This is a genomic window from Pseudomonas sp. LAMO17WK12:I10 (assembly GCF_900215185.1).
GTDB classification, from domain to species: Bacteria; Pseudomonadota; Gammaproteobacteria; order Pseudomonadales; family Pseudomonadaceae; genus Aquipseudomonas; species Aquipseudomonas chlororaphis.
In genome coordinates this window covers 57,672-113,941 of the sequence record NZ_OBDX01000015.1, presented here as the reverse complement: position 1 = coordinate 113,941, position 56,270 = coordinate 57,672, and the positions used below count along the sequence as shown (strand labels likewise).

At 64.0% G+C, this 56,270-nt stretch carries 52 protein-coding genes (2 of these 52 cut by a window edge); 25 read left to right on the top strand and 27 right to left on the bottom strand.

What is annotated here, in order from left to right; translation table 11 throughout:
• Nucleotides 1–118, top strand: the final stretch of a protein-coding gene (locus CRO75_RS17540) for an arsenic transporter (RefSeq protein WP_097137095.1). 1,169 nt of this gene lie to the left of the window's left edge; 118 of the gene's 1,287 nt are visible here — the last part of the coding sequence; its start codon lies beyond the left edge, outside the window; it ends in the stop codon at nt 116–118.
• Nucleotides 119–230: 112 nt separating this feature from the next.
• Here the strand turns inward: CRO75_RS17540 and CRO75_RS17535 are convergent, their stop codons facing one another.
• A complete protein-coding gene (locus tag CRO75_RS17535) occupies nt 231–1,181 on the bottom strand; it encodes a DUF1853 family protein (protein ID WP_009043604.1) in 951 nt (316 codons plus the stop codon).
• A 105-nt stretch (nt 1,182–1,286) separates the two neighbouring features.
• Between CRO75_RS17535 and CRO75_RS17530 the strand changes: the two genes are divergently transcribed.
• From CRO75_RS17530 to pepN, 6 genes are read left to right on the top strand one after another with little or no spacing between them, the layout of a single operon-like run.
• Entirely contained in the window at nt 1,287–2,177 is an 891-nt protein-coding gene (locus tag CRO75_RS17530) for an NAD(+) kinase (RefSeq protein WP_007920913.1), read from the top strand.
• Nucleotides 2,177–3,148 carry a metallophosphoesterase gene (locus tag CRO75_RS17525; RefSeq protein WP_097137092.1) on the top strand — a complete coding sequence of 324 codons (972 nt, stop codon included), beginning with the start codon at nt 2,177–2,179 and terminating at the stop codon, nt 3,146–3,148. The genes CRO75_RS17530 and CRO75_RS17525 overlap by 1 nt, the downstream gene beginning before the upstream one ends.
• Nucleotides 3,145–4,017: a rhomboid family intramembrane serine protease gene (locus CRO75_RS17520; protein WP_062825704.1), complete on the top strand. Its 873-nt coding sequence runs from the start codon at nt 3,145–3,147 to the stop codon at nt 4,015–4,017. The genes CRO75_RS17525 and CRO75_RS17520 overlap by 4 nt, the downstream gene beginning before the upstream one ends.
• Nucleotides 4,018–4,032: 15 nt before the next feature.
• Entirely contained in the window at nt 4,033–4,293 is a 261-nt protein-coding gene (locus tag CRO75_RS17515; RefSeq protein ID WP_007920905.1) for a DUF1315 family protein, read from the top strand.
• Nucleotides 4,290–5,120: a DUF2797 domain-containing protein gene (locus CRO75_RS17510; RefSeq protein ID WP_097137091.1), complete on the top strand. Its 831-nt coding sequence runs from the start codon at nt 4,290–4,292 to the stop codon at nt 5,118–5,120. The genes CRO75_RS17515 and CRO75_RS17510 overlap by 4 nt, the downstream gene beginning before the upstream one ends.
• A gap of 13 nt (nt 5,121–5,133) precedes the next feature.
• The gene (gene pepN / locus CRO75_RS17505; protein WP_097137089.1) at nt 5,134–7,791 is read left to right on the top strand and encodes an aminopeptidase N; all 2,658 of its coding nucleotides are present in this window, start codon (nt 5,134–5,136) and stop codon (nt 7,789–7,791) included.
• 144 nt (nt 7,792–7,935) lie between these two features.
• Here pepN and CRO75_RS17500 read toward each other — a convergent pair whose 3' ends face one another.
• Nucleotides 7,936–9,570 carry a SulP family inorganic anion transporter gene (locus tag CRO75_RS17500; RefSeq protein WP_062825707.1) on the bottom strand — a complete coding sequence of 545 codons (1,635 nt, stop codon included), beginning with the start codon at nt 9,568–9,570 and terminating at the stop codon, nt 7,936–7,938.
• Nucleotides 9,571–9,965: 395 nt separating this feature from the next.
• Here CRO75_RS17500 and CRO75_RS17495 point away from each other — a divergent pair, with 395 nt between their 5' ends.
• From CRO75_RS17495 to CRO75_RS17465, 8 genes are all read left to right on the top strand, one after another.
• Nucleotides 9,966–11,015, top strand: a complete 1,050-nt coding sequence (locus CRO75_RS17495) for a YCF48-related protein (RefSeq protein ID WP_097137087.1) — start codon at nt 9,966–9,968, stop codon at nt 11,013–11,015.
• Between the two features lie 47 nt (nt 11,016–11,062).
• Entirely contained in the window at nt 11,063–13,438 is a 2,376-nt protein-coding gene (locus tag CRO75_RS17490) for an RND family transporter (protein ID WP_097137085.1), read from the top strand.
• Nucleotides 13,439–13,710: 272 nt separating this feature from the next.
• Nucleotides 13,711–14,004 carry a DUF5629 family protein gene (locus tag CRO75_RS17485; protein ID WP_097137083.1) on the top strand — a complete coding sequence of 98 codons (294 nt, stop codon included), beginning with the start codon at nt 13,711–13,713 and terminating at the stop codon, nt 14,002–14,004.
• Nucleotides 13,991–15,163, top strand: coding sequence for a lactonase family protein (locus tag CRO75_RS17480; protein ID WP_062825710.1), 1,173 nt, complete (start codon nt 13,991–13,993; stop codon nt 15,161–15,163). The genes CRO75_RS17485 and CRO75_RS17480 overlap by 14 nt, the downstream gene beginning before the upstream one ends.
• Before the next feature lie 168 nt (nt 15,164–15,331).
• Complete coding sequence (locus CRO75_RS17475; protein ID WP_007923220.1) at nt 15,332–15,511, top strand: hypothetical protein; 180 nt, start codon at nt 15,332–15,334, stop codon at nt 15,509–15,511.
• 212 nt (nt 15,512–15,723) lie between these two features.
• Nucleotides 15,724–15,849 carry a hypothetical protein gene (locus CRO75_RS33545; protein WP_009043615.1) on the top strand — a complete coding sequence of 42 codons (126 nt, stop codon included), beginning with the start codon at nt 15,724–15,726 and terminating at the stop codon, nt 15,847–15,849.
• 115 nt (nt 15,850–15,964) lie between these two features.
• A complete protein-coding gene (locus CRO75_RS17470; protein ID WP_097137081.1) occupies nt 15,965–16,171 on the top strand; it encodes a hypothetical protein in 207 nt (68 codons plus the stop codon).
• Entirely contained in the window at nt 16,168–16,425 is a 258-nt protein-coding gene (locus CRO75_RS17465; RefSeq protein ID WP_097137079.1) for a hypothetical protein, read from the top strand. Before CRO75_RS17470 ends, CRO75_RS17465 begins: the two co-directional genes overlap by 4 nt.
• A gap of 111 nt (nt 16,426–16,536) precedes the next feature.
• On the opposite strand, the gene CRO75_RS17460 is transcribed toward CRO75_RS17465, so the two are convergent.
• The 4 genes from CRO75_RS17460 to CRO75_RS17445 form a co-directional block, all read right to left on the bottom strand.
• A complete protein-coding gene (locus CRO75_RS17460) occupies nt 16,537–17,142 on the bottom strand; it encodes a glutathione S-transferase (protein ID WP_097137077.1) in 606 nt (201 codons plus the stop codon).
• Nucleotides 17,139–20,780: an AAA family ATPase gene (locus CRO75_RS17455; protein WP_097137076.1), complete on the bottom strand. Its 3,642-nt coding sequence runs from the start codon at nt 20,778–20,780 to the stop codon at nt 17,139–17,141. Before CRO75_RS17455 ends, CRO75_RS17460 begins: the two co-directional genes overlap by 4 nt.
• Complete coding sequence (locus CRO75_RS17450) at nt 20,777–22,021, bottom strand: exonuclease SbcCD subunit D C-terminal domain-containing protein (protein WP_097137074.1); 1,245 nt, start codon at nt 22,019–22,021, stop codon at nt 20,777–20,779. Before CRO75_RS17450 ends, CRO75_RS17455 begins: the two co-directional genes overlap by 4 nt.
• Before the next feature lie 249 nt (nt 22,022–22,270).
• Nucleotides 22,271–23,101, bottom strand: a complete 831-nt coding sequence (locus tag CRO75_RS17445) for an alpha/beta hydrolase (RefSeq protein WP_009043620.1) — start codon at nt 23,099–23,101, stop codon at nt 22,271–22,273.
• A 236-nt stretch (nt 23,102–23,337) separates the two neighbouring features.
• Between CRO75_RS17445 and CRO75_RS17440 the strand changes: the two genes are divergently transcribed.
• Nucleotides 23,338–23,787: a MerR family transcriptional regulator gene (locus tag CRO75_RS17440; RefSeq protein WP_009043621.1), complete on the top strand. Its 450-nt coding sequence runs from the start codon at nt 23,338–23,340 to the stop codon at nt 23,785–23,787.
• A gap of 57 nt (nt 23,788–23,844) precedes the next feature.
• Here CRO75_RS17440 and CRO75_RS17435 read toward each other — a convergent pair whose 3' ends face one another.
• Nucleotides 23,845–24,771, bottom strand: coding sequence for an acetoacetate decarboxylase (ADC) (locus CRO75_RS17435; protein ID WP_239990602.1), 927 nt, complete (start codon nt 24,769–24,771; stop codon nt 23,845–23,847).
• A gap of 288 nt (nt 24,772–25,059) precedes the next feature.
• Complete coding sequence (locus tag CRO75_RS17430; protein ID WP_087091181.1) at nt 25,060–25,863, bottom strand: type 1 glutamine amidotransferase domain-containing protein; 804 nt, start codon at nt 25,861–25,863, stop codon at nt 25,060–25,062.
• 189 nt (nt 25,864–26,052) lie between these two features.
• On the opposite strand from CRO75_RS17430, the gene CRO75_RS17425 reads away from it, so the two are divergent.
• Both CRO75_RS17425 and CRO75_RS17420 read left to right on the top strand, forming a co-directional pair.
• Nucleotides 26,053–27,132, top strand: a complete 1,080-nt coding sequence (locus tag CRO75_RS17425; protein WP_097137070.1) for a saccharopine dehydrogenase NADP-binding domain-containing protein — start codon at nt 26,053–26,055, stop codon at nt 27,130–27,132.
• Nucleotides 27,133–27,233: 101 nt separating this feature from the next.
• Nucleotides 27,234–28,466, top strand: coding sequence for an NADH:flavin oxidoreductase/NADH oxidase family protein (locus CRO75_RS17420; RefSeq protein ID WP_097137068.1), 1,233 nt, complete (start codon nt 27,234–27,236; stop codon nt 28,464–28,466).
• A 211-nt stretch (nt 28,467–28,677) separates the two neighbouring features.
• Here the strand turns inward: CRO75_RS17420 and CRO75_RS17415 are convergent, their stop codons facing one another.
• Nucleotides 28,678–29,160 (bottom strand): GNAT family N-acetyltransferase, encoded by a 483-nt coding sequence (locus CRO75_RS17415; RefSeq protein WP_097137066.1) that lies wholly within the window; start codon nt 29,158–29,160, stop codon nt 28,678–28,680.
• 834 nt (nt 29,161–29,994) lie between these two features.
• Here CRO75_RS17415 and CRO75_RS17410 point away from each other — a divergent pair.
• Nucleotides 29,995–30,435 carry a papain-like cysteine protease family protein gene (locus CRO75_RS17410; protein ID WP_097137064.1) on the top strand — a complete coding sequence of 147 codons (441 nt, stop codon included), beginning with the start codon at nt 29,995–29,997 and terminating at the stop codon, nt 30,433–30,435.
• Between the two features lie 310 nt (nt 30,436–30,745).
• Here CRO75_RS17410 and CRO75_RS17405 read toward each other — a convergent pair whose 3' ends face one another.
• The 11 genes from CRO75_RS17405 to CRO75_RS17355 all read right to left on the bottom strand — a co-directional run bounded on the left by CRO75_RS17405 (nt 30,746) and on the right by CRO75_RS17355 (nt 42,311).
• Nucleotides 30,746–31,168, bottom strand: coding sequence for a hypothetical protein (locus CRO75_RS17405; RefSeq protein WP_097137062.1), 423 nt, complete (start codon nt 31,166–31,168; stop codon nt 30,746–30,748).
• 123 nt (nt 31,169–31,291) lie between these two features.
• Complete coding sequence (locus CRO75_RS17400; RefSeq protein ID WP_097137060.1) at nt 31,292–32,938, bottom strand: BatD family protein; 1,647 nt, start codon at nt 32,936–32,938, stop codon at nt 31,292–31,294.
• Nucleotides 32,935–34,695 (bottom strand): VWA domain-containing protein, encoded by a 1,761-nt coding sequence (locus tag CRO75_RS17395; RefSeq protein ID WP_097137058.1) that lies wholly within the window; start codon nt 34,693–34,695, stop codon nt 32,935–32,937. The genes CRO75_RS17400 and CRO75_RS17395 overlap by 4 nt, the downstream gene beginning before the upstream one ends.
• Entirely contained in the window at nt 34,692–35,768 is a 1,077-nt protein-coding gene (locus CRO75_RS17390) for a VWA domain-containing protein (protein ID WP_097137056.1), read from the bottom strand. Before CRO75_RS17390 ends, CRO75_RS17395 begins: the two co-directional genes overlap by 4 nt.
• Nucleotides 35,761–36,255: a DUF4381 domain-containing protein gene (locus CRO75_RS17385; protein ID WP_097137054.1), complete on the bottom strand. Its 495-nt coding sequence runs from the start codon at nt 36,253–36,255 to the stop codon at nt 35,761–35,763. Before CRO75_RS17385 ends, CRO75_RS17390 begins: the two co-directional genes overlap by 8 nt.
• On the bottom strand, nt 36,252–37,196 hold the full coding sequence (locus CRO75_RS17380; RefSeq protein WP_007925772.1) for a DUF58 domain-containing protein: 945 nt from the start codon (nt 37,194–37,196) through the stop codon (nt 36,252–36,254). Before CRO75_RS17380 ends, CRO75_RS17385 begins: the two co-directional genes overlap by 4 nt.
• 5 nt (nt 37,197–37,201) lie before the next feature.
• Nucleotides 37,202–38,161: a MoxR family ATPase gene (locus tag CRO75_RS17375; RefSeq protein ID WP_007925774.1), complete on the bottom strand. Its 960-nt coding sequence runs from the start codon at nt 38,159–38,161 to the stop codon at nt 37,202–37,204.
• Between the two features lie 223 nt (nt 38,162–38,384).
• A complete protein-coding gene (locus CRO75_RS17370) occupies nt 38,385–39,725 on the bottom strand; it encodes an MFS transporter (protein ID WP_097137052.1) in 1,341 nt (446 codons plus the stop codon).
• A gap of 63 nt (nt 39,726–39,788) precedes the next feature.
• A complete protein-coding gene (lhgO, locus tag CRO75_RS17365) occupies nt 39,789–40,982 on the bottom strand; it encodes an L-2-hydroxyglutarate oxidase (protein ID WP_097137050.1) in 1,194 nt (397 codons plus the stop codon).
• Nucleotides 40,983–41,095: 113 nt separating this feature from the next.
• Entirely contained in the window at nt 41,096–41,806 is a 711-nt protein-coding gene (locus CRO75_RS17360; RefSeq protein ID WP_007925785.1) for a FadR/GntR family transcriptional regulator, read from the bottom strand.
• Between the two features lie 151 nt (nt 41,807–41,957).
• Nucleotides 41,958–42,311: a hypothetical protein gene (locus CRO75_RS17355; RefSeq protein WP_097137048.1), complete on the bottom strand. Its 354-nt coding sequence runs from the start codon at nt 42,309–42,311 to the stop codon at nt 41,958–41,960.
• Between the two features lie 497 nt (nt 42,312–42,808).
• Between CRO75_RS17355 and CRO75_RS17350 the strand changes: the two genes are divergently transcribed.
• Nucleotides 42,809–47,680: an NAD-glutamate dehydrogenase gene (locus CRO75_RS17350; RefSeq protein WP_097137046.1), complete on the top strand. Its 4,872-nt coding sequence runs from the start codon at nt 42,809–42,811 to the stop codon at nt 47,678–47,680.
• A gap of 180 nt (nt 47,681–47,860) precedes the next feature.
• Here the strand turns inward: CRO75_RS17350 and CRO75_RS17345 are convergent, their stop codons facing one another.
• The 3 genes from CRO75_RS17345 to CRO75_RS17335 form a co-directional block, all read right to left on the bottom strand.
• Nucleotides 47,861–48,280 carry a cupin domain-containing protein gene (locus CRO75_RS17345; protein WP_097137044.1) on the bottom strand — a complete coding sequence of 140 codons (420 nt, stop codon included), beginning with the start codon at nt 48,278–48,280 and terminating at the stop codon, nt 47,861–47,863.
• Between the two features lie 97 nt (nt 48,281–48,377).
• Nucleotides 48,378–48,659 (bottom strand): antibiotic biosynthesis monooxygenase, encoded by a 282-nt coding sequence (locus CRO75_RS17340; protein WP_097137042.1) that lies wholly within the window; start codon nt 48,657–48,659, stop codon nt 48,378–48,380.
• A gap of 183 nt (nt 48,660–48,842) precedes the next feature.
• A complete protein-coding gene (locus tag CRO75_RS17335) occupies nt 48,843–50,276 on the bottom strand; it encodes a PLP-dependent aminotransferase family protein (RefSeq protein ID WP_097137040.1) in 1,434 nt (477 codons plus the stop codon).
• Between the two features lie 338 nt (nt 50,277–50,614).
• Here CRO75_RS17335 and CRO75_RS17330 point away from each other — a divergent pair, with 338 nt between their 5' ends.
• Nucleotides 50,615–51,055, top strand: coding sequence for a carboxymuconolactone decarboxylase family protein (locus CRO75_RS17330; protein ID WP_097137038.1), 441 nt, complete (start codon nt 50,615–50,617; stop codon nt 51,053–51,055).
• A gap of 75 nt (nt 51,056–51,130) precedes the next feature.
• Here CRO75_RS17330 and CRO75_RS17325 read toward each other — a convergent pair whose 3' ends face one another.
• A complete protein-coding gene (locus CRO75_RS17325; RefSeq protein WP_097137036.1) occupies nt 51,131–51,478 on the bottom strand; it encodes a hypothetical protein in 348 nt (115 codons plus the stop codon).
• Between the two features lie 281 nt (nt 51,479–51,759).
• On the opposite strand from CRO75_RS17325, the gene CRO75_RS17320 reads away from it, so the two are divergent.
• The 3 genes from CRO75_RS17320 to CRO75_RS17310 are packed head-to-tail and all read left to right on the top strand — an operon-like array spanning nt 51,760 to nt 53,906.
• Nucleotides 51,760–52,374, top strand: coding sequence for an STN domain-containing protein (locus tag CRO75_RS17320; RefSeq protein ID WP_097137165.1), 615 nt, complete (start codon nt 51,760–51,762; stop codon nt 52,372–52,374).
• Nucleotides 52,371–52,916, top strand: a complete 546-nt coding sequence (locus CRO75_RS17315; protein WP_009043644.1) for an RNA polymerase sigma factor — start codon at nt 52,371–52,373, stop codon at nt 52,914–52,916. The genes CRO75_RS17320 and CRO75_RS17315 overlap by 4 nt, the downstream gene beginning before the upstream one ends.
• Nucleotides 52,917–52,955: 39 nt before the next feature.
• The gene (locus CRO75_RS17310; protein WP_097137034.1) at nt 52,956–53,906 is read left to right on the top strand and encodes a FecR domain-containing protein; all 951 of its coding nucleotides are present in this window, start codon (nt 52,956–52,958) and stop codon (nt 53,904–53,906) included.
• A 306-nt stretch (nt 53,907–54,212) separates the two neighbouring features.
• Here the strand turns inward: CRO75_RS17310 and CRO75_RS17305 are convergent, their stop codons facing one another.
• Nucleotides 54,213–54,836 carry a type II secretion system protein GspJ gene (locus CRO75_RS17305; RefSeq protein ID WP_097137032.1) on the bottom strand — a complete coding sequence of 208 codons (624 nt, stop codon included), beginning with the start codon at nt 54,834–54,836 and terminating at the stop codon, nt 54,213–54,215.
• A gap of 10 nt (nt 54,837–54,846) precedes the next feature.
• Nucleotides 54,847–55,308, bottom strand: a complete 462-nt coding sequence (gene gspH, locus CRO75_RS17300) for a type II secretion system minor pseudopilin GspH (protein WP_097137030.1) — start codon at nt 55,306–55,308, stop codon at nt 54,847–54,849.
• Nucleotides 55,309–55,415: 107 nt separating this feature from the next.
• On the opposite strand from gspH, the gene CRO75_RS17295 reads away from it, so the two are divergent.
• Nucleotides 55,416–55,847 carry a type II secretion system protein N gene (locus tag CRO75_RS17295; RefSeq protein ID WP_025809148.1) on the top strand — a complete coding sequence of 144 codons (432 nt, stop codon included), beginning with the start codon at nt 55,416–55,418 and terminating at the stop codon, nt 55,845–55,847.
• A gap of 181 nt (nt 55,848–56,028) precedes the next feature.
• Here CRO75_RS17295 and gspI read toward each other — a convergent pair whose 3' ends face one another.
• Nucleotides 56,029–56,270 carry the 3' portion of a type II secretion system minor pseudopilin GspI gene (gene gspI, locus CRO75_RS17290; protein WP_097137028.1) on the bottom strand. Its footprint extends 187 nt past the window's final position, so only the last 242 of its 429 coding nucleotides appear in the window; its start codon lies beyond the right edge, outside the window; its stop codon occupies nt 56,029–56,031.

The window sequence follows — 56,270 nt, the reverse complement described above, 5'->3', positions numbered from 1 at the left end:
GGAGCGCAAGAACATTCATATCGGCTGGGGCCGCTACTTCAAGGTCGGCATCGTACTGACCCTGCCGGTGCTGCTGGTGACCCTGGCGGCGCTGGCCGTGCGCTTGTCGGTGATGTGAGGGTCCACCGCGCCCCCTGTAGGAGCCAGCTTGCTGGCGATGCAGGCACCGTGGTGTGTCAAGTATGACGCTATCGCGAGCAAGCTGGCTCCTACAGGGGGCAGGCGGAGGCTCAACTGGTTCCGGGGACGTTCGGCCAGAGGTCCGCCACCAGGAACAGGCGTTCGGCTTCTTCCCAATCGCCGGCGCGGTTTTCCGTCAGGCGCACCAGCAATTGCGCCGGAGCGTGCGGGTCGAGCTCCTGCAGCCAGGCTTGCAGCCGGGGGGCGCTCCAGGTTTGTTCCGCCGGGTAGGACGCTGGCGCCAGCCAGGCCTGGCGCGGCAAGGGTTGCCAGCGCCCGGGCGGGCTTTGATCGATAAAGGCCGGCCAGTCGCGCTGATGCAGCCAGCGTCCGCGCAGGTGCTGCGGGTGGGCGCCGCGGGGCGGTTGCGTGGTGCCGGGCCAGGGGTAGAGCAGGTAGCCGCCGAGCCACAGGTGGGCGCTGAAGTCCTGGATATCCATGGCCGCCAGCACCTCCAGGCTGTCGGCCCGGGCGGAGATCGGCAGCTGATGCTCGTTCAGGTGCGCCAGCTTGCGGTCCAGGCGGTCGTGGCAGCCGGGGCCCAGCCATAACGCGGTGTCCGCGCCGTTGCCGGATTGCGGGCCGAGGTAGAGCTTGATCGCCAGTTCCAGGTGGTGAATGCCGTCGCGATCGCGCAGCAGCATGTCCAGTTCGCCCAGGGTGTGGCCGGCGCGGCGGATCGGCAGGTTGGCCGCCAGCAGCTCGACACCGGGCGCGTGCTGTACGGCAAATTGCCACAGGCGTTCGTAGTAGAGCCCCAGGCGCTTGGTCGGCCCGAGAGCCAGCCAGCGGCGCAGGGCACGGCCGTCCTGGTCCAGCTGGCGCAGCCAGTGCGCCAGCAGCTGCGGCGCCTGCACCCAGTCGCTGCCGGCCAGTGGATGGCGCTGCGGCCAGGGGGTCTCGTCGAGCATCGGCGGCGCGAGGATGACCCAGGCCAGGTCGCGCACTTCAGGGTGGCGCAACTGGCGGGGGAGGTCGAGCAAGCCGGGAAACAGGATCATTCTGCGAGCATAGCGCCTAACGTCGAGGCTGAAAGGATTTTGTCTATGGCCGGCTTTCGCCCATAATCTCTGCTTTGCCCGTCCCAGAACCCCTGCAGGAGCCCCATGGAGCAATTTCGCAATATCGGCATTATCGGTCGCCTGGGCAGTTCGCAGGTGCTGGACACAGTTCGCCGACTGAAAAAGTTTCTGCTCGCCCGCCACCTGCATGTGATCCTCGAAGACACCATCGCCGAAGTCCTGCCCGGCCACGGCCTGCAGACCTCCTCGCGCAAGCTGCTGGGCGAAGTCTGCGACATGGTGATCGTGGTCGGTGGCGACGGCAGCCTGCTGGGCGCGGCCCGTGCCCTGGCGCGCCACAACATCCCGGTGCTGGGGATCAACCGCGGCAGCCTGGGCTTCCTCACCGACATTCGTCCGGACGAACTGGAGGTCAAGGTCGCCGAGGTCCTCGACGGCCACTACCTGGTGGAAAACCGCTTCCTGCTGCAGGCCGAAGTACGGCGTCACGCCGAAGCCATCGGCCAGGGCGATGCGCTCAACGATGTGGTGCTGCACCCGGGCAAGTCGACGCGGATGATCGAGTTCGAGATCTACATCGACGGTCAGTTCGTCTGCAGCCAGAAGGCCGACGGCCTGATCGTCGCCACGCCGACCGGCTCCACCGCCTACGCCTTGTCCGCCGGCGGGCCGATCATGCATCCCAAGCTCGACGCCATTGTGATTGTGCCGATGTACCCCCATACCTTGTCGGGAAGGCCGATCGTGGTCGATGGCAACAGCGAGCTGAAAATCGTCGTGTCCAAGGATATGCAGATCTACCCGCAGGTTTCCTGCGACGGGCAGAACCATTTCACCTGTGCCCCCGGTGACACCATCACCGTCAGCAAGAAGGCGCAGAAGCTGCGCCTGATCCATCCGCTGGACCACAACTATTACGAGGTCTGCCGGACCAAGCTCGGCTGGGGCAGTCGACTGGGTGGTGGAGGCGACTGATGCTCGATCCCGCGCGTAGCTACGACCTGATCGGTGACGTGCACGGTTGCGCCATGACCCTTGAGCACCTGCTGGACAAGCTCGGTTATCGCAAGCAGGGCGGAGTCTGGCGGCATCCATCGCGCATGGCGGTGTTCCTCGGCGACATCATCGACCGTGGCCCACGGATCCGCGAAGCCTTGCACATCGTCCACGACATGGTCGAGGCCGGCCAGGCGCTGTGCGTCATGGGCAACCATGAGTTCAACGCCCTGGGTTGGGTCACCCCGGCACCTCCCGGTAGCAGCAGGCAGTTCGTGCGCGAACACACGCCGCGCCATGCCCGCCTGATCAACGAGACCCTGGCGCAATTCGAGCAGTACCCCAAGGACTGGCACGATTTCCTCGACTGGTTCTACAAAATGCCGCTGTTCGTCGACGCCGGGCGTTTTCGCGTGGTGCATGCCTGTTGGGACGCCGGCCTGATCGAGCCGCTGCGGGCGCAATACCCCGATGGCTGCATCGACGAGCACTTCCTCCAGGCCTCGGCGATCCCCGGCAGCTTCGCCAATAACGTGTTCGACCGCCTGCTGCGCGGCACCGACATGCGCCTTCCCCATGGCTTGACCATGACCAGCGGCGATGGCCTGACCCGTTCGTTCTTCCGTACCAAGTTCTGGGAGGACGACCCGCAGACCTACGGCGACATCGTGTTCCAACCCGACGCGCTGCCCGAGCCGGTGGCCCGCACGCCGCTGTCCTCGGCGGAGAAAAACAACCTGCTGCGCTACGGCGTCGATGAGCCGCTGCTGTTCGTCGGCCATTACTGGCGCAGCGGCAAACCGGCGCCGATTCGCTCGAACCTGGCCTGCCTGGATTACAGCGCGGTGCTCTACGGCAAGCTGGTGGCTTATCGCCTGGACCAGGAAACCCGCCTGGACCCGGATAAATTCGTCTGGGTCTATGTCGAGCGGCCGGAGGAGCAGCAATGAGTGCGGTTGCAGTATTGCGTCTGCCGTTGAATGTGGACCTGAGTGGCTTCGTCAAACTGCTGCAGCGCATGCAGGTGCCGCACCGGGTCAGCGAGGAAGCGGGGGAGCAGGTGCTCTGGGTGCCGGACGCCATCAGCGAGGATGTGCGTTCGTTGTACGAGCGTTTTCCGGCGGGCGACCCCGAGCAGCAACTGGACATCCCCGAGGCCGGCGCCGCCATGCGCCGGCCGGGGTTCGTCGAGCAATTGCGCCGTAGCCCGGCCACCGCGCTGATCCTGCTGCTGAGCCTGATCGTCGGAGCCCTGACCCTGCTTGGCGAAAATCTCGGCACCCTGCGTTGGCTGACCTTTCTGGAATTTCGCGTGGTCGGCGACTACATCCAGTTCACGCCCCTGGCCGACAGCCTGGCGGCGGGGCAGTGGTGGCGCCTGGTCACGCCGATGCTGATCCACTTCGGCTTCCTGCACATCGCCATGAACGGCATGTGGTACTGGGAGCTGGGGCGGCGCATCGAACAGCGCCAGGGCAGCATCAACCTGCTGGGCCTGACGCTGCTGTTCAGCCTGGTGTCGAACTACGCGCAATACCTGTTCAGCGGGCCGAGCCTGTTCGGCGGCTTGTCCGGCGTGCTGTACGGCCTGCTCGGGCATTGCTGGATCTATCAGTTGCTGTCGCCCAACCCGGCCTATCGCCTGCCTCGCGGAGTACTGGCGATGATGCTGGTGTGGTTGCTGATCTGTATGTCGGGGCTGATCTCGGTGATCGGCTTCGGTGAAATCGCCAACGCCGCCCACGTCGGTGGGTTGCTCGTCGGATGCCTCACAGGTTTGTTGGGCGGCTTGTACAGTCGCCGTAAACTGGCCCTCTAATGCTGGAGACCGCTTATGTCGTCGTTTGTTGAAATGATTGAAAACATCACCCCGGACATCTACCAGAGCCTGAAACTGGCGGTAGAGATCGGCAAGTGGTCCGATGGCCGCAAGCTCACCGCCGAGCAGCGCGAGCTGTCCCTGCAGGCGATGATCGCCTGGGAAATGCAGAACCTGCCCGAAGAGCAGCGCACCGGTTACATGGGCCCGCAGGAATGTGCGTCGAAGTCGATCGAAGTGCCGAACATCCTGTTCAAGTCGGATGCCATCCATTGATCGAGATCGGCCGTGGTTCCATCAGTAAAATGTCGGCGCGCCTGGACGGGGCGGACGTGCAGTATGCCTTTCGCCTTGGCGACACCGAGGTGCCGGTCAATCCATTGATCGGCAGCACCGTGCGCCTGGAATACCTGGGGGCGATCCACTGCACCCATTGCGGGCGCAAGACCAAGACCAGCTTCAGCCAGGGTTACTGCTACCCGTGCATGACCAAGTTGGCCCAGTGCGATATCTGCATCATGAGCCCGGAACGCTGCCACTACGACGCCGGCACCTGCCGCGAGCCGTCCTGGGGCGAGCGGTTCTGCATGACCGACCACGTGGTGTACCTGGCCAACTCGTCGGGGATCAAGGTCGGCATCACCCGCGCCACCCAGTTGCCGACCCGCTGGCTCGACCAGGGCGCCAGCCAGGCGCTGCCGATCATGCGCGTGGCGACCCGCCAGCAGTCCGGTTTCGTCGAGGACCTGTTCCGCACCCAGGTGGCCGACAAGACCAACTGGCGCGCGTTGCTCAAGGGCGACGCCGAAGCGGTGGACCTGGTGCAAGTGCGCGACCAGCTGTTCGCTTCCTGCGCCGAGGGCCTGCGCGCCTTGCAGGAACGCTTCGGCCTGCAGGCGATCCAACCGGTCAGCGATGTCGAGCCGATCGAGATCCGCTACCCGGTCAAGCAGTACCCGGCCAAGATCGTCAGCTTCAACCTGGACAAGAACCCGATTGCCGAAGGCACGCTGCTGGGGATCAAGGGCCAATACCTGATCTTCGATACCGGCGTGATCAATATTCGTAAATACACGGCCTACCAGCTCGCCGTGCATCAGTAGAAGGATTCGCCGCATGCGCACCGAACAACCGAAGATGATTTACCTGAAGGACTATCAGGCGCCCGAGTACCTGATCGACGAAACGCACCTGACCTTCGAGTTGTTCGAGGACCACAGCCTGGTCCATGCGCAACTGGTGATGCGCCGCAACCCGGCGCATGGCGCCGGCCTGCCGCCGCTGGTGCTCGACGGCCAGCAGTTGGAGCTGCTGTCGGTGTCCCTGGGCGACCGCGAGCTGACGGCCGCGGATTACCAGCTGAGCGCCAGCCACCTGACCCTGCAGCCGACCAGCGAATCCTTCACCGTCGACACCAGCGTCAAGATCCACCCGGAAAGCAACACCGCCCTGGAAGGCCTGTACAAGTCCGGCGGCATGTTCTGCACCCAGTGCGAGGCCGAGGGCTTTCGCAAGATCACCTACTACCTCGACCGCCCGGATGTGATGAGCAAGTTCACCACCACCGTGGTGGCCGAGCAGCACAGCTATCCGGTGCTGTTGTCCAACGGCAACCCGATCGCCAGCGGGCCGGGCGAAGACGGCCGGCACTGGGCGACCTGGGAAGACCCGTTCATGAAGCCGGCCTACCTGTTCGCCCTGGTGGCGGGCGATTTGTGGTGCGTCGAGGACAGCTTCACCACCATGAACCAGCGCGAAGTCGCGCTGCGCATCTACGTCGAGCCGGAAAACATCGACAAGTGCCAGCACGCCATGACCAGCCTGAAGAAGTCCATGCGCTGGGACGAACAGACCTACGGCCGTGAGTACGACCTGGACATCTTCATGATCGTCGCGGTCAACGACTTCAACATGGGCGCCATGGAGAACAAGGGCCTCAACATCTTCAACTCCAGCGCCGTGCTGGCCCGCGCCGAAACCGCCACCGACGCCGCGCACCAGCGGGTCGAGGCGATCGTCGCCCACGAGTACTTCCACAACTGGTCGGGCAACCGCGTGACCTGCCGCGACTGGTTCCAGCTGTCGCTCAAGGAAGGCTTCACGGTATTTCGCGATGCCGGCTTCTCCTCGGACATGAACTCGCGCACGGTCAAGCGCATCCAGGACGTGGCCTACCTGCGCACCCACCAGTTCGCCGAAGACGCCGGCCCCATGGCCCACGCCGTGCGCCCGGAAAGCTTTATCGAGATCTCCAACTTCTACACCCTGACCGTGTACGAGAAGGGCTCGGAAGTGGTCGGCATGATCCGCACCCTGGTGGGCGCCGAAGGCTTCCGCAAGGGCAGCGACCTGTACTTCGAACGCCACGACGGCCAGGCCGTGACCTGCGACGATTTCGTCAAGGCCATGGAGGACGCCAACGGCATCGACCTGGGCCAGTTCAAGCGCTGGTACAGCCAGGCCGGCACCCCACGCCTGGCGGTCAGCGAGGCCTATGACGCGGCGGCCAGGACCTACAGCTTGACCTTCCGCCAGAGCTGCCCGCAAACCCCGGACAAGGTGGAAAAACTGCCGTTCGTGATTCCGGTCGAGCTGGGCCTGCTGGACGCCAAGGGCGCGGCCATTGCCCTGCGCCTGGCCGGCGAAGCCGCCGCGCAAGGCACTTCGCGGGTGATTTCGGTGACCGAAGCCGAGCAGACCTTCACCTTCGTCGATATCGCCGAACAGCCGCTGCCGTCCTTGCTGCGCGGTTTCTCGGCGCCGGTGAAGCTGAGCTTCCCGTACAACCGCGACCAGTTGATGTTCCTCATGCAGCACGACAGCGACGGTTTCAACCGCTGGGACGCCGGCCAGCAACTGGCGGTGCAGGTGCTGCAAGACCTGATTGCCCAGCATCAGCAGGGCCAGGCGCTGGTGCTGGACCAGCGCCTGGTCACCGCGCTGGCTACGCTGCTGGCCGATGACAGCCTGGACCAGGCCATGGTCGCGGAAATGCTTTCGCTGCCGGGCGAGGCCTATCTGACCGAGATCAGCGAAGTGGCGGATGTCGAGGCCATTCACGCGGCGCGCGAGTTCGCTCGCCAGCAATTGGCCGATAGCCTGTTCGACGCGCTGTGGAAGCGTTACCAGGCCAATCGTGAGGTCTCCCGGAGCACCGACTATGTCGCCGAGTCCGCGCACTTCGCTCGCCGCGCCCTGCAAAACATCGCGCTGTCGTACCTGATGCTCACCGAGAAGCCGCAAGTGCTGGCGGCCGCCATCGAACAGTTCGACGCCGCCGACAACATGACCGAGCGCCTGACCGCGCTGGCGGTGCTGGTCAACTCGCCGTTCGAGGCTGAGAAGGCCAAGGCCCTGGCAGTGTTCGCCGAGCACTTCAAGGACAACGCCCTGGTCATGGACCAGTGGTTCAGCGTCCAGGCCGGCAGCACGCTGCCGGGCGGGCTGGAGCGGGTCAAGGCCTTGATGCAGCACCCGGCGTTCAACATCAAGAACCCGAACAAGGTGCGCGCCCTGATCGGCGCCTTCGCCGGCCAGAACCTGATCAACTTCCACGCCGCGGACGGCTCCGGCTACCGCTTCCTGGCCGACCTGGTGATCCAGCTCAACGGTTTCAACCCGCAGATCGCCTCGCGGCAACTGGCGCCGCTGACCCGCTGGCGCAAATACGACAGCGCCCGCCAGGCGCTGATGAAAGGCGAGCTGGAGCGCATCCGTGCTTCCGGCGAGCTGTCCAGCGACGTGTTCGAAGTGGTGAGCAAAAGCCTCGCCTGACGCCGGGCTTGGGCCTATGTAGGCTCGACAGCTGTAGTCGCTGCCGAGCCTGCGAGGCTGCGAAAAGCCCCGCAGGGGCTTGCCTGACGATCTCCCGTCCAGCCTCTTGCGTCCCCGCGGGCCGTTCGCAGCCTGCGGCAGCGGCTACAGGGTGGTGGTCAGGGCGCTGCTCAGGTCAGGGTGATAGTTCTGCGCGCCGATGGCGTGCAGAATGCCGACCCGCTCAAGCTTGGTGTGGACCTTGAGGTTGGCTTCGCACAGCTTCACCACAATCCCGCGTTTATGCAGCTGGCCAATCACTTCCTCCAGCATCTGCAAGCCCGTGATGTCCATGAAAGGCACGTGTCTCAGGCGAATGATCAGCACCCGCGGGTCGCTGTGAGTCTGCGCCAGCGCTCGTTCGAAAGTCTCCGCGGCACCAAAGAACAGCGGCCCCTCGATGGTGTAGATCAGCACGCCCGGTGGCAGATGCAACTGGCCGTTGCCGTGCAGCTCGTGCTGCAGGTCCTGCTCCACCACCTGTTGCACCTCCACCGAGGAGGCCATGCGCCGCAGGAAATGCAGCATCGCCAGAATCACCCCGATATTCACCGCGATCACCAGGTCGCTGAACACCGTGAGGGTAAAGGTGGCCAGCAGAATCGCCACGTCCGCCCGGGGCGCCCGCTGCACCATGCGCTTGAAGTGGTGCAGCTCGCTCATGTTGTAGGCCACCACGAACAGGATCGCGGCCAGGGCGCACAGCGGAATATTGGCCGCCAGCGGCGCGAGAAACAGGATGATCAGCACCAGGACCAAGGCATGGACGATGCCCGCCAGCGGGCTGCTGCCGCCGTTGCGGATATTGGTCGCGGTGCGGGCAATGGCGCCGGTGGCGGCGAATCCGCCGAACAGCGGCGTGGCCAGGTTGGCGATGCCCTGGCCGATCAGTTCCTGGTTGGAGTCGTGGCGGGTACCGGCCATGCCGTCGGCCACCACCGCCGACAACAGCGACTCGATGGCGCCGAGCATGGCGATGGCGAAGGCCGGGCCGATCAGGTCCAGCACCCGGGGCAGGCTGATCTCAGGCAGTTGCAGCGCCGGCAAGCCCTGGGGAATGCCGCCAAAGGCACTGCCGATGGTGGCCACTCCGTCGAACTGGAACAGTGACTGCAGGGCCGTGGCCAGGGTCATGGCGACCAGGGGCGCCGGCAGGCGTTTGAGCTGCGCGACCCTGGGCACGCCCCACAACAGCGCCAGGCTGAGCAGGGCCAGCAGGGTGGTGGCCAGGTGCAGGTCGGGCAGGGCCTGCAACAGGTGCCAGAGCTTCTGGTGAAAGTGCTCGCCGCCGACGGCGGGCAGGCCGAAGAAGTCCTTCCACTGGCTGACCCAGATGATCACCCCGATCCCGGCGGTAAAGCCGAGTATCACCGGGTCCGGGATGAACTTGATCAGGGCCCCCAGGCGACTGATGCCCAGCAGGAACAGGATGATCCCGGCCATCATGGTCGCCAGTTGCAGGCCGTCGACCCCGTACTTGGCGGTGACTCCGGCCAGAATCACGATAAAGGCCCCGGTGGGCCCGGCGATCTGCAAGCGGCTGCCGCCGAACAGCGACACCAGCAGGCCGCCGACGATGGCGGTGTAGATCCCCTGTTCAGGCTTGACCCCGGAGGCGATGGCGAAGGCCATGGCCAACGGCAGCGCCACCACGCCGACAATCACCCCGGACACCAGGTTGCGGGCCCAGTGCGCGCGTCCCAGCAATCCGGCTTTCCACGCCTCGCGTATGGCAATCATGGCTCACTCCTGAAGTCCGGCTTGCAGACCACGCAGCTCAATCATAGCCAAAGCCGGGAGGCGCGGCCCCTGGCCTGAATCAGTCTTTGCGCGGCTATCGGCTGCAGATGCTTGGGGATCGAGGGGCGCAGTCCGCGGCGTTGGTGTTCCAGCCTCAGCTACGCTTCGTACGTTGCCTCAGTATCGACTGAGCAGTCAGGTTCCAGGCCGGGTACGGTGGTTAACAAAAGATAACGTGGCGTCGATTGTCAGACGTTTCTAAAGCCCGATAGGATAGGTCAGCTTCCGAAGGGGCTCTAGATTGCAGGTTTCAGGACGGTGTCCTGGATCCCATGCCCCGAACGGCGCCCTGTAAAGGTTGAACGACCTAACAATAATAAATGGGGGAAAGGTCTATGAGTGAGCCTGTCATGGGTGTGAGTTCCTGTCGCCCGCCGGCCTTGCGCAGATTTGCGTTGCTGGCTACAGCGCTCTCGCTGTTGGGGGTCGCCCTGTTGCCGGCTCCCGTCCAGGCCGCTGCGTCCGCGGCGGACACTGTCTACTCCACCGAATCGGCCAAGGCCAGCAAGGGCCTGATGCTCGATGTCGTGCATGCCGGTTCGCGCCTGGTCGCCGTTGGCGATCGCGGGCACATTCTCTATTCCGACGACCAGGGCCAGACCTGGACCCAGGCCAAGGTACCGACCCGCCAGCTGCTGACCGCGGTGTACTTTGTCGACGCCAAGCACGGTTGGGCCGTCGGCCACGATGCCCAGGTGCTCGCCAGCGAAGACGGCGGCCTGACCTGGACCAAGCAATTCGAAGACCTCAAGCGCGAAGCGCCGCTGCTGGATCTGTGGTTCCAGGACACCCGCAACGGTTTTGCCGTAGGTGCCTACGGCGCGCTGCTGGCCACCATCGACGGCGGTAAAACTTGGGAAGACGCCAGCGACCGCCTGGACAACGAAGACCAGTACCACCTCAACGCCATTGCCGCAGTGAAGGATTCCGGCCTGTTCATCGTTGGCGAACAGGGCAGCATGTTCCGCTCCGCCGACTGGGGGCAGACCTGGGAACGCCTCGAAGGCCCTTATGAAGGTTCGTTCTTCGGCGTGATCGGCACCGCCCAGCCCGCCACGCTGCTGGCTTACGGCCTGCGCGGCAACCTCTATCGCTCCACCGATTTTGGCAGCACCTGGGAGCAGGTCGAGCTCAAGGCGGCCCGCGGCAGCCTGGAGTTCGGCCTGTCCGGCGCCACGCTGCTGGACGACGGCTCCCTGGTGATCGTCGGCAACGGCGGCAGCGTGGTGCGCAGCACCGACAACGGCGTGACCTTCAGCGTCTACAACCGTCCGGACCGGATCTCCCTGGCAGCGGTGACGGCGGCCGGCAATGGCAACCTGATTCTGGCGGGGCAGGGCGGTGTGCGCTCGACCTCGGCGAATGGCGCCGATCTCGGAAAATAATCAGGGCAAGCAAGCCGGGCCAATAATAAGAAGGCGGGAACACTTCCATGAGCAGTCATCAAACCGACAAGGCGACGTTTCTCGAGCGTCTGATTTTCAACAATCGCCCGGCAGTGATCGTCATCTGCCTGCTGGTCAGCGTTTTCCTGTTCTGGCAGGCCACGCTGATCAAGCCGTCCACCAGCTTCGAAAAAATGATCCCGCTCGAGCATCCCTTCATCGAGAAGATGATGGAGCATCGCAACGACCTGGCGAACCTGGGCAACACCGTGCGCATCTCGGTGGAAGCCAAGGACGGCGACATCTTCACCAAGGAGTACATGGAGACGCTGCGGCAGATCCACGACGAGGTGTTCTACATCTCCGGCGTCGACCGCTCGGGCCTGAAATCGCTGTGGAGCCCCAGCGTGCGCTGGACCGAAGTGACGGAGGAAGGCTTCGCCGGCGGCGAAGTGATCCCGCAGAGCTACAACGGCTCGGCCGACAGCCTCGACCTGCTGCGCAACAACGTGCTCAAGTCGGGGCAGGTCGGGCGCCTGGTGGCCAACGACTTCAAGTCGAGCATCGTCGACATCCCGCTGCTGGAGTCCTACCCGGACCCGGAGGACCAGGGCAAGCTGCTGGCCCTGGACTACCAGAAGTTCTCCCACGAGCTTGAGGAAAAGATCCGCGACAAGTTCGAGGCGCAGAACCCCAATGTGAAGATTCACATCGTCGGTTTCGCCAAGAAGGTCGGCGACCTGATCGACGGCCTGATCATGGTGGTGATGTTCTTCGGCGTCGCCTTCCTGATCACCCTGGTGCTGCTGTACTGGTTCACCTGGTGCATCCGCAGCACCATTGCCGTGCTCATCACCACCCTGGTGGCGGTGGTCTGGCAGCTGGGCCTGATGCACGCCGTGGGCTTTGGCCTCGACCCTTATTCGATGCTGGTGCCGTTCCTGATCTTCGCCATCGGCATTTCCCACGGCGTGCAGAAAATCAACGGGATCGCCCTGCAATCCAGCGGTGCCGACAACGCCCTGACCGCGGCCCGGCGCACCTTCCGCCAGTTGTTCCTGCCGGGGATGATCGCGATCCTCGCCGACGCCGTGGGCTTCATCACCCTGTTGATCATCGACATCGGGGTGATTCGCGAACTGGCCATCGGCGCGTCCATCGGCGTGGCGGTGATCGTGTTCACCAACCTGATCCTGCTGCCGGTGGCGATTTCCTATGTCGGCATCAGCAAGCGCGCGATCGAGCGCAGCAAGAAGGATGCGACCCGCGAGCATCCGTTCTGGCGCCTGCTGTCGAACTTCGCCAGCCCGAAAGTCGCCCCGGTGTCGATCTTCCTGGCCCTGCTGGCCTTCGGTGGCGGCCTCTGGTACAGCCAGAACCTGAAGATCGGCGACCTCGACCAGGGCGCGCCGGAGCTGCGTCCGGACTCGCGCTACAACAAGGACAACAACTTCATCATCAACAACTACTCCACCAGTTCCGACGTGCTGGTGGTGATGGTCAAGACCGCCTCCGAAGGCTGCTCGCGCTACGAAGCCATGGCGCCGATCGACGAGCTGATGTGGAAGATGCAGAACACCGAGGGCGTGCAGTCGGCGATTTCCCTGGTGACCGTGTCCAAGCAGATGATCAAGGGCATGAACGAGGGCAACCTGAAATGGGAAACCCTGTCGCGCAACCCGGATGTGCTGAACAACTCCATCGCCCGGGCCGACGGCCTGTACAACAACAATTGCTCGCTGGCGCCGGTGCTGATCTTCCTCAACGACCACAAGGCCGAGACCCTCGACCGCGCGGTGCATGCGGTGCAGGCGTTCGCCAAGGAGCACAACAAGGAGGGCCTGGAGTTCCTGCTGGCGGCGGGTAACGCCGGGATCGAGGCGGCCACCAACGAAGTGATCAAGCGCTCGGAACTGACCATCCTGGTGCTGGTGTACATCTGCGTGGCGGTGATGTGCATGATCACCTTCCGCTCGTGGGCGGCGACCCTGTGCATCGTGTTGCCGCTGGTGCTGACTTCGGTGCTGGGTAACGCGCTGATGGCGTTCATGGGCATTGGCGTGAAGGTCGCGACCTTGCCGGTGGTGGCGCTCGGGGTGGGGATCGGCGTGGACTACGGGATCTACATCTACAGCCGCCTGGAAAGCTTCCTGCGTGCCGGCCTGCCGTTGCAGGAGGCCTACTACCAGACCCTGAAGTCCACCGGCAAGGCGGTGCTGTTCACCGGCCTGTGCCTGGCCATCGGCGTGGCTACCTGGATCTTCTCGGCCATCAAGTTCCAGGCCGACATGGGCCTGATGCTGACCTTCATGCTCCTGTGGAACATGTTCGGCGCTCTGTGGCTGCTGCCGGCGCTGGCACGGTTCCTGATCAAGCCGGAGAAACTGGCGGGGCAGAAGGGCAACTCGCTGTTCGCCCACTAAGCCCTCAAGGCTGCAAGCAAAACCGCGACCCAGGTCGCGGTTTTTTATTGCCCGTCTCCATGACCGGTAGCCGCTGCCGAGCCCGCGAGGCTGCGATCGACCGGCACGGTCGCGGCGGTCTTCCTGGCGCAGGAGGGCCTTCGGCCCTGGCGCAGCCTGCGGCAGCGGCTACAGGGTTTGTAACAATGGGGCGCGCGAACTTTGCAATGCCACTACAGCCGCGCCGCGCCGGACCCGCTATCATGGCCGCTTTCCATTGCTGACTGACGACCATGACTGCCGCTACAGACACTTTGCTGACTGCCCTCCAAGCCTGCGACATGCTGGAAATCGACGGGCTGCATGCCTTCGACTTCACCCTTGACGACCAACAGCTGCTGATCGAATGCATGGACGGCCGCGCGGCCAAGCGCTGGAGTTTCAGCCTGGCCCAGGTCAACGCCGCGACCTTCGACGACACGCTGCAGAGCTGGACCATCGTCGGCGATTGCGGTGAGCACCGCCTGGTGTGCATGAGTGCTTTCAGTGCCCGTAACGATGAGGAGGATGAACATGAGGATGCGTAACTTCTGGCCACTGCTGATGGCTGGCAGTGTCGGCGCCATGGCTGTGCAGGCCGCGCCGGTCGAGACCCAGGAACTGCTGGTCGGTTCCTACACCCAGGGCCAGAGCGAAGGCATCTACCGCCTCAAGTTCGACGGTCGCACCGGCAAGATCGACGCCAAGCCGCTGCAGGTGGTCAAGAGCGCCAACCCGTCCTGGCTGACCCTGTCCAAGGACCAGAAACAGCTGTTCGTGGTCAACGAGAACGGGCCAGGACAAGCCGACCCGATCGGCCGGGTCAGCAGCTTTGGTATCGAAGCCAAGAGCCGCAAGCTGAACCCGATCAACCAGGTGCAGAGCCTGGGCAACGAGCCGACGCATTCGAGCCTGAGCGGCGATGGCCGCTACCTGTTCGTCAGCAACTACTCGGTGGTCGCGGATCCAGGCGGCAGCCTCGCGGTGTTGCCGGTTGGTACCGATGGCAAGCTGTCGCCGGTGGTCCAGCTCAGCAGCCACCCAGGCAGCCGGGTCAACCCCGAGCGCCAGGTGGCGGCCCACGTGCATTCGGTGGTGTCGTCGCCGGACGGCCAGTTCGTGTTCGCCAGCGACCTGGGCGCGGACAAGATCTTCGTCTACCGCTACGACCCCAAGGCCAACGCCGAGCGCCCCCTGACCGCGGCCGAGCCGGCATTCGTCGAGCTGCCGCCGGGCAGCGGCCCACGGCACCTGCTGTTCAGCGCCGATGGCAAGCACGCCTACCTGACCCTGGAAATGAGTGCCCAGGTGGTGATGTTCGATTACCAGGACGGCAAGCTGACCCAGAAGCAGATCCTCGACTTGACCAGTGGCGGTAAGGATAAGAAGGCGGCGGGCGCGCTGCATGCCTCGAAAGATGGCAAGTACCTGTACGTGAGCAACCGCGGCACGGCCAATCAGTTGCTGGTGTTCGCCATCGACGAAGCCACCGGCCAGCTCAAGGAGATCCAACGGCGTTCGGTGGAGGGCGATCACCCTCGCGAGTTCAGCCTCGATCCGAGCAACAAGTACGTGCTGATCGGCAACCAGAAGAGCAACGAAATCGTGGTGATCGAGCGCGACGCCAAGACCGGTTTCCTCGGCAAGACCGTGCAGAAACTGCCGTTCGATTCACCCAGCGATATCAAGTTCCTGGTGCGTCAATAAGCCACAGGCCCCGGTTGACGGGGCCTGAGCCTTTCTATTAATGACGCTGATATCTGCTACTGCTGGAAAAGATTTCAACCCGCCAACCCTCGGGCGTAGTTTTGCTTCACGGCCCGGCGCATCAAGGCTTCCGGGCAAACCAGCCGACTGCATACGAGGGTTACCCGAATGAACTTCAATCTCTTCTCCGTGATCGCCGCTTCCGCCATCTCCGCTACCGTGGCCCTGCCAGCCAGCGCCAACGTGGAAATCAGCGAGAAAAAATCCGCGACCAACACCTACACCCAGAAGTACCTGCAACAGAGCGCCAACTTCTACGCCGCCCTGGATCACAAGATCCAACACTGAAATTCCCCGCAACGCCCAGGTATGCAGGAGCGAAGTCACTGGCTTCCCTGAATGGACTCGTTCATCCAGCGGACCGGCAGTGATGTCGCTCCTGCATCACCTGTATGCGACGTTTTCCCTCATGCCGGGCAAATTAGCTTGGTAATGTCATATCGCCATATGTTTAAATTTGACGCTAATTAATTGACTCCTCCTTTCCAAGGATTGACAGCATGGCGATGCGTCTGGCAGTGGTTCTTCTGTTCCTTTATTCCACCCCGATTCTCTCGGCTGCCCAGCCCGTCGAAGGCGAGCCGGAAACCTCTCGCGAGCGCATGCTGACCCTGCTTGGGGATTGATTGGCCGCGGATTCACGATCAATCCAACTGATGGTGACTATGCACCGAGGTTGTTTCTGCGGCGGGCGCTTTTAACGGATTCTGTGGGCACGCAAACATGCCCACGGAGACCACCATGGCCCACTCGATCCTCACCTCTGCCAAGCGCGGCGCCTATGTCGCCATTGGCCTGTACCTGGCCATGGTCCTCCTGGTCAGCCTCTCGACCCAGACCCCGTCGGCAGTGCAACCGCCGATCCAGGTCGCTTACCCGGCCATCCAGTTCGAACACCGCGCGCAAGCCGCCGAACACCCTGCGGATGCGGGAGTGGCGCTGCTATGAGAGGACGCAGGTTCTGGGTCATTGCCGTCCTGGCGTTCATGACCAATGGCGCGTCCTTGCTGGGGATAGGGCAGGGCTCGGCAGGCTCGCTGGCCCGGGCCATCGAATGCAATCACAACATCGCCCACAACATTGAAACCGCCAAGGCCCTGGGCCTGTTGGCCGGCAACCCGCCAGCCAAACCCAAGGCCGCGTTCTTCGGCCCGTTCAGCGTCGATTGCTCGGCGTTGCAGATGTGCAGTGTGCTGGCCTGATCCGAGGAACAACCCTGCAGCCGCTGCCGCAGGCTGCGGTAGGTCCGAAGGACCTCCTGCGGTCGGGAGATCGCAGCGCCCGTTCCGGTCGATCGCAGCCTTCGGCAGCGGCTACAAGGGCGGTTTGGCCATCACCTGGGTGAACAGCTCCGACTCCAGGAACCGCTGCAACCAGCGCTGCAAATGCCGGTAAGGCGTCTTCGCGAACCATTCGCGATCGACATGGGCGAACTGCCGCACGAACGGCGCCAGGGCCATGTCCGCCAGGCTCGGGTGATCGGCCAGCAGGTAGTCGCGCAGGCTCAACAGTTCATCCAACTGCCGTAGAAATACTTCTCCCTGGCCGCGGTAATGCTCCATCGGCTGCTCGGGATAACGCTCGGCGTATTTGTAGCGATTGAGGTGCAGCTTGAACACCTGGTCGTTTTCCGCGATCAGCGCGTCGATCCGGTGCTGCGCCGGCCCATCGTCCTTCAGTAACCAATCCTGCGGATCGTGCTGGGCCAGGGCCCAGCGCATGATATCCAGGCTTTCGTCGATCACCCGGCCGTCAACATTGAGCACCGGCACCGTGCCCTTGGGCGACAGCGCCAGCATCTCGGCCGGCTTGGCCTTGAGGCTGACTTCGACGATCTCCAGCGGCACCCCGCTGTAGCGCAGCGCGAGGCGCGCACGCATGGCGTAGGGGCAGCGACGGAACGAATACAACGTATTCATTTCACCTCCAGGGTACTCAGGCCGTTGCCCTGGCGCCGTACCTGGATCTGCACCGGAATCCGCTCGTGCATTTCCTGCACGTGGGAAATCACCGCCACCTTGCGCCCCTGGGCCTGCAAGCCGTCGAGGGCGTCCATCGCCAGTTGCAGGGATTCCGGATCGAGGCTGCCGAAGCCTTCGTCGATAAACAGCGATTCGATCTTCAGCGTGCTGGAAGCCATGGACGCCAGGCCCAGGGCCAGCGCCAGGGACACCAGGAAGGTCTCGCCGCCGGACAGCGAATGCACCGAGCGCAGTTCATCGCCCATTTCCGTGTCCATCACCAGCAGGCCGAGCATGCTGCCGCCGCGCTTGAGGCGATAGCGCCGCACCAGCTGGCGCAGCTGCGCGTTGGCGTGATGCACCAGCAGATCGAGGTTGTAGGCCTGGGCGATCTTGCGGAAGGTGTCGCCGCTGGCCGAACCGATCAAGGCATTGAGGCGCGCCCAGCGCTGCCATTCGGTGTAGGCCTGGGCGATCTGTTCGCCCAGCGCCTGGTTGGCGTCTTGCCGGCGCTGGTCTTCGGTCTGCTGGGCGCGCAGTTCGGCGCTCAACTGTTCGCTGGCGGCCAGCTGGTTGTGCAGCTCGCCCAGGGCGCCGGCCAGTTGTTCGGCGTCGAGCTGGCCGTTGTGCTGGGCCTGATGGCTGTGCAGGCGCTGCTCACGTTCAGTGACCAGGACCCTGGCCTGTTCCACCGCCTTTTCGCGCTCTTGCAACTGCTGACGCAATGCGGCGACCTGCTGGTCGTCGAGGCTGAGCAATTGCTCCAGCGCGCCGTCGTCCAGCTCCGGGTGCTGCTGGCGCCAGACGGCGATCTTGCTGCCCAGCTCCTGCTGCTCGGCTTCAAGGGCCAGCAGGCGTTCCTCCTTGCCTTGCAGTTCCGCGCCCAGCTGCACCAGCAGGCGACGGACTTCCTGCAACTGCTGGTTGGCCAGCACCTCGGCGGCGCGCGCCTGTTCCACGGCCTGTTCCAGATGCTGCTGCCATTGTTCGGCACTGGCATGTTCGCCCAGCAGTTGCGCGAGCTTGTTGTGGGCCGCCTGCTGCTGTTCGGCCAGGGTATTGAATTGTTCCTGGGCGGCTTGCAGTTGCTGCAAGCGGGTCTGCTGGCGGTCCTGTTCCTTGTCCAGGGCCAGCTGGCGCTGTTGCTGCTCTTGCACTTCTTCCTTCTGCTGGTCGAGCTGCTCCAGGCGTTGCATGACCTGCTGGTCGATCTGCATGAACGTCGCGGCCGGGTCGTTGCGCAGGGCTTCGAGGGTATCGGCCGGCAATAGGGTGGCGAAGGCCGACAGCTCTTCTTCCAGGCGCTGGCGGTCCGCGCCCAGCTGCTGTTGCTGCTGGGTCAGCTGGTGCGTGGCCTCGTGACTGGCTTCGATCGCTGCCTGCAGTTGCTGTTGCAGGCGCCCGGCGTCCTTTTGCAGTTTCAGCAGGGCGCCTTGGCGCTGTTCGTCCTGCTGGATGCTCTGGTTCAGCTGGCTCAGTTGCTGGTTCAACCAGGCATCGCGCTTGTCGGCGTCCAGGTCGAGCAGCGCCGCCGACAACGGATGGGCTTCGATGCTTGGCGCCAGGGCCTGCTGCTGGCTGGCCAGTTGTTCCTGTTGCTGGAGGAATTCCTTTTGCTGGGCGATCAGGCCGCCGACCTGGCTGCGCAGTTCGGCGAGTTTTTCCTTGAGTTCATCCACCGCCTTGCGTGCGTTGGCTTCTTCGCTTTCGTCGTGACGGCCCAGGCTCTGCAACAGCGCCTCGGGCTGATGGTAGGGATGCTCGTGGCTGCCGCAGACCGGGCAGGGCTGATCGTCCTGCAACTGTTCGCGCAGCTCTTCGACACTGGCACTGCGCGCCAGGCGCTGGCGTTCCAGCAGTTGCTGGGTCACCGTCAGGGTCTGTTCGGCGACCGTGAGTTCGGCCTTGCTCTGCAGGCCGATCCGGTTCAGCTCTTCGCGCTGGCGCGCCGCGGCCTGCAGTTTGTCCGCCAGTTCCGCGCCGCGTTTATCCAGCTCCTGTTGGCTGGCCCACAGCCGCGCCAGTTCTTCGAAGGCACGCTGTTGTTTGCGGTTGTCTTGCAGCAGGTCGCTGAGGATCTGCAACTGTTCGGCCACCGCGTGGGGCTCGGCGCCGGCTTCGCTGTACAGCACTTGCAGTTCATCGCGTTGCGCGGCCAGTTGCTGCGCGGCGCTGGCGGCCCGTTGTTGCAGGCCGGGCAGTTCTTCCTGGCCCTTGTTCAGCCGGTTGCCGGCCAGCATCAACTGTTGCAGGCGATCGCGGTAGGCGTTCCAGGCATCGCTCAGCGGCGCCAGATGAGTACTGTGTTCCAACTGTTCGGCAATCCGCTGCAGGCGTTCGCCCACCAGGCGCTGCTGTTCGAGCATGGCCTGGATCGCCTGCTGGCCTTGTTCGCTGGCCTGTTGCAGTTTGTCCTTGAGCGCGCCGGCTTCACCGCAGGTTTTGCCCAGGTGGGCGAGGGTGCTTTGCTCGGCAAAGGCCTCGCGCAGCAGCGGCGCGCTGGTGTTTTGCTGTTCCTGGGCGGCGAGCAACGCGGCCTGGGCCGCGCCCAGTTGCTGCTCCAGTTCGCTTTGGCGTTGCTGCTCTGCGCCTTGTTGCTGGCGTTGTTGCTGGATCTGTTCGCGCAGCGGCGTCAGTTGCTGGTTCAGTTCCACCTGCCGGGCGAACTGATGGCGTTGCGGCGCCAGCTGCTCCAGGCGGGTCAGCCGGGTCCGCTCGCTGGCCAGGCCTTCCCAGGCCGATTGCGCCTGTTGCAGTTGCTCGGCGGCACTATGCTGCTGGTCCTGCAACTGCTGCAATTCCTTGAGCCAGCCGTGTTGCAGCTCCAGCTGCTTGAGCTGCGCCTGCTGGGTCTTGAGCTGCTGCTGGGCGGCGTCGAAGCGCTGGTCCAGTTCGGCCCGCGCCTCGGGCTCCAGCGGGGTGATGCCGCTGGCCTGGGCCTTGAGGGTCTTGTGCTGTTCCTCGGCGTCCTTGCTCTTGCTGTAGGCGCGCCGCCCCAGCTGGCTGTAGATCGAGGTGTTGGTGAGCTTTTCCAGTAGCTCGCTGCGTTCCTTGTCATCGGCCTTGAGGAAGGCGCTGAACTCGCTCTGGGCCAGCATCACCGCACGGGTGAACTGCTCGAAGTTGAGCCCCAGCTTGGCTTCGATCAATTGCTCGTAGTCGCGCTTCTGGCTGGCCAACAGTTGATTGCTGTCCAGGTCGTGCAGGCTCTGCTTGCTGGCCTGCAGCTTGCCGTTGGCCTTGTCCCGGGCGCGGTTGGTTTCCCAGCGGGCGCGGTAGCGATGGCCGTCGATGCCGACGAAGTCGACCTCGGCGTAGCCGCTGCCGGTGCCACGGCGCAGCAGGGTGCGCGGGTCGCTGGTGAGCATTTCGCTGTCGACCTCCGGCACCTTGGTTTCGCGGCCGATATTGTTCAGCCGCGGCACCGCGCCGAACAGCGCCAGGCACAGGGCGTCGAGCAGGGTGCTCTTGCCGGCGCCGGTGGGCCCGGTAATGGCGAACAGCCCGGCGCTGGCCAGGGGCTCGGCGGTGAAGTCGATTTCAAAGGGGCCGGCCAGGGAGGCCAGGTTCTTCAGGCGGATGGCAAGAATCTTCATGGCTGCTCGTCCTCGTGCTGCACTTCCTGGAGCAGTTGCGCGAAGTCCTTGAGGGTCTGTTCGTCCACCTCGCTGCCGTAGCTGTCCAGCCAGGCGCGGCTGAACAGGTCCTGTGGGCTGAGCTGGTCCAGCTCCACCAGTTGCGCGGCGCCGTCGTCGCCCTCGCGGCCGCCGTTGCCGGCGTATTCGGCGGCGATGCGCACCAGGCGCACGGCCTTGCCCTGCAGGGCGCTTTCCACTTGCTGGCGCAGGTCCGGCTGCGGCTCGTCCAGGCGCACCCGCACCTCCAGCCAGGGCTGGCGCTGTTCTTCGGCCAGCAGATCGATGTCCGGCAACTCGGCCAGTTGCAGCAGGATCTCCGCCAGCGGCGCCGGGCCCAGGCGTTGCAGGTTGACCGCCCGCGGGATCAGCCGCGGTTCGACGCTGACCAGGGTCTCGCCGTCGAGCTGGATGTCGAGGATCTGGTGCTGGTAGCCGATCTCGGAGAACGACAGCGGAATCGGCGAACCGCTGTAGCGGATGCGCTCCTCGCCATTGACCTTCTGCGGCTTGTGCAGATGCCCCAGGGCCACGTAGCTGATGCTCGGGCCGAACAGGCTGGCGGGCAGGGCCTCGGCGTTGCCGATGATCAGGCTGCGCTCGGAGTCTTCCGATACCGAGCCACCGGCCATATGCGCGTGGCTGATGGCGACCAGCGCCTGGCCCGGCTGGCGCTTGGCGTTGGCCGCGGCGATCAGCCATTCATGCACCTGGCCAATGCCCCGCAGGTAATCGTCACCCAGGTGCGCGCCGGTGACTTCCGCCGGGCGCAGGAACGGCAGCGCCAGGCACCAGCCGGCAATCGCGCCGCTGGCATCCGGCAACGGCAGCAACAGACGCTCGCTGTCCAACTGCCCGTCGTCCAGCCACAACACCCGGCCCAAGGCATGGGTGCGCAGACGCCGCATCAAGGGCGCCGGCAACTCGATGCGCGAACCCGAGTCATGGTTGCCGGCGATCATCACAATGGTCAGGCCGGGCTGCTGTTCATGGGCGCTGACAATAAAGTCGTACAGCCGCTCCTGGGCTTTGACCGGCGGGTTGACCGTGTCGAAGATATCGCCGGCAATCAGCAGCACATCAGGGCTGTGCAGCGCCAGCTGGCGCAACAGCCATTCAAGAAAGCAGGCATGCTCGAAATCGCGTTCCTGGCCATGGAGGTTCTGCCCCAGGTGCCAGTCGGAGGTGTGAAACAGACGCAAGGCAAACTCCGCAAACAATCAGGTGAGCCGCAGGGAGGAGGAGAGCGGCGTGAGGGGGGAGAGTTTACTGCAAATCGGCTGGGGGGCTTAGTTGGATGGCGAATAGTGGTGCCGTTTAGCGGCAGCCAACAGTTGACGCTCGGCAAGAGAGCGCTTGAGTCATGGGACGACGCTTGCGCGGATCATTCAAGTCGCTTCGAAAAAAGCGAGCCAGGGAGCGGGGTAATGACCCCACCCCCATTCATTTCTCTAACCTCGCACGAAAGCGAGCAAATCGGCGTTGATGGTATCGGCGTTGGTGGTAGGCATTCCGTGTGGGAAGCCCGAGTAGGTTTTCAGCGTGCTGTTTTGCAACAGCTTGGCGGACAACAGCCCCGAGTTTTCATAAGGCACAATCTGGTCGTCATCGCCGTGCATCACCAGCACGGGGATGGTGATGCTCTTCAGGTCCTGGGTGAAGTCGGTCTGGGAAAAGGCCACGATCCCATCATAGTGGGCCTTTGCGCAGCCCATCATGCCTTGCCGCCACCAGTTCCAGACAATGCCCTCGGACGGTGTCGCGCCAGGGCGGTTGTAACCGTAGAAAGGCCCGGCCGGGACGTCGTAGTAGAACTGCGCACGGTTGGCCTTGAGCTGTGCCTGCAAGTCATCGAAAACCGACTTCGGCAAGCCGCCTGGATTGCTGTCGGTCTTCACCATCAGCGGTGGCACGGCACTGATGATGGCCGCCTTCGACACGCGGTCTTCGCCGTGGCGAGCAATGTAATGGATGACTTCGCCACCGCCGGTGGAGTGCCCCACATGGATGGCGCCCTGCACGCCAAGATGGTTGACCACGGCCGCTACATCATCGGCATAGTGATCCATGTCATGCCCGTCCCAGACCTGGCTGGATCGCCCGTGGCCGCGCCGGTCGTGGGCGATGACCCGGTAACCGTTAGCCAGGAAAAACAGCATTTGCGCATCCCAATCGTCCGCGCTGAGTGGCCATCCGTGATGGAAAAAAATCACTTGGGCATTGCGTGGACCCCAGTCTTTGTAAAAGATCTCGACACCGTCCTGCGTAGTGACATACCCCATGTTCGCATCTCCTGTGTGGAAGGTAGGCCATGACCGAAGCGAGTTCCGATCGCGGCCTTTCATGAGCAACGTGCGCCCTGTCCAATAGGCATTCCGGCGGGGTTGGCTCTGGTCTGGTGTCCACTTTCCCCTGGGTCCATGGCGGTCGAGCAGTGCTTTACACCTGCGCTGCTTGGCCGCCAATTTACTTTAGGTTTAAAGTAAACTTTAAGGTCAATGTTTTTTCGGGTGGGAATATGAGAATTGGCGAACTGGCGAAAATCAGCGGATTGGCGCCTTCACGCATCCGCTTCTACGAAGCGAGCGGCCTGATCAAATCCGTCGAGCGCAAAGCCAACGGGTATCGGGACTACGCACCTGACACCGAGTGGGTCCTGGAGATCATCACCGGGGCACAGGCGGCAGGTTTTTCGCTGGAGGAGATCCGCCAGTTACTGCCGACGAATGCCAACGGATGGCGGCATGAAGAGTTGCTCAGTGGGCTCAAGCGCAAGGTCGAGGAAATCGAAATCCTCCAGCAACGGCTGGCCCAGAATAAAGCCCAACTACTGCTTGTGATCGAGGGTGTCGAGAGTAAGCCCGAGGGCGTGGGCTGTGTGGAGAACACGCAGTTGTTATTGCATCGTCTGCGCGAAGAGGGGGTGACGCCCGCTTCAGGCCGCCGTAATGGTGCGTCTTCCAAGTAACACGCAACCTGTCAGGCTGATAAGGCCTGACAGGGGTAAAAAGCCATGCCCCTTTGATCAGTGCGTACCAACCAGGGTAACCAGTGGTTTTGGCGCGTAGAGCGCGCTTTGGAACGCTGGCACATATTCGTACTTCAGCATTTTCCCAAGCTGCAAGGAGCGGATGTAGTTCGACAGGCTGCCATTGCCAAGCGTAAGGGTTGCCGAGCCCGCGCTCCTGCTGGAACCGTGGCTGAGCTGGCGGGAAACCGCGTACCCATAGGCTAATTGGCCCTTGTGATCGAGATTGGTGAAGCTGTTGGTGACGATATCGACGTCGCTGGACAGGTCATCGAGTTTCTTCGCTGTGAAGGACACGTCCACCTGGCCGGTCTGGCTGTCGGTAATGTCATAGACCACCGAGGTAGCCTCTTCTTTTCGGTCAATGCCCGTCAGCCATTTCGGCAGGTTATAACCGACGACGCCGCGAACCCTGGCAAGCTCGGTATTGACCGGCAGCTTGAGGACATAACCCCAGAAGTCTCCAGACATCGACTGGCCAATCAAGGTGAAGGGGCCAAGATTGGCTTTTCCAGGCTTGTTGGTGATGATCGATACGGCGACTTCGTTATAGGCGTCGTTATCGCAGTGCTCGTAGGTATACGCGGTAAACGCGATCAAGCCCCGGCCTGGCCAGACTTGCAGGGGTTGGACGGTTGCCAGCACCTCGGCCGGCATCAGCGCCCGAAGCTTGTCCAGGTCTGCCGTATAGACAGCGGTTACGCGACTGTTCTGGTAGTAGAAGTTGGGGGAGTAGGACTCGAAGCCGATGTCGACCCTGGTCTTCTCCAGCCCTTTGAACCAGCTTAAATCAACGCCCGGGACTTCTGCGGCAATCACCGACAAGGGAGGGTTGGAGCGAAAGCGGTCATACAAGCCGCCCTTGACCACAGGCACCTGATGGCCCGCGATATCGATCAGGGTGCTGTCGGTCTGGCTGAGCATTTCAGGCATCCCCGCCAATGCGTGATTGGCAAAAGTGTTTAAAAGCAATCCTGTTAAAACGGCTGCACTTGCGAGTTTCAATGGGTTTCTCTCCAGGTGATTGCATCTGCTCGATGGCGTCGACCAGAGAATTTCGCTGAGCACTCGATGCGCTCGATGCCTTACGCCGTTCACGCCAGCCGAAATTCGCCAGGGCAGGCTTTTGAAAGCCGCCGAAACTGAACTTTAAGGTCAAGTGCCGTGAGCTGGCTTTTTTTCGTTGGTTTTCAGCGTGCCGTTTGCAATGGCTCAGCGAGTTTTATTGCCCGCCGAGAGCAAGGCCATCACGGCTTCAGCCACGGCCCTGGGCGACTGAGGGTTCTGCCCCGTCACCAGGCGTCCATCGGTGATGGCAAATGAGGTGAATGGCAACCAGGCCTTGCGGTAACGCGCACCCTGGCCGACCAGCCTGTCCTCGAGGAAGAAGGGAACCTGGTTCTTCATGCCCGAAAGCAGCTCTTCGCGATTTGAGAAACCGGTGATGTTCCTGTTCTTGATAAGTGCCTGGCCTTGCTCATCCTTGAGATCCACCAGTCCCGCCACGCCATGGCAGACGGCTGAGACGATGCCGCCCTGGTTGTAGATCTTTTCGGCGACACGACGCAGGTCCGGGTTTTCGGGAAAGTCCCACATGACGCCGTGGCCCCCCGTGAAATAGATGACGCTGAACCGGGAGGGATCGATGTCGGCGATCGGTATCGTGTTGTTCAGGCGAGCGCGAAACGCCGGTGACTGCAAATGCTCACGGGCGGCCTTGTCCATATAGAGCCAACCGAGGCTGCGCTCGTCCAGCGGAACCGCTCCGCCCTTGGGGCTGGCAAAAACCGTCGTATAACCGGCGGCCTCGACGACATCCGTGAAATGCGTCAGCTCGGTCAACCACAGCCCCGTGGTGTCGGTGCGTGAGGGATAGCTGGCGTGGTTGGTCATGATCACCAGTATCTGGCGATCCTTCGGTATTGCAGTGGAAGGGTTGGTTTCAGCATTTGCAAAAGTCATGAATACACCGCCTATCAATACCAACGCACAAGAAACAAGGGTCTTCAACATCATCCGGGCTCCGACTGTCATGCAGTGCCAGTCATGCTCACCTTGAACCATGCTTTAAGGTCAACCCCACATTTGCAAAAAGCTTCCATTGGCGCTGGCGCGCTTCTGCTTGACTCTAAACCTGACTTCAACATTAGCGTCTGGCGCCGATTGGGCAAGAACGCACTTAACCATCCAGCCAGGAGCCACAGCATGAGCCAGCAAGACCACCCCGTGACGCAGATGAAATGGATGATCTATGGCGCCTACGGGTATACCGGCGAGCTGATCGCCCGCGAAGCCGTCAAGCGTGGGCTCAGGCCGGTGCTGGCGGGGCGCAGCCGCGACAGGATCGAACCCTTGGCCCGGGAGCTGGGGCTTGAGGCACGTATTTTCGGGTTGGATGACGAGGTGCGACTGCTGGCGCAGATCAAGGGGCTTGGCTTGGTTCTGCATTGCGCGGGGCCGTTTTCGGCGACCGCCGCACCAATGATGGACGCTTGCCTGCGGGCCCATTCGCATTACCTGGACATCACCGGCGAGATTGCCGTGTTCGAGCATGCCCAGTCCCTGCATGAGCGTGCGCAAGCGGCGGGCGTGGTGATTTGCCCCGGCGTCGGCTTCGACGTGATCCCCACCGACTGCGTCGCCGCCGCACTCAAGGCCGCGCTGCCGGATGCAACGCACCTGGCCTTGGGGTTCGATTCGCGCTCCAGCTTGTCGCCGGGCACCGCCAAGACTTCGATCGAAGGCCTGGCCCAGGGCGGCAAGGTACGTCGCGAGGGGAAAATCGTGTCTGTACCCTTGGCCTATCGGGTGCGTCGTATCGACTTTGGCGCTGGAGAAAAGCTTGCCATGACCATTCCCTGGGGGGACGTTTCCACGGCCTATCACACCACCGGCATTGCCAACATCGAGGTGTTCGTGCCGGGCTCCGCCGGCATGATTCGCGGCGCCAGGTTCGCCAACTTCATTCGCCCGCTGCTGGGCTTGTCGTTCGTGCAGAAGCGGCTCAAGGCCCACATCGGCAAGACCGTGATCGGCCCGGATGACGAAAAGCGCGCCGATCAGGGCACCTATGTCTGGGGCGAAGCCCGTAATGCTCGCGGCGATTGCAAGGTGGCGCGCGTGCACACCACCAATGTCTACAGTCTGACGGTCTACGGTGCGCTGACCGTGGTCGACTACCTGTTACAGGCGCGCCCGGCTGGCGGTGCCTACACGCCTGCGAGGTTGCTGGGCGCCGATCTGGTGACGCGCTTGCCAGGATCGGGCGCCTTGAACATCGAATAGGCGGTGTCCGATGAAACTGTCGGATGCAGTTGAAAAAGAGGTCTTGACCTTCAAGTTCACTTCAAACTTAGGCTGGCCCCACGTCAAATGAGGGACTGCCCATGAATGTGTTCGACACCCTGATACTCCCCAATGGTTCGACCATCAAGAACCGCGTCGCCAAAGCCGCCATGGAAGAGAACATGGCGGACGCCGACCAGGCGCCCTCCGAAGAACTGATGCGCCTGTATCAGGCGTGGGCCGATGGTGGCGCCGGGCTGATAATCACAGGCAACGTGATGGTCGATGGCCGCGCCATGACCGGGCCGGGCGGCGTGGTGCTGCAGGATGACCAGCAACTGGACAAGTTCAGGCGCTGGGCGCGGATCGGTCGATCCGGCGGTGCGCAGTTCTGGCTGCAGATCAATCATCCCGGCCGCCAGATGCGGGCAAGCCTTGGGCAGAAGACCTGGGCACCGTCAGCCATACCGCTGAACCTGGGCAAAATGTCCAAGCACTTCGCCACGCCCCACGCGATGACCCCCAGCGTGATCGAAGAGGTTATCCAGCGCTTCGCACGGGCTGCGCGCCTCGGTGAAGAGGCCGGTTTCACCGGCGTGGAAATCCACGCGGCCCATGGCTATCTGTTGAGCCAGTTCCTGTCACCGCTGACCAATCAGAGAACGGACGAGTGGGGCGGCTCCCTGGAAAACCGGGCACGCCTGCTGCTTGAGATTGTCACGGCGGTACGGGCCGTGGTTTCCCCAGGCTTTGCGGTGGCGGTCAAACTCAACTCGGCCGATTTCCAACGTGGCGGATTCACCGCCGATGACGCGAAAAAGGTGGTTGAGCTGCTTAACGACCTGGGTGTGGATCTGGTCGAGTTATCCGGTGGCAGCTACGAAGTGCCGGCCATGCAAGGCGAGGCGCGCGATGGTCGCACTCTGGCGCGTGAGGCCTATTTCGTCGAGTTTGCCCGTGACATCCAGACCGTCGCCAGGATGCCGGTGATGGTCACCGGTGGCGTACGCCGGCGTCCCATTGCCGAAATGGTCGTCAAGAGTGGCGTGGACATGGTCGGTATCGGAACGGCCTTGGCCATCGATCCCTACCTGCCGCGTGATTGGCTTCTGGGTAAAGACAATGCTCCGCAATTGCCACCGATCACCTGGAAAAACAAGAGCATCGCGTCCTTGGCCAACATGGCAGTCGTCAAGTTCCAGCTGCGCAAACTCAGCCAGGACAAAAAGCCCTATCCAGGCGTGTCACCGTTACGCGCGCTGCTCTTGCAACAGCTCGCCAATGCCTGTCGCACTCGCCAATACCGGCGGTGGATAGAACGGCGTTCGGCGTGATTCGATGCCCATTTCAACCGCAAAGGCTCAAGGGTGAAATCCACTTTGGCAAGTAACTGACAGCGTCTGCTTTGGGATGTGGATTAAACCGGTCCTCAGCATCATCGACAGGATGCTGAGGTTGCCAACAGCAGCCGCTGGCCTCATATCCTTGCTAGGGCCTATCAAGAAGGCTCGGGATGTCTACTTTTTTACCATGAGGGAATGCCCTCTAAACGGACATCCCCATCTCCAGCGCCCGGGGCTCGAACCCCAACTCCGTGTACATACGGGTTGCACGTGCATTGAACGTCCACACCGACAGCCTTAAATCTTTGGCATTGTGTTCGATTGCCCAGTCTTGAACGAGTCGTACAAGGGTTCGACCAATACCCTTTCCCCAAAATTGCTCGTCTACACACACCGATCCAATACGAACGAAATCCAGCGGTTGCATCAGCGGACCGGAGCTTGTCGACAGGCTGGCGGAAATGAAACCAGCAGCCTGGTGGCCGATATTCGCAATGAAAACAACCTGGGTCGGTTTCTCGAAAAAACTCATCCAGTGCGGGAGGTCGCGCGAAAAGTCCAGGGTGGCAGCAGTGTAAATATCGGGACGGGCAGCGTGATGAATCGCGTTGAGTAATTGTCCCAACTCACAAATGGTCAGCGCATCCTCTACGGTCGCCGTTCGGTACCTGATGGCTGTATCCATGATGGGCAATTCTCCTTGAGTGTGTGGGGGCTCGGCAGGGCTCGCCGTCCTTGTCTCATAACGGGATGGATATTTCGATGAACACTTCTGGTTGATAGCGGCCTAGCCAAGAAATCTGGTTAAGTGTGGGGCGGCACGGCATCGCTGTGCCAGGCTTCGACTCCAATGGCTATCGCTCCAGCCGCTTCAATCTGCAGTTCGATACTTGTCGCGATGCCTTAGCTCGCAAGCAACCGCTGTGCTTCCTTCTCCCTTGCCACTATTGAATCTATCTGAATCTTTGAGTTAAGCGGTAGGTCCGCCGGTGAATGATGAATCGCCCCTGGTTTGATAGGCCTCATCGGGTGGCAGCTTTCGGCCAGGAGCGGACGACCTGGCCTGTAAATAAATCTGTCCCCTTTTCTCTCAAGCCCAAAGGAGGATGACCACTGGCCAGGAAAATACTTGCGACCTAGGTCACTGTCGACTAGCGTTCAAGCAACGCAATGACGCACCCCGCAGGCTGGATGCCAGTTATCTTCCTTCCTGCTTGGCACTTACAGAATTTCAGTGGGCTTTCAGCCGATGACTGGAAATGACCTGTTAAAAGAGGCCGAGCCATGATTTACGACAACACTTCGCCGAGAAGTCGTGGCCTGTACCTAAGTATTCTTCATGCAGGCGGGGTTTGGAGGTTGGACTGTCCATGCCGGCTTTTGGGAACTGTGTTTTTATACAGGACGAGAAAAGGGGACAGATTTGAATGGCACTTACTTAGCGTTTAAGTAAGTGCCATTCAAATCTGTCCCCTTTTCCCATCACTGACCACGGTCCCTTTTATATCCTGGAGGTACCATGATATTCAAAATGACGGTTCCAAAGGTGGCGCAAGACAAAACGATGTCCTGCTGGTACGCCGCTGCCTGTATGGTGGCTTTCTATCGAGAGCAAGGGCCACGGCTCGGCATCCCTACTGTCTACGCCGCAAACACTGGCGTTACGCCCGCTCAGATACGGTTACTCGCGAAGAACGAAGGATTGACAGACGCCGAGCTGCCTGTTGGATGCACGGCCGAACAAATCGAGGCCGCTCTACGGCAGTACGGACCACTCTGGCTAGATGGCGATTGGTTTGGGCCAGCGCATATTATTGTTGTTACTGGAGTGGATACCACTTCAAAAGAAATTATCTTTAATGATCCTGATGGTGGGACCGAGAAGCAAGAGAGCGTTACATGGTTTAACTCAAAACGCTATGTAGCTAATCCTCCCTTGTATCAGCCGCCAAAGCCTTGACTATCTAGACAGTATGGCGCCGCTCCAATGAAAGAAAAGGGACGGCGGTTGCAGGAGCTGAGTGCAACCGCCCCGCATAAGAATTCCAGTTATATTTTCAGGCGAATTGAATGCCCCAGAGCCTGGGATACGCCAAGCCAGATAGCCAGCGATCGCTCCGATTCTAGCGAGGGCATTTAGTTACTCGTATTAGGTGAATTGGCCCTAGTGGTGTGGGCACTTCCGGGCCTCATGGCGAAGCTATACGAGCGAGCGTCCCTATCCGACTAGGCCGTCCGCCTGAGGCCGCTTCTGGCCGAAAGCAGATACGTCAGCGAAGTGTCGATTTCCCATCGTCAGGCTCACCCGATACCGGGTAAATCCGCGCCAGCAATCTCAGGTACATCTTTTCAACAAGGCTCCCGCACCACAGCCAGGCGGCACCCAGTCCGCGTTGTTCATACTGTTCGAACAGTTCAAAGCGCTCCATGCGCCGCCCAGTAGTGCACAGCGCTGGGGAGTCGGGCAGGACCAGTCGGCACAGGCAGGCATCGATCTCCCGATAGGGCTGGTTCGACTGGATCAGCCACCCCAACTCCGTCTGCTCGACATTGCAGAACAACAACTGGCAATCGGCGTTCAGTTCATGATCGAGAATCGAGTTCAGCCGCTCACGCAGGTGGTTGGTTGGCTGGAAGGCGCTGCCACTCAAATGGGTGATGAGCAGAAAACGGGCGCTGGAGGTGATGATCAAAATGCGTGGCCTGCCTCGACGGGGGAGAGCGGGGATTAGCTCACTCTCGGCCCGTGCTGGGGAAGGGGACAATTCTGAAATAGGGTGCAGAAACCGCAGCGCAAGGCTGCGCGGTTTCCTGGGTTATTTCGGGTAGAGCGGCGGCAGGCTGCTGGTGTCGGCCAGTGGGGCCTGGACGTGTTCGGCGATCGGGATGGCGCGGATCGCGCGCCACAGTTCTTCGCCTTGCCAGTAGTGGCCGGTTTCGCTGTAGAGCGCGCCGTTGAGGCCATCCAGGGCGTCGGACAGGGGCACGAAGCGGGCGGCCATGTCGGCCAGGGTTTCCGGTTGCTGGCGGGCCCAGGCGTCCAGGGCCTGGCGGGTGGCTTGCGGGTCGTTGGCCAGGCAGGCGCGCTTGAGGTCGTCGAGCAGGGTGCGCGGGTTGGGGCCGGCCTGCACGGCGCGCAGGATTGCCGGTTGCCAGCGTGCGCGCCACCAGAGGCCGAAGCCGAGCAGGGTGGTGCAGGCGAGCAGCAGGGTGCTGAGTTTCCAGGCCCACAGTGTGCCGCTGTCGTCACCGGCGCCAGATGGCGTCGTGCCGGCCGGGGTGTCCACCACCAGGCTCGGGTTGTTCGCCACCTGCAGGGTGCGCGCCGGCAGGCTGCTGCGTTCCAGGTGGTCCTCATGGGTGTTCCACCAGACCACCTCCAGCGCCGGCAGGTCGATGCTGCCGCTGCGGTTCGGCACCAGGGCCTGGCTGTCTTCGCGGCTGCCGATCAGCCCGCGGTCGCTGACCTGGTTGCTCAGCTGCGGCTGGTCCGGGTAGCTGCGCAGGCCGTTGGCTTCGGTCACCGGCAAGGGCGGCAACTGCGAGCTGGACAGGCCTTCGGCCTTGAGGGTCAGGCTGCGGGTCAATGAGTCGCCGACCTGGCTGTGCTCCGGCTCGGGGTTCCAGCTTTCCCCCAGGCTCAGGCTGCGGGCCGGCAGCCAGGGCGCGTCGGCCGGGTATTCGGCTGGCTTGGCCTTGACCGTCAGCGGCATCTGCGCCGAGCTCACGTGCATCAGCTTGCCCGGCTTCAGGCCGGGCGCCGGGTCCTGGGTGCTGGCAGTGTCGGCCAGGGTAGCGCTGAAGGTCAGCTCCGGAATGTCCAGCACGCCGCTGTGCTGGGGGAAGATTGCGTAGCGGATCTCGATCACGCCGTGGCGCACGCCGTTGATGACTTTTTCATAGGTACGCGACTCGCCGAGCTGTTCGACCCGGGCGTCGTCGATCCGCAATGGCGTCAGGCTGCTGTCGTCGTACAGCGACACCGAGTGATAGATGTGCAGGGTCAGCACTGCCTGGGCTTGCACGTAGACGCTGTCCTGGTCGAGGCTGGCATCGATGAACACCGGCTCCAGCGGCGCGCTGTCGCTGCGGCTTGCGCTTTGCAGCACCTGCAGGGTGATCGGTTGGCTCTGTACTTCGCCCAGTTGCAGGGCCGGGATCACCACGGTGCCGGTGGTCCTGGGCAGCAGGGTGATGATCCAGCGGGTGATGGCGCGGTTGTCGCCGTTGAGGCTGGTCAACTGGTTGACCTGGCGCGTGCCCTGGACCTCGAACTGCGCTTGCAGCGGGGTCAGGTCGGGCTTGCCGAACAGCGTGACATTGTTGGATTCCAGGGTCAGCTCGACGGTTTCCCCAGAGTTCACGCGACTGCGGTCGACACTGGCGACCAGCCCCTCGGCCCGGGCCGCAAAGGCGCCGAGTGTCAGTACAAGCGTGAGTAAGAGGGCGGTGAAGCGGGTCATCGAATTTTTCCCTGATCCTGATGTTGTTGCTGTTCGTACCAGAACTTGCGGCGCAGCAGTTCGCCCGGATCGTCCGGAATCTGCCGCAGCCATTGTTCCAATGCCTGACGGTGTTCGCCGTCGAAATTGTCCTGGGCATCGCGCAGCGGCGGCGTGGTGGTCTGTTCGTCGCCCAGTTCGCTGCCGGGAACCGCATCGTTGCCCGGGGTGGCGACCTCGTCGTCCGTCGCCTCGTCGGCGCTGGTGGGGTGGCTGTTCTCCGGCGGCTGCTGGCCCGGGGTGACCGGTGCCTGGGTCGCCGCGCCGGCTTGCGGCGGCTGGCGGGTTTCGTCGTTGTCCTGGCTTTCGCCCTTGGCCGGTTCTTCCGGCGGCGCGGGCTCGGTTTCCTGCAGCAGGCGTTCGACCAGGGCCTTGTTCTTTTGCGCGGCGGCAAGCTCCGGTTGCAGCTCCAGAGCCTGCTCGTAGGCATCCAGCGCGGCTTCCAGCTCGCCGCTCTTGGCCAGGGCGTTGCCACGATTGTAGTGGGCGCGGGCGTCGTTGCCTTCGGCAAAGCGCTGAGCGGCAGCGGCGTAGTTGCCGGCCTCGTACAGCGCCACGCCTTGCCACTGTGGGTCCTCGAAATGCTGCGCGGCCTCGCCGGGCCGCTTCTGTTCCAGCAGGCGCTGGCCCTGCTGGTCGGGGCGCAGCCACAGGTCGTTGAACTCGAAGGCGTAGCTGGGCTGCGGCACGGCGAACAGCAGCAGCGGCAGGCAGAACAGCCAGCCGCGGCGCCCGGCGCAGGCGGCCAGCAGCAACAGCGGCAGGAGCAGCCAGTAACCCTGGTCGGCCCAGGTGTCCAGGCGCAGGGTCTGGCCGTCGCTGCGCAGGTTCTGCGGACCGCTGAGCAGGCCCAGGCCGCGCAGGTCGTTATCGTCCAGGCGCGCCGGGCGATAGCGGCCGCCCATTTCGCCGATGAAGCGCTTCAGGCTCGGACCGTCGAGGCGCGACATGAGGATCGCGCCCTGTTCGTCCTTGAGAAAGCTGCCATCTTCCTGGGCCACCGGCGAGCCCTGGCGGCTGCCGATCCCGAGCATCAACAGCTGCGGCGCCTGGCCACCGAGGGCCTGGCGGATGCCTTGGCGTTCCTGCTCGCTCAGGGACGAGCCGATCAGCAGGATCCGGCCCTGGCCCAGCGCGCCCTGGTCCAGCAGCTTCAAGGCTTTTTGCAGGGCCAGGTCGGCGCGATGGCCGGGCTGGGGCATGATCGATGGCTTGAGGGCTTCCAGCAGGTTGCGGCTGGTGGCCAGGTCGTCCGACAGCGGTACCAGGGTGTGGGCGCTGCCGGCGTAGACCACGATTGCCGTCTGCGCATCGCTGCGTACCTGCAGCAGGTCCAGCAGCTTGCGCCGGGCCTGTTCCAGGCGATTGGGCGGGACGTCGCCGGCGAGCATTTCCGGGGTCAGTTCCAGCAGCACCACCAGCGGGTCGGCCGGTTTCTGGCTGGTCTGTTCGACCCGCTGCCAGCCGGGGCCGAGCAGGGCCAGCACGGCGAGAATCCAGGCCAGGCCGAGGGCGATCCACGGCAGTTTGCTTTCGCGGCCGTTGCCGCCGCTGAGCAGGGCGGCGTGAAAGGCCGGCGGCAGGATCATCTGCCAACGGCCGGCGCGTTTCTGCCGGTGCCACAACTGCCACAACAGCCAGCCGAGCAGCGGCAACAGCAGCAGCCACCAGGGACGGAACCAGTGGGGCCAGAGTTCGGCCCAGAACGGCGCGCTCATCGACGCCTCCGCAGGCGCAGGCGTTTGAGCCGTTCGCGCCAGTCTGGCAAAGGTTGCAGAAAACGCTCGCGGGTGAAGAAGCGTTGCAGCGGATGGTCCGGCCAACGTTCGCGCACCACCAGCAGCATGCTCAACAGCAGCGCCGCGGCCAGCGGCCAGCTGTACAGCGCCTGTGCCGAACGGGCCTGGGTCGGCTGCTGGGTCACCGGTTCCAGTTGGTCGAGGGTGTCCTTGATCGCTTGCAGCTCCTGGCTGTCGCGGGCGCGGAAATAGCGCCCGCCAGTGGCTGCGGCGATGGCCTTGAGGGCCGGCTCGTCGAGGTCCAGGCTCGGGTTGAGGCCAAGCAAACCCAGGGTGCCGCTTTGCTCCGGGTCGGCGCCGATGCCGATCGGGTAGATCTTCACGCCTTCTTCGGCGGCCAGGCGGGCAGCGGTCAGCGGGTCGATTTCACCGCCGTTGTTGGCGCCGTCGGTGACCAGGATCAGCACCCGGCTCTGCGCCGGACGCTGGCGCAGGCGCTTGAGCGCCAGGCCGATAGCGTCACCGATGGCGGTGTTCTTGCCGGCGATGCCGATCTTCGCTTCGTCCAGCCAGACGCGCACGGTGTGCCGGTCGAAGGTCAGCGGCGCTTGCAGGTAGGCCTTGCTGCCGAACAGGATCAGGCCGACGCGGTCGCCTTCGCGGCTTTCCAGGAAGTCGCCGAGCAGGTGCTGGACCAGGTTCAGGCGGCTGACGTCTTCGTCCTGCCATTGCATGTCGGGGAAGTCCATGGAGCCGGAGACGTCCACCGCCACCAGCAGGTCGCGACCGCTGGCGGCCACGGGCAGCGGTTCGCCCAGCCATTGCGGGCGGGCGGCGGCCAGCAGCAGCAACAGCCACAGCAGGATAAAGGGGGCCTGCTGGCGCCAGGTCGGCAGGTTGGCTCGGGCGCGGCGCTTGGCCAGGCCTTCCAGGTCGCTGAGGAAGCTGACTTTTAGCGCCGGTTCGCCGCTGTCGGCCACCGGCAGCAGCACCCGCAGCAGCCAGGGCAGCGGCAGCAGGGCGAAGATCCACGGCCAGGCGAACTCAAACATGTTTGCGAATCCAGATTTCCACCGCCTGGGTCAGGCCGGCGATGGCCTTGTCGTCGAGCTTGCACTCGGGCTTGTAGGCGCCTTCCACCAGGACCATCCAGCGCGTGAGGCCGGCCGCCGGGCAGCGGTTGTCGAGGAACGCCAGCCACTTGCGGCCGTTGAGGGTGTGGCTCTGGCTGTAGGGGTAATGGTTGCGGCACAGACGCTTGAGCAAGCCATTGAGCTGTTGCAGCCAGGCGCCGGCGGGCGCGCCGTCGTAGGGCTTGGGCAACAGCGCCAGTTCGGCGAGGGCGGCCAGGCGCAGCGGGTCCAGCGGTTGTTCGGCGCGGGGCAGGGTATGTTGGCGCGGCCAGAAGCGCTTGAGCCGCCACAGGCCAAAGCCGAGCAGCGGCAGCAACACCAGCAACAGCCACCAGCCCGGTGCCGGAGGCCACAGGCCGATGGCGGGCGGGGCGATCAAGGGCTGCAGTTGCTCGAGGCTGCTCATCGGGTTTTCCCCGGGCGTTGCGGGTTCAGGTACTCGCGCAGTTGCTCGACCATTTCGCTCTGGGTGCTCAGGGGCATCAGCAGCACCCGCAGCTTCTGCGCCAGCAGTTCCCAGCGGGCGATGCGCGCTTCGCTCTGCGCCCGATAGGCCTGGCGCAGTTCGTAGTTGAGGGTGTCCAGCTCCAGCTGCGCGCCGCGTTCGGCGAAACGCAGCAGACCGGCGGCGGGCAGGGCGTGGTCCAGCGGGTCGGACAGCGGCATCAGCAGCAAATCGCAATGGCGCGACAGCAGGCTCAGTTGCTGTTCGGCGGCGTCGCTCAGGGCGCGTTCATCGCAGATCACGATCACCAGGCTGCCCGGGCGCAGCACTTCGCGGCCACGGCGCAGGGCGGTGCCGAGGGCGTCGCGTTCGGGTTCGGTTTCGCTGTGCAGCGACTGGTTGACCCGCACCAGGCGGTTGAGCAGTTGCAGCAGGCTCTGCTTACTGCGTCGCGGCTTGATTTCGTAGTGCTCGTCGTCGCCGAACACCAGGCCGCCGACCCGGTCGTTGTGGCCCAGGGCGGCCCAGCCGATCAGGCTCGCGGCCTGGGCGGCGAGCACCGACTTGAACATCAGCCCGGAACCGAAGAACAGCCGCCGGCTCTGCTCGACCATGATGAAGATCGGCCGTTCGCGTTCTTCGTGGAACAGCTTGGTGTGGGGTTCCTGGGTGCGCGCGGTGACGCGCCAGTCGATGCTGCGCACGTCGTCGCCGGCCTGGTAGACCCGCACCTGGTCGAAGTCGACGCCACGGCCGCGCAGCTTGGAGTGGTGCAGGCCGACCAGCGGGCTGCGCTGGCTCGGCGTGGAAAACAGCTGCACTTCGCGCACGCGATGGCGCATCTCGATCAGCTCGGCGAGGCTGACGCGGATGCCCGGGGCATCGACAGGGCTGGCGTTCATCGGGGTCAAGCGACGGCTACGACGTCGAGAATCCGCTGGACCACCCGGTCCTGGTCGATGCCGGCGGCTTCTGCTTCGAAGGACAGAATGATGCGGTGGCGCAACACGTCGAACAGCACCGCCTGGATGTCCTCGGGGCTGACGAAGTCGCGCCCGGCCAGCCAGGCGTGGGCCCGGGCGCAGCGGTCGAGGGCGATGGAGCCGCGCGGGCTGGCGCCATAGGCGATCCATTCGGCCATCTCCGGGTCGAACTTGGCCGGGGTGCGGGTGGCCATCACCAGTTGCACCAGGTATTCCTCCACGGCGTCGGCCATGTACAGGCCGAGGATTTCCTTGCGCGCGGCGAAGATCGCCTGCTGGCTGATGCGGCGCTCGGGCTTGGTTTCGCCGTTCAGCGCTTCGCCACGGGCCTGTTGCAGGATGCGCCGCTCGACAGCGGCGTCGGGGAAGCCGATCTTCACGTGCATCAGGAAACGGTCGAGCTGGGCTTCGGGCAGCGGGTAGGTGCCTTCCTGCTCGATGGGGTTCTGCGTGGCCATCACCAGGAACAGCGGCGACAGCTCATAAGTGCTGCGGCCGACGCTGACCTGGCGCTCGCCCATGGCTTCGAGCAAGGCCGACTGGACCTTGGCCGGGGCGCGGTTGATTTCGTCGGCCAGCACCAGGTTGTGGAAGATCGGCCCTTGCTGGAACACGAAGCTGCCGGTTTCCGGACGATAGATTTCGGTGCCGGTGATGTCGGCCGGCAACAGGTCGGGGGTGAACTGGATGCGATGGAACTGCGCTTCGATGCCTTCGGCCAACTCTTTGATGGCCTTGGTCTTGGCCAGGCCCGGGGCGCCCTCGACCAACATGTGGCCGTCGGCGAGCAGGGCGATGAGCAAGCGCTCGATGAGTTTTTCCTGGCCGAGAATCTGCGTTGAAAGAAAGGTTCGCAGCGCGAGTAGCGCTTCACGATGTTCCATCGATGACTGTTCCTGCAGAGGGTGACCGAGGGCGTTCGAATAACGCCAGGGCTGGGGGCGTTACTTTAATCCATCCGGGCCCCCGGCGACTAACGGCACCTGGCAAATTTCTGTAAATAACCGGTAATCGTCCGCAACGCTGGGACCTATTGTGAGGATCGACGCAAGGGGATGGCGGCGGGTGCCTGACGCGCCGCTCTCACGGCGCGTCAGTGGCGGGTGCTCAGTTCTTGAAGCTGGAGTGCTTGCGGCCCTGGTCGCACAGGGCGAAGACCACCACCATCACCGCCGAGACCGCCAGGATCAGCGCCACGCCGTCGGTCGAGTGAGTGGCCGAGTTGGCCACCAGGGCCAGCCCGCCCAGGGGCGCCAGGCCGCCGGCGATGGCGGTGCCAATTTCACGGCCGGTACCGAAGCCGGAGGAGCGGGTCTGGGTCGGGAACTGGCGGCTGAGGAACGAGCCCTGGGGCGCGAACATCATCGGCGCCAATACCCCGGTGCCGATGGCGATGGCCAGGTAGATCATCAGCGGCTCGCCGGTATTGAGCAGGCTCAGGAACGGATAGGCGAACAGCACCGAGCACAGGCCGCCGAGCATCAGCACCTTCTTGCTGCTCCACTTGTCGCAGAGCCAGCCGAAGCAGGGCACGGCGACTATCGCCACCAGGCTGGCGATGGTCACCGACAGCGAAGTGACATGGGCCTCGACGCCTTTGTACTGGGTCAGGTAGGCCAGGGAGAAGGTCTTGAAGATGTAGCTCAGGGCGTTGTAGCCGATGGCCACGAACAGCACCACGGCCAGGCCCTTGAGGTCGTTCTTGAACAGCAGCTTGAGGGGCGAGGCCTGGACCTTGGCACTGTCCTTTTCCTGCGCCTTGTCCAGCTTCTCGAACTGCGGGGTTTCCGGAATGCTACGCCGTACCCACAGGCCGACGCCGACCAGGGCGATGCTGCAAACGAACGGAATGCGCCAGCCGCCGGAGAGCAGGAACTCATTGCCGTTCATGGTCAGCAGGTAGACGGTCAGCGACGACAGCAGCAGGCCCAGGTTCAGGCCCAGCGCCGGCCAGGCCCCCTGGCTGCCGCGCTTGCCTTCGCTGGCGTGTTCATAGGAGGTCACCGCCGCCCCGGACAGTTCGGCACCGGCACCCAGGCCCTGGATGATCCGCACCAGCACCAGGATGATCGGCGCCCAGATGCCGATCGAGGCATAGCTGGGAATCAGGCCGATCAGCGTAGTGCACACACCCATCATGCAAAAGGTGATCACCAGCACTTGCTTGCGCCCGAACCGGTCGCCCAGGTAACCGAACAGGATGCCGCCGAAGGGCCGGGCGATAAAGCCGATGGCAAAAGTGGAGAACGCCAGCAGCGAGGCGACTTTCGGGTTGCCGGGGTCGAAGAAGATTTTCGAGAAGACGATGGCCGCCATGGTGGCGTACAGATAGAAGTCGTACCACTCCAGCATCGAGCCGAAGATGGTCGCCGCCGCGACCTTGCGCAGGCGTTTCTGTTTTTGTTGCGGCGTTTCGCATGCGGCCGGGGCCGCCTCATGGACTGACATCTGAGGATTCCTTGTTGTTTGTAGTTATTTTCAAGCGGGCGCCAGGCACCCGTGCAGCGGGGATCAACGGGCTTTGAGGATTCTCTCGGCAATCATCTGGCCGATGGGGATGGCCGAGGTCGCGGCCGGCGAGGGGGCATTGCAGACGTGGACCATGCGCGGGGTTTCGGCGAACAGGAAGTCGTGCACCAGGGTGCCGTCGCGCATCACCGCCTGGGCGCGAATCCCGGCCTCATACGGCAGCAGGTCGGCGACTTCCAGGGACGGGCAGTATTTGCGGCACTGCTCCAGGTAGCCGCGCTTGAACAGTGAGTTCTTCATTTCCGTGGTGCCGGAACCGAGGTTGTTCCAGATGGTTTTCCAGAAACCGGGGAAGGTTGCGTACTCGGCCACGTCGCGCCAGTTGACGGAGAACTTGCGATAGTTCTCCCGGCCCAGGCCGAGCACGGCGTTGGGGCCGACGGTGACGCTGCCGTCGATCATGCGGGTCAGGTGCACGCCGAGAAACGGCAGCTCCGGGTCGGGGATCGGGTAGATCAGGTGATTGACGATGGCGTTCTTCGTCGCTGGCAGGCGGAAGTACTCGCCGCGGAACGGGATGATCTGGTGGTCGATCCTGACCCCGGCCAGGGCCGCCAGGCGATCCGATTGCAGGCCGGCGCAGGCCACCAGCTGGCGGGCGCTCCAGACCTTGTCGTCGCTGCTGATGGTGACCTTGTCGGCGCTTTCGACGATGGCGCGCACGGTCGTTTGCAGTTGCACTTCGCCGCCGGCCTGCTGGATGACCCGGGCCATGGCTTCGCACACCTGCTTGTAGTCGACAATGCCGGTGGCATCGAGGAACAGGCCGCCGAGGCCGACGATGTTCGGTTCGCGCCGCTGCAGCTCTTGCGCATCCAGCCGTTCGACCTTCAGGCCGTTCTGCTGCGAGCGCTCGTACAAGGCATGCATGCGCTCGACTTCCAGCGGCGTGGAGGCCACCAGCAGCTTGCCGCAGACCTCGAACCTGATCCCGTGCTCGGTACAGAAATCCTTGGTCGCCTGGGCGCCGCGCTTGCACAGGTCGGCCTTGAGGCTGCCCGGGGCGTAGTAGATACCGGCGTGGATCACCCCGCTGTTGTGGCCGGTCTGGTGCCGGGCCAGGACGTTCTCCTTTTCCAGGATCAGCAGCGAGGCGCCGGGCTGGCGTTCGAGCAGCGCCATGGCGGTGGCGAGGCCAACGATGCCGCCGCCGATGATGCAGTAGTCGTAGATCATGCAGATGTCACCTTGGTTATTCTTGTTCGGGTCTGATCATCAGGTTGTCAGATAAATCTAAGCAAACAAAAGACGCCGCGCGGCAGCGTCCGCCAGACAGTGGTTACAGGGGGTTAATCGATACTCGGCAGGTCGATTTTCAAGCGTTTGGCCGCGGCTCGCAGGTGCGCTTCGGCGCAGGCGGCGGCCTGCTGCCGGTCACCGGCGGCGATGGCTTCGTACAGCGCCTGGTGTTCGCGGCCGGCATCGGCGGAACCGCCGACCGAATGGGCCGCCGAGTTTTCCCAGGCGGTGCGCCGCGCTTCGGCCAGCTGGCCACGAAGAAAATCATGGAAGGCGACGAAGTAGTGGTTCTTGCTGGCGTCGGCGATGGCCCGGTGGAACTCCACGTCGGCCAGGGCGGCCGCGGCCAGATCGCTGCGCTGGTCGTGCATCTCTTGCAGGGCGCTGCGCATGCGTTGCAGGTCGGCGTCGTCGCGGCGCTGGGCGGCGATGGAAGCGGCCTGGGTTTCGATCCACAGGCGCATTTCGAACATCTGCACCAGATCGGGCTTGCGGCCCTTCTGGCTGGGAAAACGGAACACACTGCCATTGGGATTCTGCGAAATGAACGAGCCCAGCCCGCGGCGGCTGACCAGGATGCCGTCGGCCTTGAGTTGCGCCACGGCCTCGCGCACCACCGAGCGGCTGACGTTCAGTTGCTCGGTCAATTGCTGTTCGGTCGGCAGGCGCGATTCGGCGGTCAGGCGGCCGGCATCGATTTCCTTGCGGATCGCGTTGACCACTCGTTCGACCAGGGTGTCGGGGCGCTGGAGCTGAAGCATGGAGGAGGGGGCTCGTAAGTCAGGTTGTCAGACAATGCCGGGGCGCCGGTTTCTTGTCAAGAAACCAGTCGCTTGCTCACAGTGGGTTGAATCAAAGCTCGTCGATCAGAGCTCGTAAATCAGAGCTCGTAAAATCGCAGAGCTCGTAAAATCAAAGCTCGCTGATATAGGTGCCGGTGCCCTTGAGGATGTTCTGCAGGGTTTGCTCGACTTCCGCCAGGTCCGCCGCCGCGGTGTTGTGCAGGATCTCCAGGTGATCGCTGCCATTGAGCGCGTCGGCGTCGGTCGCGGCGATTTCGATCAGCAGGCGGGTCGGGCCCAGGGTGACTTTCACCCCGTCCAAGGTCGAGGGCTCGCCGTCCAGGGTGATCTCCAGTTCGTCCTCGTCCGGGTAGCGGGTCATCAGGAACATCTCGCCCTGGTTGCTGTGGCAGCAGAGCATGGCCATGTTGTCTTCTTCGTCGTCGCACGGGTTGGCGATCAGGTGGGCGGTGGTCATTTGCATGGGGCGAGTCCTGGGTCTGGCTCCGCTGGGGGAGCGGGGCGAACAAAGTGCAATTCTGCCAGCCCGGGGGAATTTCTGCTGCTTTGTGTGTCAGAGAGTGGGTTCCCGACGCGGGCCGTTTCTGGCACGACAGTCCCGTAAAGCCTCGGCGCGACCGCCGTTTTGTCCGGCGGCTGCTAGTGTTGTTCAAGGCTTGGCCCGCCAGTTGCCTGCCAATGACCGAATATGTCGCAGCACCGCAAGCAGCGCTCTTGCCGCACTCGTTAAGCTGCGCAACGGATGAGCACCTGTAAAGGCATTGCCCGGCGCACCGCGGCAGTCGTTTTTGCAGATGCCCATCCGGGAACGGTGAATGTGACCTGAGCGTCTCATACAGCTTCACCACCCTGTCATCCTGCGACCTCTGCCCGAGATCCAGGAGCAGGATGACCGACACCCCCGCAAGGGGATTGCATGCGACGCTTTACTCAATAACAAGCCCAAGCGGAGTACCACAGATGGCGTTCTTCACCGCAGCCAGCAAGGCCGACTTCCAGCACCAACTGCAAGCGGCACTGGCGCAGCACATCAGTGAACAGGCACTGCCACAAGTGGCGCTGTTCGCTGAACAATTCTTCGGCATCATTTCTCTGGACGAACTCACCCAGCGTCGCTTGTCCGACCTGGCGGGCTGCACCCTTTCTGCCTGGCGCCTGCTTGAGCGCTTCGACCACGCGCAACCGCAAGTGCGCGTCTACAACCCCGATTACGAACGTCATGGCTGGCAGTCGACCCACACCGCGGTCGAAGTGCTGCACCATGACCTGCCGTTCCTGGTGGACTCGGTCCGCACCGAGCTGAACCGCCGCGGCTACAGCATCCACACCCTGCAGACCACCGTGCTGAGCGTGCGTCGCGGGAGCAAGAACGAGCTGCTGGAAATCCTGCCCAAGGGCACCCAGGGCGAAGGCATCCTGCAAGAATCGCTGATGTACCTGGAGATCGACCGCTGCGCCAACACCGCCGAGCTCAATGTCCTGAGCAAGGAACTGGAGCAGGTGCTCGGCGAAGTGCGCGTCGCCGTGGCCGATTTCGAGCCGATGAAAGCCAAGGTCCAGGAACTGATCGATGGCATCGGCAACAGCCAGTTCGAGATCGACGCCGATGAAAAGGGCGAGATCAAGAGCTTCCTGGAATGGCTGGTGGGCAACCACTTCACCTTCCTTGGCTACGAAGAGTTCGTGGTGCGCGAGGACCACCACGGTGGCCATATCGAGTACGACCAGGACTCCTTCCTCGGCCTGACCAAGCTGCTGCGCGCCGGCCTCACCGTCGACGACCTGCGCATCGAAGACTACGCCGTGAACTACCTGCGCGAACCGACGCCGCTGTCGTTCGCCAAGGCCGCCCACCCAAGCCGCGTGCACCGTCCGGCCTACCCGGACTACGTGTCGATCCGCCAGATCGATGCCGACGGCAATGTGCTCAAGGAATGCCGCTTCATGGGCCTGTACACCTCGTCGGTGTACGGCGAAAGCGTGCGGGTGATTCCTTATATCCGCCGCAAGGTGGAAATCATCGAGCAGCGCTCCGGCTTCCAGGCCAAGGCGCACCTGGGCAAGGAACTGGCCCAGGTCCTCGAAGTGCTGCCGCGCGACGACCTGTTCCAGACCCCGGTCGACGAGCTGTTCAACACCGTGATGTCGATCGTGCAGATCCAGGAACGCAACAAGATCCGCGTGTTCCTGCGCAAGGACCCGTACGGTCGCTTCTGCTACTGCCTGGCCTATGTGCCGCGCGACATCTATTCCACCGAAGTGCGGCAGAAGATCCAGCAGGTGCTGATGGATCGCCTGAAGGCCACCGACTGCGAATTCTGGACCTTCTTCTCCGAGTCCGTGCTGGCGCGCGTGCAACTGATCCTGCGGGTCGACCCGAAGAACCGCATCGATATCGACCCGCTGCTGCTGGAAAAAGAAGTGGTGCAGGCCTGCCGCAGCTGGCAGGACGACTACGCCGCGCTGACCGTCGAAAGCTTCGGCGAAGCCCACGGCACCAACGTCCTGGCCGACTTCCCGAAAGGCTTCCCGGCCGGCTACCGCGAGCGCTTCGCCGCGCATTCGGCGGTGGTCGACATGCAGCACCTGCTGAGCCTGACCGAGGCCAACCCGCTGGTGATGAGCTTCTACCAGCCGCTGACCCAGTCCACCAGCCAGCCGCTGCTGCACTGCAAGCTGTATCACGCCGATACCCCGCTGGCGCTGTCCGACGTGCTGCCGATCCTGGAAAACCTCGGCCTGCGCGTGCTCGGCGAGTTCCCGTATCGCCTGCGTCACGCCAGCGGCCGTGAGTTCTGGATCCACGACTTCGCCTTCACCGCGGCCGAAGGCCTGAACCTGGATATCCAGCAGCTCAACGACACCCTGCAGGACGCCTTCGTCCACATCGTGCGTGGCGATGCCGAGAACGATGCGTTCAACCGCCTGGTGCTGACCGCCGGCCTGCCATGGCGCGACGTCGCGCTGCTGCGTGCCTACGCCCGTTACCTGAAGCAGATCCGCCTGGGCTTCGACCTGGGCTACATCGCCAGCACCCTGAACAACCACACCGATATCGCCCGCGAGCTGACCCGGTTGTTCAAGACCCGCTTCTACCTGGCGCGCAAGCTCGGCAGCGATGACCTGGAAGACAAGCAGCAACGCCTGGAGCACGCGATCCTCAGCGCCCTGGACGATGTCCAGGTGCTCAACGAAGACCGCATCCTGCGTCGCTACCTGGACCTGATCAAGGCCACCCTGCGGACCAACTTCTACCAGACCGACGCCAACGGCCATAACAAGTCGTACTTCAGCTTCAAGTTCAACCCGCACCTGATTCCCGAGCTGCCCAAGCCGGTGCCGAAGTTCGAAATCTTCGTCTACTCGCCGCGGGTCGAAGGCGTGCACCTGCGCTTCGGCAACGTTGCCCGTGGCGGCCTGCGCTGGTCCGACCGCGAAGAAGACTTCCGTACCGAAGTCCTCGGCCTGGTAAAGGCCCAGCAAGTGAAGAACTCGGTGATCGTGCCGGTGGGCGCCAAGGGCGGCTTCCTGCCGCGTCGCCTGCCATTGGGCGGCAGCCGGGACGAGATCGCGGCCGAAGGCATCGCCTGCTACCGCATCTTCATCTCCGGCCTGCTGGACATCACCGACAACCTGAAGGACGGCGTCCTGGTGCCGCCGGCCAACGTGGTGCGTCACGACGACGATGACCCGTACCTGGTGGTGGCGGCGGACAAGGGCACCGCGACCTTCTCCGACATCGCCAACGGCATCGCCATCGACTACGGCTTCTGGCTGGGCGATGCGTTCGCTTCCGGCGGTTCCGCCGGTTACGACCACAAGAAAATGGGCATCACCGCCAAGGGCGCGTGGGTCGGCGTACAGCGCCACTTCCGCGAGCGCGGCATCAATGTCCAGCAAGACAGCATCACAGTTGTGGGCGTCGGTGACATGGCCGGCGACGTGTTCGGCAACGGCTTGCTGATGTCCGACAAGCTGCAGCTGGTCGCGGCCTTCAACCATATGCACATCTTCATCGACCCGAATCCGGATCCGGCCACCAGCTTCGCCGAGCGCCAGCGCATGTTCGACCTGCCGCGTTCGGCCTGGAGCGACTACGACACCAGCATCATGTCCGAAGGCGGCGGCATCTTCTCGCGCAGCGCGAAGAGCATCGCCATTTCGCCGCAGATGAAAGAACGCTTCGACATCCAGGCCGACAAGCTGACCCCGACCGAGCTGCTCAACGCCTTGCTCAAGGCGCCGGTGGACCTGTTGTGGAACGGCGGTATCGGTACCTACGTCAAGGCCAGCACCGAAAGCCACGCCGATGTCGGCGACAAGGCCAACGATGCGCTGCGGGTCAACGGCAACGAGCTGCGCTGCAAGGTGGTGGGCGAGGGCGGCAACCTCGGCATGACCCAGCTGGGTCGTGTGGAGTTCGGCCTCAATGGCGGTGGTTCCAACACCGACTTCATCGACAACGCCGGTGGCGTGGACTGCTCCGACCACGAAGTGAACATCAAGATCCTGCTCAACGAAGTGGTGCAGGCCGGCGACATGACCGACAAGCAGCGTAACCAGCTGCTGGCGAGCATGACCGACGAAGTCGGTGGCCTGGTGTTGGGCAACAACTACAAGCAGACCCAGGCCCTGTCCCTGGCGGCCCGTCGCGCCTTTGCCCGGATCGCCGAGTACAAGCGCCTGATGAGCGACCTGGAAGGCCGTGGCAAGCTGGACCGTGCCATCGAGTTCCTGCCGTCGGAAGAGCAGCTCAACGAACGCGTCAGCGCCGGCCACGGGCTGACCCGTCCGGAACTGTCGGTGCTGATCTCCTACAGCAAGATCGACCTCAAGGAACAGCTGCTGGGTTCCCTGGTACCGGACGACGACTACTTGACCCGCGACATGGAAACCGCGTTCCCGCCGACCCTGGTCAGCAAGTTCGCCGACGCCATGCGCCGTCACCGCCTCAAGCGCGAGATCGTCAGCACCCAGATCGCCAACGACCTGGTCAACCACATGGGCATCACCTTCGTGCAACGCCTGAAGGAGTCCACTGGCATGAGCCCGGCCAACGTGGCGGGCGCCTATGTGATCGTGCGTGACATCTTCCATCTCCCGCACTGGTTCCGCCAGATCGAAGCCCTGGACCACCAGGTCTCGGCCCAGGTGCAACTGGAGCTGATGGACGAGCTGATGCGCCTTGGCCGTCGCGCCACTCGCTGGTTCCTGCGCAGCCGTCGCAACGAGCAGGATGCCGCGCGTGACGTCGCGCACTTCGGTCCGCACCTGGCGGCGCTGGGCCTCAAGCTCGACGAACTGCTGGAAGGCCCGACCCGCGAAGGCTGGCAGACCCGCTACACCGCCTACGTCGAAGCCGGCGTGCCCGAGCTGTTGGCGCGCATGGTGGCAGGTACCACCCACCTGTACACCCTGTTGCCGATCATCGAGGCCGCGGATGTCACCGGGCACGACGCCGCCGATGTGGCCAAGGCCTACTTCGCCGTGGGCAGCGCGCTGGACCTGCCGTGGTACCTGCAGCAGATCAGCGATCTGCCGGTGGCCAACAACTGGCAGGCCCAGGCACGCGAAGCCTTCCGCGACGACGTGGACTGGCAGCAGCGGGCGATCACCATCTCGGTCCTGCAAATGGCCGACGCGCCGCAAGACATGGAAGCCCGCGTGGCCCTGTGGCTTGAGCAGAACCAGAGCATGGTCGAGCGCTGGCGCGCGATGCTGGTGGAAATCCGTGCCGCCAGCGGCACCGACTACGCCATGTACGCGGTGGCCAACCGCGAGTTGCTGGACCTGGCCATGAGCGGTCAATCGGGCCTTGTAGCGGCGGCCTGATCGAGCGGTAAATGAAAAAGCCCCGTATCGCGAGATACGGGGCTTTTTTCATGGCCTCAAGAAATGCTGTAGCCGCTGCCGTAGGCTGCGATCGAGCGGAACGCTCGCAAGGGGCTCAAGGTCCTGCGGCAGCGGCTACAAAAAACGCCGCTCCTACAGAAAAAAATAGCGGCCAAGCGCTTACTGCTTCAGCGGCGTCAGCACTTCGTCCTTGGCGTCCTTGAGCATGAACACCAGCAGCCTGGCGGGTTTGCTGGCGCTGGCGTTGGCCGACACCGGGTGCTGCGAGCCGGCAGGTTCGTACCAGGATTCGCCCGCCTTGTAGGTGATGGCCGGTTCGTCGTTGACCCGCGAGGTGATCTCGCCTTCGAGCACATAGGCCAGGGACGCGCCCTTGTGCATGTGCGGCACCGTGGCCTGGCCCGGTGCGTAGTCGACGGTGAGCATCAGCGCGGTCTTGCCCGGCAGGTTGCCCAGGGCATGTTCCTGCAGGATCTTGAGTTTCTCCTGGCCGTACTCCGGGTCATGGGCGGCAACGCCCAGAGAGGTGAGCAGGGTCAGGCCGGCGAGGGCGCAGGTCAGGGCAGCGAGGGGCTTCATGGTCGGTTTCTCCGGTGCGAAAGGGGCCGGCTCAAGGTAAGCCCGCTGGCGCGACCGGCCTATAACCAATCCCGGCAAAGAAGCGCAGACCAATGCCTCAGTGTTCGAAGTCGAGGGCGCAGGCCAGGCGGCGGTCCAGCAGGTCGATGAAACCCTGGGCCGCCGGCAGATGGAAATGCGCCTGCATCTCGGCCGCCGAGCGCCACTGGCCGCGCACGGTCCAGTGCTGCGAGTCCGCTGTGTTGCACTGGGCGCTGTACGCCAGGCAACCGGGAGCCTCGCGCAGGGCGGCGAGAAGCGTGGTCAACTGCTGGCCAAGCGCCTCCGAACGGCCCTGGGCGGCCCGGATCTGCACGATATTGATGGCTGGACTGGACATCTAGAACCCTCCGCGAGTCCTGTAGCCGCTGCCGCAGGCTGCGATCGGCTTGGGCGGCACTCCGACGGAGCAGGTGCGGGATCTCAAGATCGCAGTTGCAGTCACGGCGTTTGCTGGAGGCTCAGAATAGGGCCGCAAGATTGCAACAAAAATAACCAATCCCCGGGAAAAGCCCGGGGCCAATCAGGCGATCTGTTGCAGGATGTCGCGCACCTTGTCCAGGGCCGGGTCGATGTCCAGGGTCTCGATGGCGCCAAAGCCGATGAACAGCCCGTCTCTGGCCGGCTCCTGATAATAGAAACCGTGCAGCGGGTAGAGCCCGACCTCGACCTTCTTCGCCAGCTCCAGCAACAGCGGGATGTTCACCGGCACCTTGCACAGCGCCGCCATGTGGAAGCCGGCGGTGGACGGCACCGCCTGCAGCCAGGGCGAGAGGTCGCCGTTCAGGCGCTGCAGAATGCGCTCGCGGCGTCCGGCGTACACTGTGTGGCAGCGGCGGATGTGCTTGAGCAGGTAGCCCTCGTCGATGAACTTGGCCAGCGCCCATTGCGGCAAGGTCGAGGTGTGGCAGTCGGTGAGGCGTTTGGCCTTGATCACCGCGCCGAGAATCGCCGGCGGCAGCACCGCGTAGCCCAGGCGCAGCTGCGGCAGCATGGTCTTCGAAAAGGTCCCGACATAGGCCACCACGCCGCGCTTATCCAGGCTTTGCAGGGAATCGGTGGGCCGCCCCTCGTAGCGGAACTCGCTGTCGTAATCGTCCTCGATGACGATCGCCCCCAGCTCCCGCGCCCGCTCCAGCAGGGCCTCGCGGCGGGCCGGGCTCATGGGCATGCCCAGGAGGAACTGGTGGGACGGGGTGACGTAGATCAGGCGCACGCCGTCGGGAATCCGCTCGACCTGGAGGCCTTCATCATCCACCGGTACGCCGATCACTGTCGCGCCCTGGGCGCTGAACAGCAGGCGCGCCGGGGTGTAGCCGGGGTCTTCCATGGCCACCAGGCTGCCGGGTTCGAGCACCACCCGGGCGATCAGGTCCAGGGCCTGTTGCGCGCCGTTGCAGACCACGATGTCGGCGTCGCTGCAGACCACGCCGCGCGAGAACGAGACATGCCCGGCAATTGCATTGCGCAGCGCCGGCAGGCCTTCCGGCTGGCTGTAGAAACCGCCGCTCTGGGCGATCCGCCGCAGGGCGTCCTGGGTGCAGCGCCGCCACTCTTCCTGGGGGAACTGATTGCGGCTGGTGGCGCCGCCGATGAACTCGTAGCGCGAGGTGCCTTCCAGGGTCGGATGGCGCAGGGGCGAGGGCAGCTCCCGCCATTTTTCCAGGCTCTGCGCGCAGGCCAGGTCGGCGGCGCTCTGCTTGGGTTCGGCCTTCACCGGCCGGGCATTGACGAAGGTGCCGCGGCCGATCTGGCCGATCAGGAAATTCTCGTAGGCCAGCAGGCTGTAGGTGTCCGACACCGTCTTGCGCGAGATTCCCAGTTGCTCGGCCAGCAGGCGGCTCGGCGGCAACTGGGCGCCAGCCGCCAGCCGCCCGCACTCGATGGCGTCGCGCAGTTGCCGGTACAGCTGGTCGGCCAGGTCCTTGCGCCCGTTGATGACGACATGCAGTTCCATCGATGACATTCCAAAACGATCGGTGCCCGCCAGATTACCCGCAAGCCCGGGGTTCGTGTAGCGCCCCGGGATCGGCCTGCGGCCTTGGCGCGGACTGCGTCCGCGATCGCAGCCTGCGGCAGCGGCTACAGGGTACGACGCTGCTTTCGGACCGGGTGGTGTAGCCGCTGCCGCAGGCTCGGGCCGCGTTCGGACGATAAGCCAGTAGGGCTTCGACGGTATTGAATCCGACACGGGCCCCGATGGACTGCGGATAAACCCCCGGATTGGCTATAGGGGCAGGCCGACCCGGCCCTTAGGCTGGGGGGAACACAAACACACGCTCAGGGTGACTCCCGATGGAACCCCGCCTGGACTACTACAGCGCCTCGCCGGAAGCCCTCAAGGGCCTGTTGATGCTCGAGGCACAAAACTTCGGCCTGTCCATCGAGAAACCCCTGCTGGAGCTGGTCAAGATCCGCGTTTCGCAACTCAACCATTGCGCGTTCTGCGCCGACATGCACGCGGTGCAGGCGCGCCAGAACGGCGAGAGCGAGCGGCGCCTGTACGCCCTCGGCGTGTGGCGCGATTCGGCGTTGTTCAGCCCGCGGGAACGTTCGGCGCTGGCCTGGAGCGAGTCGGTGACCCTGTTGTCCGAGTCCGCGGTGCCGGATGCATTGTTCCAGGCCGTGCGCGGCCAGTTCAGCGAGCGTGAGCTGGTCGACCTGACGGTCGCGGTGGCGGCGATCAACTGCTGGAACCGCCTCGCCGTGGCGTTCCGCCAACAGCCCAGCGTCTAGCCCGGATTCCTTTTCCCTCCACGCCAGCCAATGCTCGGCAAACGGCTGCTGGCGACAGGGGCCGAACGGACAACCTCAAGGCCGCTGCGGCTTCACCGAAGTGCCGAAGGTATTGCCCATCCGCGTGCTGGTGGCGGCCGGGGTGGCCAGGCCCATCTGGTTCGGCGGGCGCTTGTGGATCGGCACCTGCAGGGCTTCCTGGTTCTTCTGTTCGGCCTTGGCGCCGTCGGGGTTGTTGCCCATCTGCTGGCTCAGGCAACCGTAGTCCGGGGCCTTGTAGCCGCCCACGCTGACGTCGATACACCCCTCTGTGGGCGTTTTACCGGGAGCGGCGGTGGGCGCTTCGCCAGGTGCGGCGGCGTGGCCGGCCAGCGGCAGGGCGCCGAGCATCAGGCTGGCGACAAGGGTGCGAAGCTGTTTCATCGGGAGCCTCCTGGCGGGCCCGGGAGGGGCCGTTGCGGTCCTTGAGTGTAAAGCAAGGCGGGTGGCGCGAAGGTGATGGTTTTTTTGCGGGCGCCGTCACATCAGGTTCATAAACTGGCCTCAGGATGACGGTTTTCAGGGACAGGTCAGCCGTGCAGCGACGCCGAGCAAAGGTCGGGTATCGGTCTTTCTTTCACGCGGTGTTCGCGCGCTGTGGTCTTGCGCTGCTGTTGGCGTTGGCCGCCTCGGGCGGGTTGCGGGCGGCGCAGCCCGCGCCGCCGATGGTGGATTCGCACCGGCTGCTGGACCTGGACATCGCCGCGCAAGACCTGGCCGAAGCGCTTGAACTGTTCAGCCGCTCGACCGGGATGGCGGTGCTGGTGGACCGCGAGCTGACCCGAGGGCGTCGCTCGGTACGGGTCCAGGGGCGCTACAGCGCCCGGGACGCCCTGAGTCGCCTGCTGACAGGAAGTGGTTTGATGGCCCGTTACGCCCGTTCCGATGCCTTTACCTTGCAAGTCGCCCAGCTCAGCGATGCACCTGCCCCCAAGGGGGCGGGCGGCAGTGCCGCGGCCTGGGCCAGCGACAGTTTCGCCAGTGCCCTGCAACGCGCGGTGGAGGCCGGCCTGTGCCGTTCGGAACTGACCCGGCCAGGGCGCTATCGCGCGGTGCTGCAACTGTGGATCGACCGCGGCGGGCATATCGAGCACAGCCGCCTGGTCACCACCACCGGCGATCTGCGGCGCGACGAGGCACTGGTGCAGAGCCTCAGTGAAACCTGGGTCGAACGACCCGCGCCAAGTTCGCTGCGCCAGCCAGTGACCTTGCTTCTGATACCCGACAGCGCAGGAAAACGCATGGATTGCAGACAACGCCAGGGAGCCTTTGGGGCATGAAGAATACCGGGCACAGTGCGATGGTCAGGTTGTTCCTGACCTCCTACGACGACTTCAAGGTGCGTCTGCGTCGGCGCCTGGGCTCGGAGGACCTGGCCAACGATGTGCTGCACGAAACCTACCTGCGGGTCGACCGCATGGAAGAGCCGCCGAACCTGGCCCAGCCCAATGCCTACCTCTATCGCATGGCCCTGAACATCGCCGCCGACCGCCGCGAGGCCGATGCCCGGCTGCTCACCGGCAGCGAGGTCGAGGAACTGCTGCAGGTCAGCGACGAGGCCCTGGACCCGTCGCGGGTGGTGGGCGGGCAGAAGGAAATCCAGTCGCTGCTCAAGGCGCTCTACGAACTGCCGGCGCGCCGCCGCAAGATCTTTATCGCCGCGCGCCTGGAGGAGGCGCCGCACCTGGAAATCTCCCAGCGCTTCGGCATTTCGACACGGATGGTCGAGAAGGAAATCAAGGCTGCCCTGGGCCACTGCGCCTCGCGCCTTGAAAGAAAAGTGATTCAGCGGTTCGGTCCCGGCGCCGGAAAACCGTCCTAGTCACTAAAGGCCCCGATTAATCCGTGAGTACCCGCACGCTTGAACATCTTTAGCATCTCCACTTCTCGGGCGACACCGGACCACCGGCTGCGCAACGAGGCCCAGGACTGGCTGCTCCTGCTGACCTCGGGGCGGGCCACCGCGGCCGACGCCCGGGCCTTGCAGCAGTGGTGCGCGCAGAGCCCGCAGCATGCCGAGGCCTTCGAGCAGGCCAAGTTGCTGTGGCACAGCCTGAAGCCGGCCGCCGAACACTGCCAGCAACAGGCCCAGCCGCGGCGCTTCGGCCGCCGGGCCTTTCTCGGTGGGGCGCTGGCGGCCTCGGTGGCCCTGGTGGCGGTGCGGGTCTCGGTGCCCGGCGGTTTTGCCGGGCTGAGCGCCGACTACCGCACCGAGGTCGGCGAGCAGCGCCGGGTCGAACTGGAGGACGGGCTGAGCCTGGAACTCAACACCCAGACTCGCATCAGCCGGCGCGAACTGGCCGACGGAGGGCAGGGCATCGAACTGCTCGAAGGCGAGGTCGAGGTGTTGAGCCAGAGCGCGCTGCCGGTGCGGGTCCAGGCCGGCAACGGCTGGCTGAGCGCCTCCCAGGCGCGCTTCAATGTGCGCAATACCAACCACAGTGTCTGCGTGACCTGCATCGATGGTGCGCTGCAGGTTGAGGTCGGCGGCCGGCTGATCCGCCTGGACAGCGGTCGCCAGCTGACCTACGACAGCCGCCAGGTCGGCGAGCCGACGGCGGTGGACCCGACGGCGGTGATTGCCTGGCGCGAGCAGGTGCTGGTGTTCGACAACGCCACCCTCAACACGGTGATCGACGAGATCAACCGCTACCGCCCGGGCATGCTGGTGCTGCTCAACGCCGAGCTGGGCAAGCGCAAGGTGCAGGCGCGTTTCAACCTCAACCAGCTGGCCGGCGTGGCCCTGCTGATCCGCGACGCCTACGGCGCCAAATGCACCGAATTGCCGGGCGGCGTGGTGTTGTTGAGTTGAGCTGAGACGTGGCACCTGGCATCTGTAGGAGCGAAGCTTGCTCGCGATAGCGTCCGCGCAGACAGCCCGCGTGGCCTGGATCGCGGGCAAGCCTCCATTTCGACGGGGCGCGAGTTTCTGTAGCCGCTGCCGAGCGCAGCGAGGCTGCGATCGACCGCGCAGCGGTCGTAAACCGGGCAATCCAGTTTTCCTGGAAAACCGCGTGCTCAGGTTTGGCGAGGACTTCGTCGGAATGCCGCCCACCTCGATCGCAGCCTCGCGGGCTCGGCAGCGGCTACAGGTGCGGTGTCCAGCTCGACGCGGCAATCATTCCAACGGCCCCAGTACCTGGCGATAACGCTCTTCGCCCTGGGGCGTCTGCCGCACCAGGCGGATCTCCAGGCCCGGCGGGTTTTCCTTGCGGTTGCCGCTGAGCTGGCGCCAGCCCTTGTCCCGATCCCAGACCCGCAGTTGCAAGTCGCTGACGTGCTCCAGCACCGCCACGCCGTTTTTCGGCGCGGGCAGCGGATAACGATCGCGGGCCGGCGCCGCCGCGCGGTACAGGGTGTCGCCCTTGAGCCACCAGCGCACCCGTTGCAGGCCCTCGCCGGGCGTCGCCGAACTGCGGATCACATCCAGGCGGAAGGTGCCGCTGTCGGCGCTGCGTACGGTGAGGGCCGCCGGCACATCGACGGCTTCGGCATCGGCCCCGGCCGGCACCGGTTCCATCAGTTCGACACTGGCCCGCAGCGCCACGTCCCGTTCCAGCTGGTGCAGGGTGCGCAGCAGCTCCTCGGTCTGCTCGCTGCTGGCCTGCAAATGGCTGTCGGCCCGGCTGACGCTGTCCAGCCCGCGCCAGGCGATCACGCTGACCACCGCCATCAGCAGGATCGCCACCATCACCTCGATCAGGGTAAAGCCGCCTTGGCGCTGGTTGGTCCGCGCCCTCATGGCTGCGCCCTCATGGCTGCGCCACCACCCGGACCTGGCCTGTGGCGGTGCGTTGCACCGTCAGGCTGTGCCGGCCGTCGGACAGTTGCACCTGCAGCGGCGCGTCTATCCATTCGGCGTTGAGCACCAGCCGCGGGCCGGGCTCGATGCGCACTTTGATCGTCGGGCTTTCCCAGGGCCGCGGGCGCAGTTGCGGGTCGTCCTTGAACTGATCGAGGCCGCGGCCGTCGTCGCTGGGCCGGCTGAAGGCGAAACCCTTGGCATCCGCCCGCCAGCTGATGGGCCGGCCATCCACGCGGACCTCGGCCTGGGCCACCTGGAGCAACTGCGCCAGGCGCTCGGCATCCTGGCGCAGGCCCTGCAGCGGGTCGGGGCGGATGCTCAGGCTGATGGCGGCGCTGGCGATCCCGATGATCACCAGCACCACCATCAGCTCGATCAGGGTGAAGCCCTGTTGTCGGGATGGGGTCATGGGGCGCGCTCCTGTGCGTCGGTTTTCATCCTGCCCGGCGAATGTGAAATAAAAACGTGACCATTGCGCGCTAGGCTGCGAAGACGGACAAACAGGAGGTCCTTGCCATGGCATTCGTCCATCGATTTTCCCCGCCGCAGCTGGTGCAATCCCTGGCCCTGCTGGCGATCGTGGCCGGGGTGGCGACCTGGTCGTCGCTGCTGCTGACCCCCGCCGAGTCGCGCACCCCGCAGGCGCCGCCGCAAGCCCTGGCCGCCCAGGCCCAGAGCCCGGCGCAGCAGTGGTTTTCCAACCAGCCGCTGGCGCTGGACATCAAGGTCACCGGGCTGATGGCCAGCCCCCGCGGCGCGGTGGCGATCCTCAGCCTCAACGACGCGCCGCCGCGCAGCTTCCTGGTGGGCGAGCGCCTGGCCCAGGGCGTGCAACTGGTGGCCATCGAGGGCGACGGGGTGGTGATCGAACGCGGCGGCGAGCGTTCGCGGCTGGATGTCAGCAAGTTGCCGGAAAGCCCGGCGTTGCCGGTGCTGACCCGGCAGTGATGGCTCTGTACGACAAGTGGCTGCACGCTGGAGCCTTCGGCGCTACGCAGGCGATGCCTAGCGGAGTCCCCTGTAGGAGCGAGCTTGCTCGCGATGGACGTTAACGATAATGCGTGTTGAATGGATGAACGCGGCGTTCTCGGGTCCATCGCGAGCAAGCTCGCTCCTACAGGGTTATTCCTTACCGATTGGGATTCTTCGGTGCGCGCGCGACTAGGGTGTCCAGGCGCGCCAGGGGCGGGGCCTCGCGGCTGCGGTCGAGGACCCGCACGCTGACCCGGGACAGACGTGGGTCGGGGCTGGGCGCGATGTTCTGTTCGCAACGCAGCTTGAGCCGGCCCTGGTCGCACTCGATGTTCTTGGTCCCGGGCGGCAGGCGGCCTTCCAGGCGCAACTCCGCCAGGCGCGATTGGGCCGCCAGCA

Coding starts and splice junctions, on each gene's coding strand:
- CRO75_RS17535 (WP_009043604.1), bottom strand. CDS start 1,181: ATGATCCTGTTTCCCGGCTTGCTCGACCTCCCCCGCCAGTTGCGCCAC.
- CRO75_RS17530 (WP_007920913.1), top strand. CDS start 1,287: ATGGAGCAATTTCGCAATATCGGCATTATCGGTCGCCTGGGCAGTTCG.
- CRO75_RS17525 (WP_097137092.1), top strand. CDS start 2,177: ATGCTCGATCCCGCGCGTAGCTACGACCTGATCGGTGACGTGCACGGT.
- CRO75_RS17520 (WP_062825704.1), top strand. CDS start 3,145: ATGAGTGCGGTTGCAGTATTGCGTCTGCCGTTGAATGTGGACCTGAGT.
- CRO75_RS17515 (WP_007920905.1), top strand. CDS start 4,033: ATGTCGTCGTTTGTTGAAATGATTGAAAACATCACCCCGGACATCTAC.
- pepN (WP_097137089.1), top strand. CDS start 5,134: ATGCGCACCGAACAACCGAAGATGATTTACCTGAAGGACTATCAGGCG.
- CRO75_RS17500 (WP_062825707.1), bottom strand. CDS start 9,570: ATGATTGCCATACGCGAGGCGTGGAAAGCCGGATTGCTGGGACGCGCG.
- CRO75_RS17495 (WP_097137087.1), top strand. CDS start 9,966: ATGAGTGAGCCTGTCATGGGTGTGAGTTCCTGTCGCCCGCCGGCCTTG.
- CRO75_RS17490 (WP_097137085.1), top strand. CDS start 11,063: ATGAGCAGTCATCAAACCGACAAGGCGACGTTTCTCGAGCGTCTGATT.
- CRO75_RS17485 (WP_097137083.1), top strand. CDS start 13,711: ATGACTGCCGCTACAGACACTTTGCTGACTGCCCTCCAAGCCTGCGAC.
- CRO75_RS17480 (WP_062825710.1), top strand. CDS start 13,991: ATGAGGATGCGTAACTTCTGGCCACTGCTGATGGCTGGCAGTGTCGGC.
- CRO75_RS17475 (WP_007923220.1), top strand. CDS start 15,332: ATGAACTTCAATCTCTTCTCCGTGATCGCCGCTTCCGCCATCTCCGCT.
- CRO75_RS33545 (WP_009043615.1), top strand. CDS start 15,724: ATGGCGATGCGTCTGGCAGTGGTTCTTCTGTTCCTTTATTCCACCCCG.
- CRO75_RS17470 (WP_097137081.1), top strand. CDS start 15,965: ATGGCCCACTCGATCCTCACCTCTGCCAAGCGCGGCGCCTATGTCGCC.
- CRO75_RS17465 (WP_097137079.1), top strand. CDS start 16,168: ATGAGAGGACGCAGGTTCTGGGTCATTGCCGTCCTGGCGTTCATGACC.
- CRO75_RS17460 (WP_097137077.1), bottom strand. CDS start 17,142: ATGAATACGTTGTATTCGTTCCGTCGCTGCCCCTACGCCATGCGTGCG.
- CRO75_RS17455 (WP_097137076.1), bottom strand. CDS start 20,780: ATGAAGATTCTTGCCATCCGCCTGAAGAACCTGGCCTCCCTGGCCGGC.
- CRO75_RS17445 (WP_009043620.1), bottom strand. CDS start 23,101: ATGGGGTATGTCACTACGCAGGACGGTGTCGAGATCTTTTACAAAGAC.
- CRO75_RS17440 (WP_009043621.1), top strand. CDS start 23,338: ATGAGAATTGGCGAACTGGCGAAAATCAGCGGATTGGCGCCTTCACGC.
- CRO75_RS17435 (WP_239990602.1), bottom strand. CDS start 24,771: ATGCTCAGCCAGACCGACAGCACCCTGATCGATATCGCGGGCCATCAG.
- CRO75_RS17430 (WP_087091181.1), bottom strand. CDS start 25,863: ATGATGTTGAAGACCCTTGTTTCTTGTGCGTTGGTATTGATAGGCGGT.
- CRO75_RS17425 (WP_097137070.1), top strand. CDS start 26,053: ATGAGCCAGCAAGACCACCCCGTGACGCAGATGAAATGGATGATCTAT.
- CRO75_RS17420 (WP_097137068.1), top strand. CDS start 27,234: ATGAATGTGTTCGACACCCTGATACTCCCCAATGGTTCGACCATCAAG.
- CRO75_RS17415 (WP_097137066.1), bottom strand. CDS start 29,160: ATGGATACAGCCATCAGGTACCGAACGGCGACCGTAGAGGATGCGCTG.
- CRO75_RS17410 (WP_097137064.1), top strand. CDS start 29,995: ATGATATTCAAAATGACGGTTCCAAAGGTGGCGCAAGACAAAACGATG.
- CRO75_RS17400 (WP_097137060.1), bottom strand. CDS start 32,938: ATGACCCGCTTCACCGCCCTCTTACTCACGCTTGTACTGACACTCGGC.
- CRO75_RS17395 (WP_097137058.1), bottom strand. CDS start 34,695: ATGAGCGCGCCGTTCTGGGCCGAACTCTGGCCCCACTGGTTCCGTCCC.
- CRO75_RS17390 (WP_097137056.1), bottom strand. CDS start 35,768: ATGTTTGAGTTCGCCTGGCCGTGGATCTTCGCCCTGCTGCCGCTGCCC.
- CRO75_RS17385 (WP_097137054.1), bottom strand. CDS start 36,255: ATGAGCAGCCTCGAGCAACTGCAGCCCTTGATCGCCCCGCCCGCCATC.
- CRO75_RS17380 (WP_007925772.1), bottom strand. CDS start 37,196: ATGAACGCCAGCCCTGTCGATGCCCCGGGCATCCGCGTCAGCCTCGCC.
- CRO75_RS17375 (WP_007925774.1), bottom strand. CDS start 38,161: ATGGAACATCGTGAAGCGCTACTCGCGCTGCGAACCTTTCTTTCAACG.
- CRO75_RS17370 (WP_097137052.1), bottom strand. CDS start 39,725: ATGTCAGTCCATGAGGCGGCCCCGGCCGCATGCGAAACGCCGCAACAA.
- lhgO (WP_097137050.1), bottom strand. CDS start 40,982: ATGATCTACGACTACTGCATCATCGGCGGCGGCATCGTTGGCCTCGCC.
- CRO75_RS17360 (WP_007925785.1), bottom strand. CDS start 41,806: ATGCTTCAGCTCCAGCGCCCCGACACCCTGGTCGAACGAGTGGTCAAC.
- CRO75_RS17355 (WP_097137048.1), bottom strand. CDS start 42,311: ATGCAAATGACCACCGCCCACCTGATCGCCAACCCGTGCGACGACGAA.
- CRO75_RS17350 (WP_097137046.1), top strand. CDS start 42,809: ATGGCGTTCTTCACCGCAGCCAGCAAGGCCGACTTCCAGCACCAACTG.
- CRO75_RS17345 (WP_097137044.1), bottom strand. CDS start 48,280: ATGAAGCCCCTCGCTGCCCTGACCTGCGCCCTCGCCGGCCTGACCCTG.
- CRO75_RS17340 (WP_097137042.1), bottom strand. CDS start 48,659: ATGTCCAGTCCAGCCATCAATATCGTGCAGATCCGGGCCGCCCAGGGC.
- CRO75_RS17335 (WP_097137040.1), bottom strand. CDS start 50,276: ATGGAACTGCATGTCGTCATCAACGGGCGCAAGGACCTGGCCGACCAG.
- CRO75_RS17330 (WP_097137038.1), top strand. CDS start 50,615: ATGGAACCCCGCCTGGACTACTACAGCGCCTCGCCGGAAGCCCTCAAG.
- CRO75_RS17325 (WP_097137036.1), bottom strand. CDS start 51,478: ATGAAACAGCTTCGCACCCTTGTCGCCAGCCTGATGCTCGGCGCCCTG.
- CRO75_RS17320 (WP_097137165.1), top strand. CDS start 51,760: ATGGTGGATTCGCACCGGCTGCTGGACCTGGACATCGCCGCGCAAGAC.
- CRO75_RS17315 (WP_009043644.1), top strand. CDS start 52,371: ATGAAGAATACCGGGCACAGTGCGATGGTCAGGTTGTTCCTGACCTCC.
- CRO75_RS17305 (WP_097137032.1), bottom strand. CDS start 54,836: ATGAGGGCGCGGACCAACCAGCGCCAAGGCGGCTTTACCCTGATCGAG.
- gspH (WP_097137030.1), bottom strand. CDS start 55,308: ATGACCCCATCCCGACAACAGGGCTTCACCCTGATCGAGCTGATGGTG.
- CRO75_RS17295 (WP_025809148.1), top strand. CDS start 55,416: ATGGCATTCGTCCATCGATTTTCCCCGCCGCAGCTGGTGCAATCCCTG.